Source organism: Pseudomonas sp. xss_4, from assembly GCF_043104125.1.
Taxonomy (GTDB): Bacteria; Pseudomonadota; Gammaproteobacteria; order Pseudomonadales; family Pseudomonadaceae; genus Aquipseudomonas; species Aquipseudomonas parafulva_B.
Map to the genome: position 1 here is coordinate 1 of NZ_JBICKJ010000011.1, position 57,671 is coordinate 57,671.

Sequence of the window (57,671 nt, forward strand, 5' to 3'; positions counted from 1 at the left end):
ACCGTGCCGGGCTTTTTCTTGGCTGACAAGCAGGACGCCCTGGGGCATCCTGTACGCCTTGGCTTCACCCCCGTACAATGCGGGGCTATTTCAACGTCTTAGGCAATCGACACGGCTAACCATGCGCACCAGTCAATATTTGCTCGCCACCCAAAAAGAAACCCCTGCCGACGCAGTGGTCATCAGCCATCAGCTCATGCTGCGTGCCGGCATGATCCGCAAACTGGCTTCGGGCCTATACACCTGGCTGCCGATGGGCCTGCGGGTAATGCGCAAGGTCGAAAACGTGGTGCGCGAGGAAATGAACGCCGCCGGCGCCCTTGAAGTGCTCATGCCCAGCATCCAGCCTGCCGAACTGTGGCAGGAGTCCGGCCGCTGGGAGCAGTACGGCCCCGAGCTGCTGCGGGTCAAGGACCGGCATCAGCGCGATTTCTGCGTGGGCCCAACCCACGAAGAGGTCATCACCGACCTGGCGCGCAACGAGCTGTCGAGCTACAAGCAGCTGCCGTTGAACATGTACCAGATCCAAACCAAATTCCGCGATGAAATCCGCCCGCGCTTCGGCCTGATGCGTGGTCGCGAGTTCATCATGAAAGACGCCTACTCCTTCCATGCCGACCAGGCTTCCCTTCAGGAAACCTATGACCGCATGCACCAGGCGTACACCAATGTGTTCACCCGCTTAGGGCTGGATTTCCGTCCGGTGCAGGCCGACACCGGTTCCATTGGTGGCAGCTACTCCCATGAATTCCACGTCCTGGCGCAGTCCGGTGAGGACGATGTGATCTTCAGCGATAGCTCCGACTATGCTGCCAACATCGAAAAGGCCGAGGCCGTGCCGCGCGAGACCGTGCGCCCTGCCCCAACCGAAGAGCTGCGCCTGGTCGATACGCCCGATGCCAAGACCATCGCCCAGCTGGTCGAAAAATTCGGTCTGCCGATCGAAAAGACCGTCAAGACCTTGATTGTACGCGGCGCCGAGGAAGGCAAGCTGGTCGCCCTGATCGTGCGCGGCGATCACGAGCTCAACGAAATCAAGGCCGCCAAGCTGGAACAGGTGGCGGACCCCCTGGTCATGGCCACCGATGCCGAACTGCGCGAGGCCATCGGTGCTGGGGCAGGCTCGCTGGGCCCGCTGAACCTGCCGCTCGAGTGCGTGATCGACCGTTCGGTCGCCCTGATGAGCGACTTCGGTATCGGTGCCAATATCGACGACAAGCACTATTTCGGGGTCAACTGGGAGCGTGACTTGCCAGTGCCCCAGGTGGCCGACCTGCGCAACGTGGTCGAAGGCGACCCGAGCCCGGATGGCCAGGGTACCCTGGTCATCAAGCGTGGCATCGAGGTGGGTCACATCTTCCAGCTGGGTACCAAGTACAGCGAAGCCCTCAAGTGCCAGGTTCTGGGCGAAAACGGCAAGCCGGTCATGCTGTCCATGGGCTGCTATGGCATCGGCGTATCCCGCGTGGTAGCGGCTGCTATCGAGCAGAACCACGATGAGAAAGGCATCATCTGGAACGACGCCCTGGCGCCCTTCCAGATTGCCCTGGTACCCCTGCGCTATGAAACCGACGTGGTTCGCGAAGCGACCGACAAGCTGTATGCCGAGCTGACGGCGGCAGGTTACGAAGTACTGCTCGACGACCGCGACAAGAAGACCAGCCCCGGCATCAAGTTTGCCGACATGGAGCTGATCGGCATTCCGCATCGCATCGTCGTCAGTGATCGCAGCCTGGCCGATGGCAACCTGGAATACAAACACCGTACCGAGCAGGATGCCCAGGTGTTGCCACTCGAAGAAGTGCTGACCTTCCTGCAGGCCCGCGTTCGCCGCTGATAATCAATGCACGAGTGATCATGTCCAAGCGAAGTACCTATAAGCTCAAGGGCGCCGCACTGTGCGGCGCCCTGCTCGTCAGCGGCTGCGCCAACCAGATGCCCCAGCGCAGCGACCACGAGGAGCGCGTCGAGCGCAAACTGCTCGAACACACCCTGCAGATCGACGTTGGCGAGCCGAAGGTGATGGAGCTGCCGCAACGACGTGTACGCGTACATGAGCAGAAGCGTTTCGAGGTCACCGAGTTCGAGGTGACGCGCCACTACGACCGCTACACGCCTTACCAACCCTGGCGGGAAATCTATGAGATTCCGCTGGGTGCCGTGGCGGTTGTAGCAGGCGTGGGTGCCAACGTGGTCAACGTCTTCGCCTTGGGCAACCTGCCCCAGAGCATTACCCACGATTGGCTCAGTTATGGCGTGGACGGCCTTAATCCGTTCATGAACGTGCCTTCCAACGGCCGCGCCCAGCAGAACCTGGCAGGTATCAGCGAAGTGCAGAAAGCCAAGCGCGAAGAGGCCACGAGCATGCCGTGGAGCGAGCGCCTGGTGGAGGTCAAGGCCGGCAAGAACACTTATGAGCTGACCACCGACCGTGCGGGCATCCTGCGCCTGAACCTGCTCGACAGCCCCTTCTCGGAGCAGAACCTCAACCATGTCGGCACCTTGCATCTGCAAGTGGTCGATGAGGACAACGCCGTGCGCGGTGACGCCAGTTTGTTGATCAGCGCCACGCTGCGCAACAAGTTGCGCGAAGCTCACGAGCTGATTTTCGACGACCTCGAAGATGATGAGGTGAGCCAGTGGGTGCACCGAGTCAAGCGGCTGTCCGAGCTGGGCCTCGAGGAGGAAGCCAGTGAGTTGGAGCAGAGCCTGATCGAGCTGACGCGCAACGATCCCGAGTTGCAACAGGAGTTCTTGCAGTCCCTGACCAAGGCCACTGGCCGACTGGTGGCTGATCCAGGGCATTGACGCCCGCCTGTGGCTGACCCGCGCTGGACCCGTGAGGGTCTCAACGCGGGCAACTGAGCACTTTTCTTGCGAGCTATAGCGGCGGGAAAAGCTCCAGCTGTTCATGCGCACCGCGCAAGTCCCGCAATCTCACCCCTACACCTAGCAATCGCACAGGTTTACCACCGCGCGCGAACGCTTGCGCCACCAGCTGCCGGTAACTGTCCAAGTCCCTGCCGGCGCCTGCTTGCTCAAGGGTGGTCTGGGTAAAGTCATGGAACTTGACCTTGACGAAAGGCTTTTCCGGCCGGTAGGTGCTGTCCATCCGCTCGATGCGCTCGTTCAGGCTCTGCAGCAATTCCGGCAACCGTGCCAGGCAACTGGGCAAATCCGGCAGGTCGGTGTCGTAGGTATTCTCGACGCTGACCGACTGCCGCCGGCTGTCGTTTTGAACCACGCGATCATCGATACCACGCGCCAGTCCCCACAACCGCTCGCCAAAGGTGCCGAACTCTCGCACCAGCGCCAGGCGAGACCATTCACGCAACTGCGAGCAGGTCTCGATCCCCAGGCGGGTCAGCTTATCTGCTGTGACCTTGCCCACACCGTGCAGACGGGTGACCGGCAGCGTCGCCACGAACGCTTCTATTTCATCAGGCCTGATCACGAACAGGCCATTGGGCTTTCGCCAGTCGCTGGCGATCTTGGCAAGAAACTTGTTAGGCGCCACCCCGGCCGAGACGGTGATATGCAGGGTACGGGCCACGCGCCGACGGATGTCCTCGGCGATGCGTGTAGCGCTGCCGGCATACCATTGGCTTTCGCTGACATCCAGGTAGGCCTCGTCCAAGGACAGCGGCTCGATCAGGTCGGTGTAGTCACGAAAGATGGCATGGATCTCTCGAGAAGCCTCACGGTAAGCCTCGAAGCGCGGCTTAACGATCAACAAGTCCGGGCACAACTTGAGGGCGTGACGGGACGACATCGCGGAACGCACCCCGTAGGCACGCGCTTCATAATTGCATGTGGCGATGACCCCACGCCTTTCGGCCGACCCGCCCACTGCCATGGGGCGACCTGCAAGACGAGGGTCGTCGCGCATTTCGATGGCAGCATAAAAGCAGTCGCAGTCGACGTGAATGATCTTGCGCAGGGACATGGATGACCATAGGCACTGTAAATTCATACAGATAATAGCGCATGGTTTGGTGTTCAAACAGCATGGACATAGGTTAGACAGCGCCGGCGTTCACCGTAGGCGCGCTACCCCAGCCCGCGTGCTACAAGGCTAAAGGTCTGAACAAAAAGGGCTTTTCACACTATTTGCTTGACACGGGGAAACAAATCCGTAGAATTCGATCTCACAGGCGCGGGATGGAGCAGCCTGGTAGCTCGTCGGGCTCATAACCCGAAGGTCGTCGGTTCAAATCCGGCTCCCGCAACCAGATTCGAGAAAAGGCCACTGTTAACGCAGTGGCCTTTTTCTTTGCGCGCGTGCAAAGCAATTCGAAAAAACCTCGTTAAATCAATGAGTAGCACTTGACACCACCTGCTAAGACTGTAGAATCCGCCCCACAGACGCGGGATGGAGCAGTCTGGTAGCTCGTCGGGCTCATAACCCGAAGGTCGTCGGTTCAAATCCGGCTCCCGCAACCAAGTTCAAGAAAAGGCCACTGTTAACGCAGTGGCCTTTTTCTTTGCCTGTTTCACGGCACCAGGGTTACCAAGATGCGCCCTGTTCTGTTCAAGCGCTGGCCACAAGATTCCCTAAACGCTTGACATCAAAGTCGTTCGCTGTAGAATGCGCACCTCTGACGCGGGATGGAGCAGTCTGGTAGCTCGTCGGGCTCATAACCCGAAGGTCGTCGGTTCAAATCCGGCTCCCGCAACCATATTCGTCAGAACAAACCCCGCACGTAGCGATACGCGCGGGGTTTTTCGTTTCTACCTCCCTTACTTGCAAGCGATGCCTGCATGCCTTGGCGCACCCCCTATTAGCGGCTGGCGCTGCCCTTGCGTGGATGAACTATCTTTAACCCCTGCCGGGCTGTTATGCGCCCATGGCCGGAGTAATATTGGATACGTTTTCCAAAGGGACTTTCACTTGGCCGCGCCTCTTCTTCACCTCGTGCCTGACGCCCGGGGTAATTCATGACCGCTCAGAACCCTGAACCTACGGTGCCGCTGGCCACAGCGTTGCCCGGAGCCGTGCAGCGCCTGCCCTTGCTTGAACGGATAAGCCGCTATCGTCAGCCGATCGGGCTGGCGGTGACGCTGGTGCTGTTCACCATGGCCTTGATCGCCTGCCGCCACCTGCTGAGCGAGCTGGACATCTATGCCTTGCACGATGCCATGCTCGAAGTGCCGGTGCAGTCACTGCTTGGCGCGCTGCTGGCGACCGTGATCGGATTCGTGATTCTGCTGGGCTACGAGTGGTCAGCCAGCCGCTACGCTGGGGTCAAGCTACCTGCGCGAACGTTGATACTGGGCGGTTTCAGCGCCTTCGCCATCGGCAATGCCATCGGCCTGTCCATGCTGTCGGGCGGCTCGGTGCGCTACCGGCTGTATGCACGCCAAGGCGTGGGTGCGGGCGAGGTAGCGCGCATGACCGTCTTCGCGAGCCTTTCACTGGGTTGTGCACTGCCGCCGCTCGCAGCATTGGCCACCCTTAGCAATCTGCCCGCCGCTTCGGCTGCCCTGCGGTTGCCGCAAGGCTTGCTGGCCGGCATCGCGGTTGCCGTCCTGGCCGCCTGCGCACTGTTGGCGGTAGGCCTGTACCGCAAGCGGCTGGCCGAGCAGCCAGTGCCTGACAACCTGCTGGTGCAACTGGGTCGGCGTACGCTGCGACTGCCCGGCGCCCGGCTTACTGGCCTGCAGCTGCTGATCACGGCACTGGACGTCGCCGCCGCCGCTACCGTGCTCTACCTGCTGCTGCCCGAAGCACCCCCGTTCGGTGCCTTCGTACTGGTCTACCTCCTGGCGCTGGCCGCGGGCGTGCTCAGCCATGTACCGGGTGGCGTTGGTGTGTTCGAGGCCATCCTGCTGGCCGCCTTCGCCGATCAATTGGGCGCTGCGCCATTGGCGGCCGCGTTGCTGTTGTACCGCATCATCTATGTGGTGCTGCCGCTTCTGCTGGCCTGCGTGCTGCTGCTGGCCAACGAAGCCCGGCGCTTGCTGTTCGCGCGGCAGGCCATGAAGGCTGCCTCCGGGCTGGCAGCGCCTATCCTGGCCATCATGGTATTTCTCTCCGGGGTGGTACTGCTGTTTTCCGGCGCCACGCCCGAGATCGATACCCGCCTTGAGCACATGGGCTTTCTGATTCCCCATCGGCTGATCGATGCCTCCCACTTCGGCGCCAGCCTGATCGGCGTACTGTGCCTGCTGCTGGCCCAAGGCCTGCGTCGGCGCCTGTCGGCCGCGTGGCTGCTGACCACGGTGCTGTTGCTGGTGGGTGCATTGCTCTCGCTGCTCAAGGGGTTCGACTGGGAGGAAGCCTGCCTGCTGACCTTCACGGCCGCGCTCCTGGCCTTGTTCCGCCGCTCGTTCTACCGGCCCAGCCGTTTGATGGAGCTGCCGTTTTCGCCGGTGTACCTGGTGGCCAGCGCCTGCGCGGTGGGCGCCTCGGTGTGGCTGCTGTTGTTCGCCTACCAGGATGTGCCCTACAGCCACCAGCTGTGGTGGCAGTTCACCCTGGACGCCGATGCCCCCCGTGGGCTGCGTGCGGCGATGGGCAGTGCCTTGCTGCTCGCAGCGCTGGCGCTGACCTGGCTGCTGCGCACCGCACCGCCGGTGATCCACCTGCCCGATGAAGCCGAATTGCAACGTGCCCATCGCATTCTGCAGGCATCCGACCAGCCCGATGGCGGCCTGGCCCTGACCGGCGACAAGGCGCTGCTGTTCCATCCCAGGGACAACGCGTTCCTGATGTATGCCCGCCGTGGTCGCAGCCTGGTAGCGCTCTACGATCCGATCGGGCCGGCCCAGGAGCGTGCCGAGATGATCTGGCAGTTCCGCGACCTGTGCGACCTGCACCACGCCCGACCGGTGTTTTACCAGGTGCGTGCGGAGAACCTGCCGTTCTACATGGATATCGGCCTGACCGCCTTGAAGCTGGGCGAAGAAGCCCGTGTCGACCTGCGCCGCTTCGACCTCGACGCCAAAGGCAAGGAGATGAAAGACCTGCGCTACACGTGGAATCGAGGCGGCCGTGACGGGCTGAGCCTGGAAATCCATGAGCCAGGCCATGCGCCGCTGGCTGAGCTCAAGGAAATTTCCGATGCATGGCTAAGTGGCAAGAACGTTCGCGAAAAGGGTTTTTCGCTGGGCCGTTTCAGCCCGGATTATCTGCAACATTTCCGTATCGCCCTGATTCGTTTCCAGGGCCAACCTGTGGCCTTTGCCAACCTGCTCGAGACCCACAGCAACGAGTTAGCCAGCCTCGACCTGATGCGCGCACACCCGCAGGCGCCCAAGCTGACCATGGAGTTCATGATGATCGGCTTGATCCTGCACTACAAAAGCCATGACTACGGCCGCTTCAGCCTGGGCATGGTGCCGCTTTCGGGGCTACAACCACGGCGCGGTGCGCCCCTGACCCAGCGCCTGGGCTCGATGGTGTTCCGCCGTGGCGAGCAACTCTACAACTTCCAGGGGCTGCGCCGGTTCAAGGACAAGTTCCAGCCCGACTGGGAACCTCGCTACATGGCCGTGCCTGCCGGGCTCGACCCGCTGGTGGCTCTGGCCGACACTGCTGCCCTGATTGCCGGTGGCTTGACTGGATTGGTGAAACGCTGATGACCCGACGCTTTTGGCTTTACCTGTTGCTGACCCTGCTGCTGGCCGCCCTGGCCGGCGCCACGGCGTTCTGGTTCTGGACGCGCCCGGCGCCTGATGCACAGCTTGAGCAACTTCAAATCAACAATGCCAGCATCACCCGCGTCACCCCAGGCGTGCATCCTACTGCCTGGGTGGCGATCGGCGTACCGCAGGACCAGGCCCTGACCCACAAGCAACTGCTGGACCTTGCCCAGGCGGCCGAGGCGCAATTGGTGCAAGTGGTGCTGCCTGCCGGTGATTGCACCAAGCAGCAGCAAGCCATGGACACGGCCCTGGCCCAGTTGCCGAGCAAACCGACCCTGGTTGCCGGCATTGGCCCGGGTGCCACCCAAGCCTGGCGCTGGCTGGCCAGCCAGAACGACGACAAGGCCCGGGCCATTTCCGTGGGCTTTACGGTCGAGCAGCCAGGGTGCCAGGCCCCCTTGCCCAAGACCGCGCCCCACGGCCACTGGAGCGTGGCCTGGAACGATAACCCGGACGATGCCAGTGCGGCCTTCGTGCGCGACCAGAGCAATGCCGAAACCAGCATCAGCGACTATGACATCCACCTGCCGCAGGTGCTCAAGGCACAGCTGACCCAGGCCTTGGTGGGCCAGGATGGCAACGCATTGGCGATCCCCGTGGTCGAGGTACCTGCCGGTCAAACCACCGATACCGTCACGTTGTTCTTGTCCGGCGATGGTGGCTGGCGCGACCTGGACCGCGACGTGGCCGGCGAGATGGCCAAGCTGGGCTATCCGGTGGTGGGCATCGATACCCTGCGCTACTACTGGCAGCACAAGACACCGGAGCAGAGCGCTGCCGACCTGTCCGAACTGATGCATCACTACCGGCAGAAGTGGGGGACCAAGCGTTTCGTGCTGACGGGGTACTCGTTCGGTGCAGACGTACTGCCTGCCATCTACAACCGCCTGCCGGCGGAAGACCAGCAACGGGTGGACGCTGTCATGTTGCTGGCCTTTGCCCGCAGCGGCAGCTTCGAGATCGAAGTCGAAGGCTGGCTGGGCAAGGAAGGTCAAGAGGCACCCACCGGGCCTGAGATGGCCAAGCTGCCGGCTGCGAAAGTGGTGTGTGTGTACGGGGTGGAGGAAAGCGACGAAAGCGGTTGCACCGACAAGACCGCCGTGGGCGAACGCCTGAAACTACCGGGCGGGCACCACTTCGATGAAAACTACCCGGCCTTGGCCAAGCGGCTGATCGATGAGATCGAGACGCGTCAGGGCAAGTCGAGTGTGGCTGAGCAGAACTGAGGGCTATTGGACGTACAGTTTGCAAGGGCCAGGTCGAGCGCTCGGCACTGATAGCGCGGATCAGGGGTTACCCAGCGCCCTGCATGACCTCATGCCGCGATAAGCTGCACAGCAGCCCCAAGATTTCAGCTTCGCAGCGCATATTGCCGGGGCCGCGCTGCGGCCCATCGCGGCACGAGGGCCGCTCCTACAAAGCCCTGTGAAGCTCCTGACTCAGGCGTTATGCGGTCAGTGTAGGGGCGGCCTCGCCGGGGCGCCGGACCGGCCGCGATGAGCTGCGCAGCAGCCCCAGTACCCTCGCGTCGCCGCAAACATCACCAGGCCCTAGGGGAATCCCCTCAGCCGCTCCCCTACCCTGTTTCAGATCTCAACCTGAGTCCCCAACTCGATCACCCGGTTGAGTGGCAGGTTGAAGAACCTCAAATTGCCGTTGGCATTCTTCAGCAAAAACGCGAACAGGTTGCCTCGCCAGCGCGACATGCCTTCAAGCCTGGACGCGATCACGGTTTCGCGGCTCAGGAAGTAGGTGGTGCGCATGGGCGTGAAGTCCAGCTCGTCCAGGTGGCAGAGTTTCAGCGCCGCCGGCACGTCCGGCTCATCCATGAAGCCGAAATGCAGCACCACCCTGAAGAAGCCATCGCCATAGGCCTCGACCTCGAAGCGCTCCTGCTCAGGCACGCGGGGTCGATCTTCGCTGAGCACCGTCAGCAACACGACCTGGCTATGCAGCACCTGGTTGTGCAGCATGTTGTGCAGCAATGCATGGGGCACGGCATCCGAGCGCGCGGTGAGAAACACTGCCGTGCCCTCCACCCGATGCGGCGGCTGGATGCGGATACTGCTGATGAACAGCGGCAGTGGCAGCGCCCCTTCGTCTATACGTTCGACGAGAATTTGCTTGCCACGTTTCCAGGTGCTCATCAGCAGGAACAGAACACCGCCCGCCAGCACAGGGAAGGCCCCACCCTGGACGATCTTCGGAACGTTGGCGGCAAAGAACAGCCCATCGACGAACAAGAAGCCGAGCAGGAGCGGCACGGCCAGGACCGGTGGCCACTTCCACAGCAACAACATCACCGCCGCCACCAGAATGGTCGTCATCAACATGGTCCCGGTGACGGCCACGCCATAGGCTGCCGCCAGGGCGCCCGAGGACTCGAAGCCGATCACCAGCAGCACCACGCCCACCATCAATGTCCAGTTGACCGCCGCCACGTAGATTTGCCCTTGCTCGTCACTCGAGGTGTGCTGGATGTGCATACGCGGGATGTAGCCCAGCTGGATAGCCTGTCGGGTGAGCGAGAAGGCGCCGGAGATCACCGCCTGCGACGCAATGACGGTGGCCAGCGTGGCAAGGCCGACCAGCGGCAGCAAGGCCCAGCTAGGGGCCAACAGGTAGAACGGGTTGCGCGCGGCCTCGGGGTTTTGCAGCAGCATGGCGCCCTGGCCGAAGTAGTTGAGCACCAGTGCCGGCAGCACCAGGGCGAACCAGGCCCGTGCGATCGGCTTGCGGCCAAAATGCCCCATGTCGGCGTATAGGGCTTCGGCACCGGTCAGCGCCAGCACCACCGCGCCGAGGATGGCCACCCCCATGCCGGGGTGGACGATGAAGAAATTGACTGCCCAACCGGGATTGAAGGCGCGCAGCACTTCAGGCGTCTGTGCGATGCCATGAACCCCCAGCGCGGCCAGCACCATGAACCAGATGACCATGACCGGGCCGAACAGCTTGCCGATCTTTTCAGTGCCATGGCGCTGCACCAGAAACAGCGCCACCAGCACCACCAGGGACACCGGGACCACCCAATGGTCGATGCCATCGAAGGCCAGGCCCAGGCCCTCGACGGCCGAGAGCACCGAAACGGCCGGGGTGATCATGCTGTCGCCATAGAACAGCGAGGCACCGATCAAGCCGCAGATGACCATGAGGGTCCGCAGGCGCGGATGCGCCGCCGTGGCGCGCCGCGCCAGCGCGGTCAGGGCCATGGTGCCGCCCTCCCCCTGGTTGTCGGCACGCAGGATGAACACCACGTACTTGAACGACACCACCCACAGCAGCGACCAGAGGATCAACGACAGGATCCCCAGCACACCGTCGTGATTGACCTGCACCCCGTAACCGCCCGTGAACACTTCTTTCAAGGTATACAGCGGACTAGTGCCGATATCGCCATAAACCACTCCGACCGCCGCCACCAGCAGGCCCAGCGACCGGGTCGCCCCCTGCTTTGCTGCGTGCCCGCCCTCGGCGTGACTGCTTGCCTGAACCATCGACCACTCCCGCAAAAGGCCCTCACGGCCACTGTTGTCAGCGTGCATGCCAGGTCGCCCATCCGGGCCTGGCGTAACGGCGCGAAGCATAGCGCAGCGTTCGTCGTATTTGTGCTGGTCAATCGACCCATCGCTCGCTAGAATTGCGCACTTTTTGATCAGAGGCGCCAAAAGCGCCCGTCAAGATCGCCCCCGATCACCGCTGGGCGACCTGTATTCAATGCCGAGGTTAGTCATGTCCACCACGCCCGCCACCCCCAAGGTCGGTTTCGTCAGCCTGGGTTGCCCCAAAGCCCTGGTCGATTCCGAGCGCATCCTGACCCAGTTGCGCATGGAAGGCTATGAAGTCGTGCCAACGTACGAGGATGCCGACGTGGTGGTGGTCAACACCTGCGGTTTCATCGACAGCGCCAAGGCCGAATCGCTCGAAGTGATCGGTGAAGCCATCAAGGAAAACGGCAAGGTGATCGTCACCGGCTGTATGGGTGTCGAGGAAGGCAGCATTCGCGATGTGCACCCAAGCGTGCTTTCGGTGACCGGTCCGCAGCAGTACGAGCAGGTGGTCAACGCCGTGCACGAAGTGGTGCCGCCGCGTCAGGACCATAACCCGCTGATCGACCTGGTGCCGCCGCAAGGGGTCAAGCTCACGCCGCGCCACTATGCCTACCTGAAGATTTCCGAAGGCTGCAACCACAGCTGCAGCTTCTGCATCATCCCGTCGATGCGTGGCAAACTGGTCAGCCGCCCGGTGGGCGAGGTGCTGAGCGAGGCCGAGCGCCTGGTCAAGGCCGGGGTCAAGGAAATCCTGGTGATTTCCCAGGACACCAGCGCCTACGGCGTAGACGTCAAGTACAAGACCGACTTCTGGAACGGCCGCCCGGTCAAGACCCGCATGCTCGAGTTGTGCGAGGCCCTGAGCAGCCTGGGTGCGTGGGTGCGCCTGCACTATGTGTATCCGTACCCCAATGTCGACGACGTGATCCCGTTGATGGCTGCCGGCAAGATCCTGCCGTACCTGGACATTCCGTTCCAGCACGCCAGCCCCAAGGTGCTCAAGTCGATGAAGCGCCCGGCCTTCGAAGACCGGACCCTGGCCCGCATCAAGCAGTGGCGTGAGCAGTGCCCGGAGCTGGTCATTCGTTCGACCTTCATCGTTGGCTTCCCAGGGGAAACCGAGGAAGACTTCCAGTACCTGCTGGACTGGCTGAGCGAAGCCCAGCTCGACCGCGTGGGCTGCTTCCAGTATTCGCCCGTCGAAGGTGCACCGGCCAATGACCTGGGCCTGGCCGACGTCCCGGACGACATCAAACAGGATCGCTGGGACCGCTTCATGGCCCACCAGCAGGCCATCAGCGCCGCCCGCCTGCAGATGCGCATCGGCAAGGAAATCGACGTGCTCATCGATGAGGTCGAAGAGCAAGGCTCGGTGGGCCGCAGCTTCTTCGACGCGCCAGAAATCGACGGCAGTGTCTTCATCGATGGCAACCATGGCTTCAAGCCTGGCGACAAGGTGCGTTGCCGCGTGGTAGACGCCGACGAATACGACATGTGGGCAGAGCCCATCTGACAGGGCGCCACGCCGGCCTCCTGTCGCAGTGGCGCGGCCCGCCCCGGGTCGCGCCCTCCCCCAGCATCTATCCTTGGTTTGACGGCCACTGGAGCAGGGACCCGATGCGCACCTTCTCGACCCTGGAAACGCCCCATCTCAGCGACTACCCCAAGCTGGTCAGCGTGTGGGAAAACGCGGTACGTGCAACGCACGCTTTCCTGCCCGAATACTACATCGTGCTGCTGCGCGACAAGGTACTGCGGCGCTACCTGGACGCGGTGATGCTGGTCTGTGCCCGTGGGCCTGATCGCAGCATCCAGGGTTTTGTCGGCGTGGCGGGCGGGCGCATCGACATGTTGTTCGTGGACCCGCAATGGCATGGCCGGGGTATCGGCAAACAGCTGCTGCAGCATGCTGTGCAGGCGTTGGACGCCCTGACCCTCGACGTCAACGAGCAGAACACCCAGGCGCTGGGCTTTTATCTGCACCAGGGCTTCGAAATCGTGGGCCGTTCGCCCAAGGACGGCCTGGGCCAGCCGTATCCATTGCTGCACATGCGCCGACGCGGCACGGCCTGATTGACACAGATTCCCGCCCCTCGCCCGGCGGGAAGGGTACAATGCAGCCTTTCATTGCCTTTGCGAATCGTCGTCATGTCCGAACCCGTCCGTCTGTCCAAACGCCTTGTCGAGCAGCTTGGCTGTTCCCGCCGCGAGGCTGAGTTGTATATCGAAGGAGGCTGGGTGACGGTCGATGGCGTGGTGGTCGAGCAGCCGCAGTTCAAGGTCGAGCAGCAGCATGTGGAGCTGCTGCCCGGCGCGCGCGCCGAGAGCCTGGAGCCGGTTACGCTGCTGCTGCACCAAGCCGCGGGCATGGACAATGAAACCGCCCGGCTTGGCATGAACATGACCAGCCTCAGCGAGGCCCATCGCGAAGGCGTGCGCCCCTTGCACGGGCATTTCACCCGCCAGGCTTGTATAGCACCGCTGGAACCGGGTGCCAGCGGCTTGCAGGTGTTTACCCAGGACTGGCGGGTTACCCGTAAGATCAACGCCGACCTGCGCAAGCTCGAACAGGAATTCGTCGTCCAGGTGCGCGGTGAGGCCAGTGCGCAGATGCTCGAGCGTCTGGCCCGCGGTGTGACCCGCAATGACCGCGAGTTGCCCAAGGCCAAGGCCAGCTGGCAGAACGAAACCCATTTGCGCCTGGTGCTGAAGAACCCGCAACCCGGCCAGATTTCCGAACTGTGCGCCTATCTGCGCCTGGAGTTGCTGGGCATGCGCCGCATACGCCTGGGTGGCGTTTCGATGGGCAAGCTGGCGCTGGGCCAATGGCGCTACCTGACGGGCACCGAACGTTTCTAAGTGAGATGCCGCGCGATGACGTGCGGCACAAGAACAGGATTTTGCAGCAATGAACCACAATGACGTCCTGCGCAGCCTGCGCTACATGTTGAAAGTCAATGACGCCAAGATGGCCGAGATCATCGGTTTGACCGGCCTGGACGTGAACCCTGTCGTCCTGGCGACCTATGTGAAGAAAGAAGAAGAGCCAGGCTTTGTGCGCTGCCCGGACCGGGTCATGGCGCACTTTCTTGACGGCCTGGTCATCTACCGTCGCGGCAAGGACGAAAGCCGTCCGGCACAACCTGTCGAGCTGCCGGTTACCAACAACCAGATCCTGAAGAAGCTGCGCGTGGCCTTCGAACTGAAGGAAGACGACCTGCACGCGATCTTGAAATCGGTCGATTTCCCCGTCAGCAAACCTGAGCTCAGCGCACTGTTTCGCAAGGCCGGCCATGACAACTACCGCCCGTGCGGCGACCAGTTGCTGCGCAATTTCCTCAAGGGCCTGACCCAGCGCGTGCACGGCTGAATGGTCATGCAGCATACGGTGGCGCCGGTGGGGATCGTGCGCTCCTGCTTCATGGAGAAGTTCGCCATTCCACGCCAGCCGCAGCTGGCACCGGCCGCACGCGGTGTGCTGGAACTGCTGCCCCCCTTCGACCAACCCGAGGCGGTCGAAGGGCTGGAACAGGTCAGCCACGTCTGGCTGCTGTTTCTGTTCCACCAGGCCCTGGAAGAAAAACCCAGGCTCAAGGTGCGCCCACCGCGCCTGGGGGGCAACAAGAGCATGGGCGTGTTCGCCACCCGCGCCACCCACCGGCCCAACGGCATCGGCCAGTCGGTGGTGCGGCTGGAGGGTGTTGAACCTGGCCGCTTGCTGCTGTCAGGCATCGACCTGCTTGACGGCACGCCGGTGCTGGACATCAAGCCTTACGTACCCTATGCCGACAGTGTCGAGGGTGCCCATAACCACATGGCCAGCGCTGCGCCAGTCGCCATTCCCGTGCAGTGGGCCAACAGCGCCCTGCCCCAGGCCCGCGAGCATGCGTTGCGGCTGGGCGAGCCCCTGGTGGCACTGATCGAGCAATGCCTGGCGCAAGACCCACGGCCGGCCTATCAGGTGCCTGTGGCCGAACGGGTGTATGGGGTGAAGTTCTGGGATGTGCAGGTCAGGTGGCACTACCCGCAGACGGATGTGATCTGCGTGCTTGAGGTGGTGCTGGCTTGAAGGTGCAATAGGGCCGCACCTGGAGGTTGTGCTGCCGCCATCGGCCGCAGGCACGAACTGCCGCCCATGAAAAAGGCGACCCGTCGGGTCGCCTTTTTTTGTGCCGTTACGTTGCGATCAACGCGCAGGACCTTCGGCAACGCCCAGGTCATCGGTTGGACGGGTGTCGATCAGCGGACCGCCACCGGAAGCCAACTCCGACGCCAGCGTGTCGTTGTCCATCTCCTTGACCCACTTGGCCACGACCACGGTGGCAACGGCGTTGCCCACCAGGTTGGTCAAGGCACGTGCTTCGGACATGAAGCGGTCGATACCCAGGATCAGGGCCAGGCCGGCAACCGGCAAGTGGCCAACAGCCGACAGCGTGGCCGCCAGTACGATGAAGCCCGAACCGGTAACACCGGCGGCGCCTTTGGAAGCGACCAGCAGCACCAGCAGCAGGGTGATCTGGTGGGTGATGTCCATCGGGGTGTCGGTGGCCTGGGCGATGAACACCGCAGCCATGGTCAGGTAGATCGAGGTGCCGTCCAGGTTGAACGAATAACCGGTCGGGATGACCAGGCCTACCACGGACTTCTTGGCACCCAGGCGCTCCATCTTGGCCAGCATGCGCGGCAGCGCGGACTCGGACGAGGAGGTGCCCAGCACGATCAGCAGTTCTTCACGGATGTAGCGGATCAGCTTCAGGACGCTGAAACCGTGGGCGCGGCAGATGCCACCGAGCACCACCAGCACGAACAGCAGGCAGGTGATGTAGAAGCACGCCATCAGGTAGCCGAGCTGCACCAGCGAGCCCACGCCGTACTGGCCGATGGTGAAGGCCATGGCGCCGAAGGCACCGATCGGGGCCAGCTTCATGATCATGTTGATGATGTTGAACATGACATGGGCGAAGCGATCGATCATGTCCAGGAACGGCTTGCCGTAGCTGCCCAGGCGATGCAGGGCGAAGCCGAACAGCACCGAGAACATCAGTACTTGCAGGATGTCGCCGTTGGCGAAGGCACCGACCACGGTATTGGGGATGACGTTGAGCAGGAAGCCTACGGTGGTCTGCTGCGCGCCGGCGGCAGCATAGGCGGCCACGCTGCTGGCATTGAGGGTGCTGACGTCGATGTGCATGCCCGCGCCGGGCTTGACCACGTTGACCACCACCAGGCCGATGATCAGCGCGATGGTGGAGACGATTTCGAAATACAGCAACGCATAGCCGCCCGTCTTGCCGACGGATTTCATGCTCTGCATGCCGGCGATACCGCTGACCACGGTGCAGAAGATGATCGGGGCGATGACCATCTTGATCAGTTTGACGAAGCCATCACCCAAGGGTTTGAGGGCAACACCCGTTTCCGGGTAGTAATGGCCGAGCAGAATACCGATGGTGATGGCAACCAACACCTGGACATACAGGGATTTGTAAAGCGGCTGACGTGTCGTCATGGCTGTTTTTCCTCAAGTGTGCCGCGCCACCCTGTTCCAGGGGTGCAGCACCTGAATCGCTAACCCTCCTGCACTTGGAGGGATTTGTCGTTGTGGTAGAGCTGCCTGTTGAGGCCTCTGCCAATAGCGATAGCAAGGGTGATGCCAAAATGCCCAAACCGGGTGCAGGCTGGGCTATTGCTGGCTTTCCATGCCCAACGGCGGGGCGAAACCTGAGCAAGGGTGGCGGGTTTCCGCCCGCTGGCGGAACTGGAGCGGCCCAGATGGCGGAAAACCGCCTGGGCTCATTCCAGATTGAAGGTGATACGGAAGGCGGCGCCACCAAGCGTCGAGTCATCGAGGCTCAGTTCGGCATCGTAGCTGTCGATGATGTCCTTCACCACAGCCAGGCCAATGCCTTGCCCCGGGTGCTGGCTGTCCAGCCGCTCGCCGCGCTCCAGAATGCGCTGGCGCTGATCGGCGGGCACGCCTGGGCCGTCATCTTCGATACACAGGGTCAGCCGTCCGGCTTCTCTGAACAGGCTTACCCTTATCTGGCCCAGGCTCAGGCGGTAGGCGTTTTCCAGAAGGTTACCCAGCAGTTCGAGCAATGCGCCCTGCTCCACGGGCACCCGTGCCTGGTCTGGCACCTGCAAGGTCACCTCCACGTGCTTGTCGCGATAGACCTTGGCCAGCGTGCTGCACAGGCTGTCGAGCAAGGGGCGTAGCACCACGCTATGGCGCACCAGGCCGCTCTTGCGCAGGCTGGCGCGTTGCAGTTGATAGTCGATCTGCTGGCTCATGCGTTCGATCTGGCTCTGCAGGACCCTGGCCTGCTCGCGCTCGCCGTTGTGCTGCTGCAGGCTTTCGCCCACCCCCTGCAACACGGCCAAGGGCGTCTTCAGGCTGTGCGCCAGGTCGTCCAGCGAGTCCCGGTAACGCTGGCGTTGCTCGCGCTCGCTTTGCAGCAGGCGGTTCAGCGAACCGGTCAGGCGCAGCAGTTCGCGGGGGTGCTGGGTACTCAGGCCGTCCCGCGCGCCGGATTCCAGATCGTCGAGCTCGCGGCTGAGCCGGCGCAGCGAGCGCAACCCCCAGGTCAACCCTGCCCAGAGCAGCGCCAGCAGTGCCAGCAAGGCAGCGCCGAAGCCCAGGTAGAGTTTTTCACGCAGGCCGTCGAGGGTGCGCTGGTAGTCGCGTACTGGCTGCAGGGCCACGATGCTGAAGGCAGCACTCTTGCCGCCCAGCAGCTTTATCTCGACGTCATAGACGAAGAATTCCTCACCGTTGGCCTGGTGGATGCGGGCGAACTCGTTTCCGCGGCCATCGTAGCGAGGCTGGTAGTTGATGTTCTGCGCTGCCGTGGCCCGGGACTGCCAGACCAGGTGGCCACTGCGGTCGAAGATGTACCCCAGCAGGCCGGTATAGGGCAGGTTGAAGCGCTCGTCAGGCAACAGCGCCGGCATCTGCAGCTGCCCGTTTTCGATACGCGCCGCCGAGATCAGTGTAGTCACGTCCGAGGCTAGGCGTTGCTCGATCGATTCCTGCAAGGCAAGGCTGAAGGCTTTCTGCAAGGCTGGCAGCAGCGCCAGCATGAACAGCACCGCCAACACGGCAGCGGCCAGCATCAGGCGCACGCGCAGGGATCGAATCATCGGCAGCGCTCGGTGAACAGGTAGCCAAGCCCGCGCACGGTATCGATGGGCTTGAAGCCGCATTCGCCTTCGAGCTTGCGCCGCAAGCGCCCGATGAGCACTTCGATGACGTTCGGATCACGCTCTTCATCGCCAGGGTAGAGCTGCTCCATCAGGCGATCCTTGGCCACCACCTGCTGGTGATGACGCATCAGGTACTCAAGGATGCGGTATTCATAGGCGGTCAGGCCCAGTGGCTGCTCGTCGAGCGTGGCCTGCTTGCGATTGAGGTCCAGGACCAACGGGCCGGCGGCGATGGTTGACTGGGTAAAGCCGCTGGAGCGGCGCAGCAGCGCATTGAGGCGCGCCTCCAGTTCTTCGAACTGGAACGGCTTGACCAGGTAGTCGTCGGCGCCAGCGGCCAGCCCTTCGACCTTGTCCTGCCAGTTGCCGCGGGCAGTGAGGATGAGGATGGGGAAGGTCTTGGCCTGGTTGCGCAGGCGCGTGATCAGCTCCAGACCACTGATGCCCGGCAGCCCCAGGTCGACCACTGCCAGGTCGAAGTGGTACTGCTCGGCCTGGTACAACGCTTCCTCGGCATTGGCGACCGCCTCGACCACGTGGCCACTTTCCCCCAGGCGGGTATAGAGGTGATGGCGAAGCAAGGCTTCGTCCTCGACCACCAGCAGTTTCATGTGCAGCTCCTTGATGGATGTGCCTGTACGGTGCCCAATGCTGACAAGCCAGCCCCACCGCGTGCGCCTACCGGCCCGATGGCCCAGCATGGCACTGGTTGGAGCTGGCTTGCCAGACCTGGGTCGCTACAGGATAACGCGACGGGCAGGTCAGAACTTGTAGGAAGCCGCCAGATAGGTCTGCGCGCTGCTGCTCAGGCGCAATGTACCGGCCTTCGGCGCGCCGTGGGGGCTGACTTCGGTGGCGGCATTGGTGCGCAGGTAACGGTAGCCCAGTTCGACCGAGGCCTTGTCGGTAATGTCCTGGATGACGCCTGCCTGCAGGCCGTAGGCGTAACCGTAGTCGGTGTCGCGGCTCAGGCCTGGCGATTCCTGGGACAGCTTGGTCATGCCCAGGGTACCGCCGCCGAACAGCTTGGTGGTATCGCCTACGGGCAGGAACAGGTCATAGCTGCCCAGCAGGTTTTCCTGGCGAAGTTTCAAGCCGCTGTGGTCACCGGAGACGTTGTCGTAGGTCATGTAGTAGCGACCTTGGTCATTGATACGGCCCAGGCGCACGCCCCAGGTACCGTCCTTGGCGATCACGCCGTCGGTGTTGAGGTGGTCGGTGTTGCGCTGCAGCAGGCCTGACTTGCGAACCTTGTCGCTGGTCTGGCCGTAGGTGAGGCTGGCGAAGTTTTCGTCGGCCGCCTGGGCGCTGGTCATGCCAGCGGCGCAGACGGCTACGGCGGCAAGCAGGGTGTTGAATGTTTTCATGGTGAGGTTACTCCAGTCGAGTGCGCTGTTGAGGTCTGGAAGCTAGAGTAAGCAGGGCACACTGAACCTCGACTGAACCCCTGCTGAACATTGACTGAACGAACCGATCGCAATCCAGGAGTAGTCACCATGCGCGCCTTGCTGGCCTTGACCTTGATGTGTACCGCCGCCTTCGCCCAGGCGGCGGTACAGACCCGCGAGATTCCCTATCAGGATGCCGACGGCAACCGGCTGGTGGGCTATTACGCCTATGACGACGCCGTCACCGGCAAGCGGCCTGGCATCGTGGTGGTGCATGAGTGGTGGGGGCTCAATGACTATGCCAAACGGCGCGCCCGGGACTTGGCAGCGCTGGGTTACAACGCCCTGGCTATCGATATGTACGGTGACGGCAAGCACACCGAGCACCCTCAAGACGCCCAGGCGTTCATGGCGGCAGCACTCAAGGACCCCAAGGCTGCTGCCAGGCGTTTCGACGCCGGGCTGGCGTTGCTCAAGCTGCAGCCCAACACCAACAAGCATGACCTGGGCGCTGTGGGGTACTGCTTTGGCGGCAAGGTGGTACTCGATGCCGCCAGGCGCGGCGAGAAGCTTGACGGGGTGGTGAGTTTCCATGGCGCCCTGGCTACCGCTACTCCAGCAAAGCCTGGGGTGGTGAGGGCGGCGATTCTGGTGGAGCACGGCGCGGCAGATAGCATGGTGACGGCCGAACAAGTGCAGGCCTTCAAGGCGGAGATGGACGCGGCGAAGGTGAATTACCGCTTCGTCAGCCTCGATGGGGCCAAGCACGGGTTCACCAACCCTGATGCCGACCGACTGAGCCATGGGGATCACGGCGGCCCGGACATTGGTTATGACAAGGCAGCCGACGACCGCTCCTGGGCAGACATGCAGGCGTTCTTCAAGCAAGTGTTCAATGAGTGATCACACGGGGCAGCCATGATGGGATGCCAGCGCTCACCGTGACAGGTAGGCAACACTGGGCGCGTCTTCATGCTTGTGTTGAAAACTTCGCCCATGTGCCGGGCAGCATCGCCCTGCACCTCCCGCAACCCCTGCTCAGCTGGCACAATACCGCGCATGACTACCCTTCCTGCCTGCTGTACCTCGCTTCGGCAACACTGGCCCTTGCCCCGCCCCCTGCCTGGCGCGGTGCTGGTCAGTTGCGCCTTCGACCCCACAAGCATTACCCCGGACGATTTCGCGCGTGCTGGCATCGTACCCAGTGCGGGCCTGCTACGTTCAGTCGCCAAGCGCCAGGCTGAATATGTCGCCGGACGGGTATGCGCGCGTGCTGCATTGCAGCAGTTGGATGGCCGGGACTACGTGCCCACCACCCACCAAGACCGCTCCCCCATCTGGCCTGCCGGTATCCGGGGCTCGATTACCCACGGTAAAGGCTGGGCGGCGGCGGTGGTTGCCGCCCAAAGCAGCTGTCGCGGGCTGGGGCTGGATCAGGAAGCGCTGCTCGATGACGAGCGCGCCGAGCGCCTGATGGGCGAGATCCTCACGCCGATGGAGCTGGAGCGCCTGGACCACCGGCAGTTGGGCCTGGCCGTGACCCTGACCTTCTCGCTGAAGGAAAGCCTGTTCAAGACGCTCTACCCCCTCACTGGTCAGCGCTTTTACTTCGAACATGCCGAGCTGCTCGAATGGTCCGCTGAAGGGCTGGCCACGCTGCGCCTGCTCACCGACCTGTCCGCCCAATGGCGCAAGGGCGATCAATTGCAGGGGCAATTCTGCCTGCAGGACGGCCATTTGCTGAGCCTGGTCAGCGCCTGAGGCCTACAACGGCGCCTGTTGCCGCGGCCAGGCGAGGCTGAAACAGGCGCCTCCCAGGGCCTTGCCATGGCCTACCGTGGCACGGCCTGCGTGCCAATAGATGATACGGCGCACGATCGACAAACCCAGGCCATGGCCACCGGAGGCCCGGGTCCGGCTGTCGTCCAGGCGCATGAACGGCGTGAAGATGCGGTCCCACACCCCTTCCGGGATGCCTGGGCCGTCATCTTCCACATCGATACGGCAGACCTGCGGGCCTAGCTGGTAGCGCACGCGCACCTCATGCTCGGCATGGCGCAGGGCATTGCTCACCAGGTTCTGCACGGCGCGGTGCAGGTAGCGGGGTTCTGCCTCGACCCAGGAGGTCTCGCCTTCGACGCCCTGGCAATCGCCTCGCAGCAGGCGTATCTCACGGCGCAGTGGAGCCAATTCGGCAATGACCTGATCGAGTAAGGCATCCAGGTCGATACGCTGGAATGTCAGCGCCGGAGCGCCCTGCTCGAGGCGCGCGTAGGTGAGCATTTCGTCGACCAGCTTGTCCAGGTCCTGGATGTCGCCGTCCATGCCGGCAAGGTGCTTGGCGCGGGCCTGCTCGGTGGCGGCGCTTTCGACCATTTCCAGACCGAAGCGCAAGCGGGCCACGGGGGTGCGCAGCTCGTGCGACACGGCACGCACCAGCTCGCGCTGCATGGACAGCGAGCGCTGCAAGTGCTCGGCCATGCCATTGAATGCAGCGGCCAGGCGCCCGACCGAGTCGGCATCGCCTGCGGGGACGCGTGTGTCCAGGCTGCCCTGGGCGATGCCCGCCGCGGCCAGCGCCAGGCCGGACACGCGCCGCTCCAGTTGGCGCACCAGCAGGTAGACCACCAGGCCAATCAGGCTCAGCCCAACCAGGGTGATCAATACCAGCAACTGGGGTGGGTAAGGGTTGAGCTGGTGCAAGGGCCCGATCTCCAGTACCCACGGCGAGCCGGAGAGCCCGGCGAACACGCGTATGGAATCGCCATCCATGCCCAGCGCCATCACCGTGTCACCCTCCTCCACCCGGCGCCGCTGATCGTCATCCAGGCTGGCCCGCTCGATGCGCTGCAGGGCAACCCCGAACCCGAAGCCCTTGTCGCGCTTGATCTGCTCCAGGCGCTGCTGCTGTTCGGTCACCGGGTAACGCACCAACTCGTCGGCCAGCAAGTAGAGGGTCGCGCGGGCCAGTTGCTCGCTGATCTGCCTGACCTGGGCGACCAGCAGCAGGTCCTGCTGCCCTACCCTGCGCAACACCCGAGCCGCATGCGGGCCGGTCTTCTCGACCACCACGAGGCTGCGGTACAGGCGCGCGCGTTGTGTGCCATCGAGGGCGAAGGCCGACATGGGCTGCAATTGCAGCGGCACCCCCAGCAGCCGCCCCCACAGCAGCAGGGAACGCTTGCGCTCGGTGTCGCTCTGCAAGGCCAGGTTGTCTGCCATGAGGCTGAACGTGCCTTGGGCCAGGCCCTCGCGATGCTGGGCGGCACGTACTTCGTTGACCAGGTGCAGGCTGAGCACCCCCAGCAGCGCCACCAGCACCAGCACCGCCAGCATGCCGCCGTAAATGCGCAGGAAAATGGAGTTCACGGGCATTGGCCCACAAACAGATAGCCTTTGCTGCGCAGGGTCTTGATCAACCGGGGTTGGATGGGGTCGTCGCCGATGCGAGGGCGGATGCGGGAAATGCGTATGTCGATGGAGCGGTCCTGGCCGTCATAGCCGACACCGCGCAGCGCCGTGGATATCTGTTCGCGGGTCAGTACCTTGCCAGCGTTGCTGGCCAGCAGCCACAGCAGGTCGAATTCGGCGCCCGTAAGCTCGATCTGCCGCTCGCCGAGCCACGCCTCACGCACCCGGCTGTCGATGCGCAGCGCGCCGAAGGTCAGGTCCTGGCGCTTGCCCGCAGGCGCCTCGCTGCGACGCAGCAGGGCCTGGATGCGCGCCAGCAACAGCCGGGGGCGTACGGGCTTGCACACGTAGTCGTCTGCGCCGATGTCCAGCCCTTGCACCTGATCCAGCTCGTCGGTGCGTGCCGTGAGCATCAGGATGGGCCCAGGGTATCGGCTGCGCACGCGGCGACAGATGCTCATGCCATCTTCCCCCGGCAACATCACATCCAGCATGACCAGGTCCGGCTGGGTATCGATGATGCGTCGCGCTGCACGCGCACCATCGCCATCGACACTGACCGCGTACCCTTGGGCGCTCAGGTATTCGGCGGTCAGCTCGGCCAGACGCTGATCGTCTTCGACAATGAGGATGCGCGGTGGCGTTGGATCCATGGCGTAGGGCCTGTTAGTGCTGTTTTTCCCTGGATAGTACGACCAGGGCCCTGCCGAGCCAACCCACTGGATGGTTCTGCGGACAAAGATCCGAGTGCGTTGGCAGCCCCTGAAAAAAACTGCCCAGCGGCAAGCAGACGCAGAAAAATACTTCAAACCAGTGGGCACAAGGCCTACAGCGAATACTTACGTTTCACTCACAAAGTACCCACAAGATATCCACAGCCGCTCGCCTTGCAAACACCCCCATACCGCATTATCTTGTATCGCGATCGCGACGAACCACTAGATATAGGGGTTCGTGCAAAATCACTTACAAAAGTCAACCCGCAAAATCATCGGATTTTTCGGCTGAACTTACGGTGGTTTCAGCAGCCAAACCGCTCCTGCGGAGGCGACCGAGGCAAGCCCTGCCAGGGCCTTGTTCGGGCATGGGTGCACCAGGCGAGCCTGGCACTCATCAGCAACAGATTCCGGCAACCCGGAACTTTTGACTTCGGCCAGGGAGCGGCAAGCCATTGCCCTTATTCCTGAGTCTGTCCCGAAGTCGGTACGCCCGCGCGGACGGATGCGCTTGCGTTGCGCATCCCCGCCAGGCAATCGAGCAAGTGGACGGAACGGTGGGCGCCCAATTGGGCGCCTGATCAATATAGAAACTGTGGAGACACCCACCCATGCAAACCGACACGACTCGCGAGAACCCGCAGGCCAAGGCCCCGCAGGTTGCCGAATCCAATCAGGATCTGGCCGCCACTGCCCCTGGCCAACTGCGTGTGATCAAGCGTAACGGTACTGTCGTCCCTTACACCGACGACAAGATCACCGTGGCCATCACCAAGGCGTTCCTCGCAGTTGAAGGCGGTACCGCCGCCGCTTCGTCGCGCATTCACGACACCGTCGCGCGCCTGACCGAGCAGGTCTCGGCCACGTTCAAGCGTCGCATGCCATCGGGTGGCACCATCCACATCGAAGAAATCCAGGACCAGGTCGAACTGGCCCTGATGCGCGCCGGCGAGCAGAAAGTCGCCCGTGACTACGTCATCTACCGTGAGCAGCGCGCCAAGGAGCGCGCCACCCGCGTCAGCACCGACGCCGTGGTCGAGCCGCACCCAAGCATTCGCATCACCCTGGCCGACGGCAGCCTGGCGCCGCTGGACATGGCGCGCCTGAACACCATCATCAGCGAAGCCTGCGAAGGCCTGGCCGAAGTCGATGGCGACCTGATCCAGCGCGAAACCCTGAAGAACCTGTACGACGGCGTGGCCATCAAGGACGTCAACACCGCCCTGGTGATGACTGCGCGCACCCTGGTCGAGCGTGAGCCGAACTACTCGTTTGTCACCGCTCGCCTGCTGATGGACACCCTGCGCGCCGAAGGCCTGGCCTTCCTGAACGTTGCCGACAGCGCCACGCACCACGAAATGGCCGACTTGTATGCCAAGGCCCTGCCGGCCTACGTCGCCAAGGGTGTGGAGTTCGAGCTGCTCAACCCGGCACTGGCAGCCTATGACCTGGAGCGCCTGGGCAAGGCCATCGATCACGAGCGTGACCAGCAGTTCACCTACCTGGGCCTGCAAACCCTGTACGACCGCTACTTCATCCACAAGGATGGCGTGCGCTTCGAGCTGCCACAGGTGTTCTTCATGCGTGTGGCCATGGGCCTGGCACTGGAAGAAAAGGACAAGGAAGCGCGCGCGATCGAGTTCTACAACCTGTTGTCGTCCTTCGACTACATGGCCTCGACCCCGACCCTGTTCAACGCCGGCACCCTGCGCCCGCAGCTGTCGAGCTGCTACCTGACCACCGTCCCGGACGACCTGTCGGGCATCTACCACGCGATCCATGACAACGCCATGCTGTCCAAATTCGCAGGTGGCCTGGGCAACGACTGGACGCCGGTGCGTGCACTGGGCTCCTACATCAAGGGCACCAATGGCAAGTCCCAGGGCGTCGTGCCGTTCCTCAAAGTCGTGAACGACACCGCTGTTGCGGTCAACCAGGGCGGCAAGCGCAAGGGCGCTGTGTGTGCCTACCTGGAAACCTGGCACCTGGACATCGAAGAATTCATCGAGCTGCGCAAGAACACCGGTGATGATCGCCGTCGTACCCACGACATGAACACTGCCAACTGGATCCCTGACCTGTTCATGAAGCGTGTCTTCGACGACGGCAAGTGGACCCTGTTCTCGCCCTCGGAAGTGCCAGACCTGCACGACCTGACCGGCAAGGCCTTCGAAGAGCGTTACGAGTACTACGAAGCCCTGACCGAGTACAACAAGATCAAGGTGTTCAAGACCATCCAGGCCAAGGACCTGTGGCGCAAGATGCTCTCGATGCTGTTCGAGACCGGCCACCCGTGGCTGACCTTCAAGGACCCGTGCAACCTGCGCTCGCCTCAGCAGCACGTGGGCGTGGTGCACAGCTCGAACCTGTGCACCGAGATCACCTTGAACACCAACAAGGACGAGATCGCGGTCTGCAACCTGGGCTCGATCAACCTGCCGAACCACATTGTCGATGGCAAGCTGGACACCGCCAAACTGCAACGCACCGTCAACACGGCCGTGCGCATGCTCGACAACGTGATCGACATCAACTATTACTCGGTGCCGCAAGCGCGTAACTCGAACCTCAAGCATCGTCCGGTGGGCCTGGGCATCATGGGCTTCCAGGATGCGCTGTACCTGCAGCACATCGCCTACGGCTCCGACGCTGCCGTCGAATTCGCCGACAAGTCGATGGAAGCGGTCAGCTACTTCGCCATCCAGGCCTCCTGCGACCTGGCCGATGAGCGCGGTGCCTACGAGACGTTCCAGGGCTCGCTGTGGTCCAAAGGCATCCTGCCGCTGGACTCGCAACAGATCCTGATCGAGGCCCGTGGCCAGAAGTACATCGACGTCGACCTGAACGAAACCCTGGACTGGGCGCCGGTCCGTGCCCGTGTACAGAAAGGTATTCGTAACTCGAACATCATGGCCATCGCGCCAACCGCGACCATCGCCAACATCACCGGCGTGTCGCAGTCGATCGAGCCGACCTACCAGAACCTTTACGTGAAATCGAACCTGTCGGGCGAGTTCACCGTGATCAACCCGTACCTGGTTCGCGACCTCAAGGCCCGTGGCCTGTGGGACTCGGTCATGATCAACGACCTGAAGTACTACGACGGTTCGGTACAGCAGATCGAGCGTATTCCACAAGAGCTCAAGGAGCTGTACGCCACGGCCTTCGAAGTGGAAACCAAGTGGATCGTCGACGCCGCTTCCCGTCGTCAGAAGTGGATCGACCAGGCTCAATCGCTGAACCTGTACATCGCCGGTGCTTCGGGCAAGAAGCTGGACGTGACCTACCGCATGGCCTGGTACCGTGGTCTGAAAACCACCTACTACCTCCGTGCCCTGGCCGCTACCAGCACCGAGAAGTCGACCATCAACACCGGCAAGCTTAACGCCGTGTCCAGCGGTGGCGACAGCGCCCCGGTCCAGGCAGCCGGCCCTGCGCCAGTGCCCAAGGCCTGCGCGATCGACGAGCCGGACTGCGAAGCCTGCCAGTAAGGCCAGGCCGAGGCTTCCTGCGGGAAGCCTCTTTTTTGTAGAGCTGTATGCAAGCCTGCGGGTATGGCGCTGCCGCCCCGCTACTCGATACAAAAGCCGCAGCCGCGCCGCTGGGGCCAGCCCGCCACGGGCACCGCTGATTTGCGTGCACCGCACCGCAACCAAGATCTACCGGCCATACTCCACAGATGGCCCTCGAGCAGGAGACTCTCACCATGCTGAGCTGGGACGAATTCGATAAAGAAGATGACGGCGAAATCGCCGCCAAAGGCAATACCCCTGCGCAGGCACACGCCGCCGCCACCCTCGACAAGCTCGACAGCGCCGGCGGTGCCGCGGCCCTGGAAGCTCGGGCTGCCACGGCGTCGGACTCCGAGGCCGTCAAGCGCGCCAAGGCGGCCCTGGACGCCTTGGACGTTGCCGAAGGCCTGGCTGAGCTGGAAGGCTCCTCCGCCCGTGTGGCGGTGGATGAGAAGCGCATGATCAACTGCCGCGCCGACCTCAACCAGCTGGTCCCGTTCAAGTACGACTGGGCCTGGCAGAAGTACCTCGACGGCTGCGCCAACCACTGGATGCCGCAGGAGGTCAACATGACCGCCGACATCGCCCTGTGGAAGAGCCAGGACGGCCTGACCGAGGACGAGCGCCGCATCGTCATGCGCAACCTGGGCTTCTTCTCCACGGCCGACTCGCTGGTTGCCAACAACCTGGCCCTGGCCGTATACCGCCTGATCACCAACCCCGAGTGCCGCCAGTACATCCTGCGCCAGGCCTTCGAGGAGGCGATCCACACCCACGCCTACCAGTACTGCATCGAGTCGCTGGGCATGGATGAAGGCGAGATCTTCAACATGTACCACGAGATCCCGTCGGTCGCGAAAAAAGCGGCCTGGGGCCTTAAGTACACCCGCGCCATCTCCGATCCGGAATTCAACACCGGCACCGTCGAGACTGACAAGGAACTGCTGCGCAACCTGATCGCCTACTACTGCGTGCTGGAAGGCATCTTCTTCTATTGCGGCTTCACCCAGATCCTGTCCATGGGCCGCCGCAACAAGATGACTGGCGTGGCCGAGCAGTTCCAGTACATCCTGCGTGACGAGTCGATGCACTTGAACTTCGGTATCGACGTGATCAACCAGATCAAGATCGAAAACCCGCACCTGTGGGATGCGGCGATGAAGGAAGAAGCCACCCAGATGATCCTGCAAGGGACCCAGCTGGAGATCGAATACGCCCGTGACACCATGCCACGCGGGGTATTGGGCATGAACGCAGCGATGATGGAGGACTACCTCAAGTTCATCGCCAACCGTCGCCTGACGCAGATCGGCCTGAAGGAAGAGTACCCAGGCACGACCAACCCGTTCCCGTGGATGAGCGAGATCATGGACTTGAAGAAGGAGAAGAACTTCTTCGAGACGCGGGTGATCGAGTATCAGACCGGTGGGGCGTTGAGCTGGGATTGATCCTCAAGCGCGTAGGTTTTCACTTCCGGCTGAAGTTTTTTCACCAACACTAAACTGAACCCTCCTGCTACAAGCGATGTTGATTGAGTGCACAAGGCCCGGATGAGCTCATTGTGCACTCAATCCCTCTGAAATTTTCTTATTCAGCTTTTGTACTGAAATCCAGTCAACGCTGAACCCTTCACTGCACCTCCGACACGTGCTACAGCAGGCGGAAAGTCTACGGCCGATGTAGCGGAGGTCGCTCACCTGTTGCCTGGCGACAAAAACGTTATCTGGTGCCAACGCGGGTTGTACCGGCGTGGAGAAGCAGCCGGAGCCTGGAAAAAGACCAGTGATCTGACAAATCTGCGGCTGAAAATCGGTTCTTTCGTCAAACGATGACCTTTGCGAATGGGTACAAGCGCCTGTTAGCTCTCGTGTCGCGTGAGTGCGCCCTGCGCTGCAGTGATCAGAATGTTTCATTAAGCATTTCAGGATGTGTCCAGCATAATCGAGGCGCTTGACCGCTCAAAAACGAACAGATTTATGCTGGAGAACCGTCTATGCCCGCTTCGCCTCCCGCCCGGTCCAAGGCCGCGGCGGTTCTACGTGTCACATCTGGTAACTTCCTCGAACAATTTGACTTCTTCCTGTTCGGTTTCTACGCCACCCAAATCGCTTCAGCTTTCTTCCCAGCCTCCAGCGAATTCGCCTCGCTGATGATGACCTTCGCGGTGTTCGGCGCCGGTTTCCTCATGCGGCCACTGGGGGCGGTGATTCTGGGCGCTTACATCGACGATGTGGGCCGCCGCAAAGGCCTTATCGTCACGCTGTCAATCATGGCGAGTGGCACGCTGCTCATCGTCCTGGTCCCTGGCTTTGCCACGATCGGCTATTGGGCACCCGCGCTCGTACTACTTGGCCGCTTGCTGCAAGGCTTCTCCGCCGGTGCTGAACTGGGTGGGGTATCGGTCTATCTAGCCGAAATGGCTACACCAGGTCGCAAAGGGTTCTATACCAGCTGGCAATCCGGCAGCCAACAGGTCGCCATCGTGGTCGCCGCTGCGTTGGGTTACGGGCTGAACCAAAGCCTGGCGCCGGCCGAGATCAGCGAGTGGGGCTGGCGAATTCCGTTCGCCGCTGCCTGCCTGATCATCCCGTTCATCTTCTTCCTGCGCCGTAACCTGCAAGAAACCGAAGCGTTCGAGAAGCGTCAGCATCGCCCGACCATGAAGCAAGTGATCGCCACCCTCGGCCGCAACTCATCGGTAGTCATCGCGGGCATGTTGATGGTCGCCATGACCACCAGCGCTTTCTACCTGATCACCGTGTACGCGCCGACCTTTGGTAAGACTGTGCTCAACCTGAGCGCAAACGACGCGCTGCTGGTGACGCTTCTGGTAGGCGTGTCCAACTTTATCTGGCTACCCATCGGCGGCACGCTCAGCGACCGTTTCGGTCGTAAACCAATCCTGATCGCCATGACCGTACTCACCTTGTTCACCGCTTACCCGGCACTGTCTTACCTGGCCCATGCGGCAAGCTTCGCGCACATGCTTGAGGTACTGCTGTGGTTCTCCTTCCTCTATGCGATGTACAACGGTGCGATGATCCCGGCGCTCACGGAAATCATGCCAGTCGAAGTGAAGGTAGCGGGCTTTTCCCTAGCCTACAGTTTGGCTACGGCTCTGTTCGGCGGTTTCACACCGGTCATGTCGACTTGGTTGATCCATGAAACCGGTGACAAAGCAGCGCCTGCTTACTGGGTCGCATTTGCTGCACTGTGTGCGCTGTGCTCGACGGTTGTGTTGTATCGTCGAATGGCAAGGAAGGATCGGGTTCCAATTTGAACCATCGTGAGCCATGAGTTGCCAGGGACCCGTGTCCCTGGCAGTGCCGTTATCCGCCCAGAGTGGGTCGAGCGCTCAGGCCACGCAAGTGGAAAGCAGATGGAAGCGCTAATGGCACCAGAGAGACCGGTGTCACTCCCCCTCAGTCCGCTGTTCACCTTATGGTTGCAGCGCAAGCCGTCACCCACGTTAGTGATCACCACCCGGCTCCACCCGCTGCACGGCAACCTGCTGGCGGGTGGTCATGTCGGCCAGTATCACCTCCCCTTCCTGGTGCGTCGGGGTGATCATCAGCGAGCGGACAAAGTGCTCGTTGCCGCCCTTGCGCTCCTGCACGTTCTCGAACGCCACAACGACCGTATCGTTGCGCCAGTTGCTGATATCGAAGCCGCCGGCGGCAATGAACTCGCGGATGTCGCGCACGTCGTTGAAGGTGTTAGCGGGCAGGATCAGCAAGCGGTCTTTGAGAAATACCTCGTAGTACTGGCGAGACCCAGCAGGCCAGTTGTGCGCTACCACGTGCTCGATGCGCCAGTGATGGACGTCGTTTTCATACACCACGACGCGTTCGACCTTGTGCCCGTTGCAGGCGGCGAGCAAGGGCAACAGCAAACCGCCAAGCCAGGTACGCTTTTGGCGCAGATTCATTCAGATAGCCTCGTTACATCAACACAAAGGTGTCATTTACCGGCTTTCGCTACCCGGCGGTTGAATTTACGGATGTCCCGATACTCCATCAGGCGAACACGCATGTCCCGGTAGCGCTGGCTGTTGATGATCAGCAGAGCCAGCAAACCGAACACCAGGACGGAAATATACCCCCCCATGTGCGGGCGATAACCGTAGCTGGGCAATGCGGCGAGCAAGGCAACCACGAGGATGCCGACCACACCGCGCACGCCCCAGGCAAAGCCACGCACCATGGCGATATGCGAGGCGGCGCTCACTACACCGGCTGCCGCCAGCACCATCACCGAGAGTTCAGGGTCTGAACCGCGCATATAGGTGGAGAACACCAGCGAGACGGTACCGCCCAGCGCCATGCAGGAAAAGAAAAACTCGGCAATGAACACGCCGAAATAACGGGAAAGGAATGCTTGCAGTTCCTGGCCATGGGTCATTCGTCAATTTCCTCATAAAGCCCCACGGCAACCGACTGCACGAAGCTACTGCTGGCAAAACCCGACAAGCCGCCAATCGAGTCCTTGATCAAGGTATGCGTGGCGTGCTGGATTTGGGTGGGGGTGAAACGCTTGATCGCGGTACCCGCCGCCTGCTTCAGCTTCAGCTGCTTGGCGGTGAGCGACGGGTGCTTGATCTGCAGAAGTTCCTCGGCCAGGGCCTTGCGCTGCTGCCGCGACAGGCTCTGGAACAGCTCTCTCCAGCCCTTGCCGGTCGCCGCTTTGCGTGCCTGCAGGAAACGCACGGTGGTCAGGCTCGATGCGCCCACACCGGCCAGCGCTACGCCGTCGAGTATGCTCATTACCGTCTGGACCGTGTCATTACTGTCGAGCCAGTCGTTCTGCCCAGGGTCGAACACTTCGTTGAACACCCGATACCCGCCCATCATGCACTGCCCGGTCCCTGCCGCTGCGGCGGCATAACCGACCGCCGTCAACACCATGCTGGCGCCGCCAGTGAAAGGTACGGCAATGGTGCCGCTGAACATGACGACCCAACCCAGGTAGGCCGACAGGCAACTCAAACTGGCGTTCACGGCCTCTGCCATCACCTTGCGCTCACGAGCGCCGGTCTGCAGCTGGGTCATGAACTGTTCAGGTGACTTGTAAGGTGGCGCCTCCTGCAAAATCACGCGCTTGGGCGCGATGCTGCAGATCGGCTTGAATTCGCGCAGGACGATCACGTTGTACTGGGCATCGATGTAGACAACACCCGCGCCAACGATACCCGGGTCGGAATCAATGGCCCTGAATAGCTTCTGCTGGTCGAGGGTCAGCAACAACCGCTGGCGTGCCATTTGCTGCCGGTAGCCGCCGAGCACGTCGGTCATCAGGTCTGTCACAACAACTCTCCTAGTTTCAAAAAGCCGCTGCGCCGGCGCAACCGCGGCCCAGGCAGGTCAGGCGACCTGCACACGGGCTGCGGGTGCAGCGGCGCGAGCGCAACGCAGCGTGGGATTACACGTTCGGGCACGGTACCGGCGCCCAGTCACCCATGTCGGGGCTGCGGCACATCTTGTTGACCTGGTCCACGCCAGCGTTGGCCACCTGTTGGGCCTCGGCCTTCTTGGTGGCGGCCTTCTGCAGGGTCTTCTCGGTGGCTACGGCCTCTTGCGGCACGGCCTTGTTGACCTTCTTGGCCTGGGTCTTCTTGCCGGTGGTCTTGGCCGGTGCGGCCACGGTGGCGACTTCGGTACGCGCCACGCCGACCTGCTTGAGGTCCTGCTCGTAGGCCTGGGTGTAGCTGTCGAGGTTTTCCGCGACGCGGCCATTGACGGTGGCCAGCAGCTTGTTCGACTCCTGCAGGCCCGAGACGATCTCGGCCAGGCGCTTGCGCCCTTCGGTGTCGTTGATGCGGTTGGCCTTGCGGCCTGCGATCAGGCTGGTGAACTCACGCTGGTAGCAGCTTTGCGAAGCCTTGGCATAGGCCGTAGTGCGGTCCAGGTCGGCGGCGCTCTTGTCAATGTCGGTGGCGTACGAGGCGATGCGCTGCTTGTCGTCGCTGATCTGCTTCTGGCGCTCGGTGTAGTAGCCGGCGGCGCCACCCACCAGGGCACCACCTGCTGCACCGATGGCGGCATTGCGACCGCGGTTGTCGCCGTCGATCAGGGCGCCGGTCAAGGCACCGCCGAGGGCGCCGATGACCGCACCGCTGGCCACCGAGCGGGTCATGTCACCGTCGGTGGAACGCAGGTGCTGCACCGGCTCGTAGCAGCTCGGGTAGTACTCGACCTTGGTCGTGGCACCCACCTTGGACACCGGCGAGCTGGAGCAGCCGGCGACCAGGACAGTGCTGAAACCTGCGGCGAGCAGCAGGGCGGAACGGGCATGGGAAGCCGTGAAGAGGGTCTTGAGCATGTCACTTTCTCACGTGGTTGGTTAAAACGGCGGGCCTCATGCCCACCGCGGGTACGTCAGGCAGAAGCCACTACTACGAGGGCCGCGCCGCGGCCGATGCCAGGAGCTCCTTGAGGATCGTCGCCGGGTCGGCCCGCCGGTTCTGGCGGTACTCCCCAACGTGGCGGACGAACAGGGTCGCACGGCTCACCAGGCTGTTGCCCAGGACCGGCTTGCGGTTGAGTTCTTCCTTGACCCGCTGGAACTGCGCCTGGATCACCGCCTCGGTGTAGCGCGTGCCACTGGCCAGGTTGTCGATGTAGATCGCCACCGCGCCATCGAGGGCGGCGCGGCCGTTGCTGATGGCGGCGGCGTACATACGCACGCTGGTCTGGTCACCGCGCGCCTGAGCCTCGGCCTGGGTGTTGCGCAGGTTGGTCAGGCGGATGTTGTAGTTGTTGATGGTTTCGGCCACCAGCGCGGCGGACTGGATCAGGTTGCCGGCAGCTTCCTCGCGCTGGCGGCCGATCAGCGACACGCTGCGCTTGAGCTCTTCGTTGACCAGGCCCAGCTCGGCTTGTTGGCGTGGGTCGGTGGTGGCGGCGATGAGGCTGTCCAGGCGCTTGGTCGGGTCCTGGGCGGCGTCGATGTCATCGGTCAGGCTGGTCAGGCGGCCTTGTTTCTGCCACTGCTCGAACAGTTCCTGGTAGCGCGAACGGGGTGCCGACAGAGCGCCGATGGCCACCCGGAAGCCGGTGGTCTCGTTGCGCTGTTCGGTACCGTCGGCGCCGAACAGCGGGTACTCGCGGCGCATGCCGGTGAACAAGGTCCCTTCGCCTTCCAGGTAATTGCCGCCCTTGACCACGAAGCCGCCATAGGCGCCTTGCAGGCGGCCGCCATGCACCAGCTGGAACGACTCCTGGACCATTTCCGCAGCATTGCCGATCATATCGAACAGCCCCAGCGGGTTTGGCAGGCGGGTGCCGATCGGCATCAGCCGGGCAGCCTGCCCGGTGCCACCGGCCACTTGGTTGAACACTGCCCAATCGGCCAGCGGCCCGTCGCTGTCACTGCCCGGCACCTTGCGCGGGAACAGGCGCCCTTCCAGCTCCTGGCGGCTCACCGCCGAGCCACCCCGGGCAGCGAACTCCCACTCCACTTCGGTGGGCAGGCGCACGAAGCCGACCCCGCCGTCCTCGGCCTTGCTGCCACGGCCACTGACCGGCAGCAGCTCGCGGTGATGCTTGAGCAGCCAGGCGCTGTACACCGCAGCGAAGCGCTCGGCCTCGAAACGCGACAGCTTGACCTTGGGCAGGCGCCCGGCCGCCGTGGTGTCGGGCTGGCAGGCCGGCGCCGGCTCGCCGCTGGCCAGCGATTGCGCCTGGGCCATCACCTGCGCGTATTGACGGGCGCTGACCTCGTACTTACCGATGAAATACATCATCGGCTTGAGCGGGCCGGTCTGGTCGAGCCTGGGTAGGCTCGGGGCGACGGCTTTCTGCCAGTCGGCGGAAAGGTCGTGCAGGCTGAACTGGCCGTTGATGAAGTCACGCCGGTAGCCGGAAATGAACGACTGCTGGTAGCCGGCCTCACCCTCGCTGAACGGGTAGCCGAGGTTGACCTCGCGGTCGTCCAGGCTGCCCTGGGCCAGCACATAGACACTGCGCAGCACCAACTCGCCGCCGCACGGCAGCGGCAGGCTGACGTCACCCGGCAACGGCTTGGGGTTGTCCAGCTTGCTGGTGTCGACTGCCGGTGCCGGTGCCTGTGCCTGTGTCGGGGCGCTGGCAGCGGTGGCCTGCGGCTTGGCAGGCTGCTCTTCGGCGCCTGGTGAGCAGGCGGCCAGGCCCAGCGTGGTCAACAGCAGGGCCGCAGCCCCAGCGCGAAGTTCAGACATCACGGATTCCTTGACTGGCATCGATGCGCGTCACCCGCCAGCCGCCCAAGGCAGCGGCGGCGGTGCTGGCCAGCAGCACCGTAGACAACGCAACGAGGTAATGCATCGGCAACAGGTGGCTGGCGTGTTCGCCGGGCACCTGCGTGAATATTCGGTTCAAGCCCTGCTCGGCCAGCAGGTACAGGCCGCCGGCTGCGGCCGCCGCCAGCACGCTGCTGTACAGCGCCTGCAGCACCACGAACAGCAGCAGCGCCGCCGTGCCGAACCCCAGCAGGCGCAGCACCGCCAGTTCGCGCTGCTTGCGCTGTACCGCCGCCAGGGCGCCAGCGGCGACGGCAGCCAGGGCACCGGCCACAGCCAGGCTGGTGATGATCCAGAACACCAGGTCGAGGTTGCGGCTGAGCGCCTGCACCTGGGCGATCTGCGCCGCCTGGGTCGATACCAGCCACTTGCGTTCGGCGAAATACGCGCGCAGCGGCTCGACATCGGCCAACCCCCGGGCATACAGGCGAAACGCCGGGTACACCCGCCGGGTATCGTTGCCTGCGGCCTCGCCCGGCCAGCCCAGCGCCGGCACGCCGCGCCCGTCGCGGTAGTCCTCGACCGCCTCGAGCAGGGCCAGAGAGGCGAACAGGCCATCGCGCTCGAACGCCGCCAGCGGCAGCACCGCCGCCACCTGCAGGCGGGTCTGGCGCCATTGCAGCTGGCCGGCCTGCTGCCGGCTGAAGCTGGCCTGCAGCTCGTCACCGGCCGTGGCACCGAGCTTTTCAGCGGCGGTAAAGCTCAATACCACCTGCTGCAGCCCCTGCGGCGGCGTCACCTGCTGCAACAACGGGTCGCCGGCAGCGGTCGGCAGCATCTCCACGGTCACCGCACGCCCGCGTGCCGGCAGCAACAGCTCGGCGGTAGCGGCGATCTGCCGGGTACGGGCGATGGCAAAGGCAACGTCCGGTCGCTGCGCCAGTTCGTGGATGAAATCGGCGCCGAAACGCCCCCCGCCCAGCGGCACGATCTCGCGCACCGTCGGGTCGCGTTGCAGGCGCTCGGTCAGGCTGCCGACCAGGCCAAACTTGAGCCCGAACAGCACCAGCAACGGTGCGATCACTGCGACCAGTGCCAGCACGCTGCACGCCGACAGCCGCGCATCGTTGCGGTAGTCCTGCCAGGCCAGGCCGGCGATCAGCCACGCGCGCATCAGCAGGCCTGCCCCAGTGTGGCGGTGACGCCGCCGTCGGCATCGCGGCGGCAGGCCATGCGCAGCACGCTCAACCCGGCCCGGCGTGCCAATGCTTCGTCATGGGTGGCCAGCACACAGGTCACCTGGCGTGCCTGGGCCTCGCGCAGCAGCAGCTGCATGACCCGCTCGGCGTTCACCGGGTCCAGCGCTGCGGTAGGTTCATCGGCCAACAACAACGCGGGCGCATGCGCCAGGGCACGGGCACAGCTGACTCGCTGGCGTTGCCCTAGCGATAACGCGGCAGGCTTCTTGGCCAGCTGATCGTGCACATCCAGCGCTTCGGCCAGGCGCTCGACGCTGCCGTCCTCGGCTAGGCCCAGCAGTTGCCGGGGCAGGCGGATATTGCCGCGCACATCCAGAAAGCCGAGCAACCCACCAGCCTGCAGCACGTAGCCCAGCTGGCGGCTGCGTAGCGCTGCCAACCGGTCCAGGCGGCCCTGCTGCCACAGGCCGGCCACGTCGCTGCCGGCGACGACGAAAGCGTCGGCGGCATCCGGCGCCAGCACCAGCGCCAGCAGGTCGAGCAAGGTGCTCTTGCCGCAGCCGCTTGGGCCGACCAGCGCCACCCGCGCGCCCACCGCCAGCTGCAGCTGGTCAATTTGCAGGCTATAGCGCTGGGCGCCCTGCCCCCGCGTCTTGCGCACCCCGTGCAGGCTGATCATCACGGCAGCGTCGACAACGGCACACGGTACAGGGCATCGCCGGGCTCGGCCTTGCCGAAACGCACCCAGTTGGCCATGTCGTTGTGGAAGGTTTCGTACAGGCGGATCTTCGAGTCCAGCTCGTCGATGAAGTCCTCCTGTTCGGCCACCGACAGCGACAGCCACAGGTCTTCGGTCATGCTCAGCGACTTGCTGCGGTACGGCAGGCCTTCGAGGTATTCGCCGAGTACCCCGCCCTGGGCCAGGTTGGCGCCCTTGGGCAGCGCGCCCGGGTCGCGGCTCATGTAAGCACTGGCGCTGGCGATTTCGTTGAAGAAATCGCCTGGCGAGCTGCGGGTCTTGCGCGCGGCATCGACGATCAGCTTCAGCGACTGCTGCAGGTCGTTGAGCTGCAGTTTGGTCAGCATCACGCACACTTGCAGGCTCGGCAATGCCGGGTTGATCAGGTCGCGGTCGGCGGCCCAGGCGCTGACCAGCTGCGGCGCCTGGCTGGCGCCGGCGCGGCCGAGGAAGTCCATGTGCATGGCATAGCCGATGGCCTGGGTCTTGGCCGCCAGGGTTGCCCCGGCGTTCAGTTGCGGCAGCGGCTGCGCCTGCTGCTGGCGCACCTGGTGCACCAGCTCGGCGAACGTCGAGCCGATCTCGCGCACGCGCTCGCCAAAGGCTCCGACATCGCCGCCCGGCACGCCCACGTAGAGGTCGCCGATCTGCGGGTTGCTGTCGGCGGTCAGCACGCGGTACTGGCTTTCGGCTGCGCCATGGTTGTTCGCCCCGGCTGGCGTGCGCAGGTGCAGGGCATAGATCTTGATCTGCTTGCTCAGCGCAGCCTGGCGGACCTCGGCCTCGTTCATCTGTGTGCTGCTGTAGGGGTCGTTCTTGCGCAGCGCGCCGGCATCGCTGACCAGCAGCACGATACGCCCGCCGTAGCCGGACCAGTCCATGCCCTCGACGGCCTGCATCACCCCGGCGAAGGCATCTTCATTGAACGAATGGCTGGAAACGCTGGTGGCCTTGACCTGCGCGGCGGCCTTGAGGAAGCGCGCCGGGTCGCGGCCCTGCTCCAGGCTGACCAGGGTCTTGCTCAGGTAATCCAGGCCGGGGGTGCGCTTGACGCTGTTGCGAAAGCCCACCAGGCCGAAGCTGACATTGTCCAGCTCGCCACGCGCGGCCAGTTGCGCCTGCAGTTCGCTGACCACCTGGCGCACCCGGTCGATGTACGGCTGCATGGACACCGACGTATCGACCACCAGGACGATGCCGGTGCGGAAGCGGTTGTCCGCCATAAGCGCCGCGCCGGCAGCCGTAGCCGGCTGGCTGCGCGCGCGGCTGCCGGGGTCGATGGAGGCGACGTTGAGCAACTGCACCGGCTGACCGTCGGCACCGAAGCTTTCGCGATAGTCGAAGATCGGCATCAGGTAGAACTGGTTCTGCGGCACCGCGCTGGCGGCCGGCTCCAGCGCCAGCACCTGCGGCGCCTGCTCCGGCTGCTGCTGCGCCTTGAGCAGCTCGGCGCGGGCCTTGCCGCTGTCGTCGAGCATCTGCTGCAGGTCATCGGCCTGACGCATGAACATCACCGGTGAACGGCCGGAACGCTCGGTGAACTTGAGCACCAGGCTCTGCTTCCAGTCACTGGCCTGGGTCGCCGGCAACCAGCCATCGCGCTGGCCGGCACTGGAGGTGCCAACTTCCAGCCACTGCTGGCCGTCGATGTCCTTGCGCTGGTACACGTACAACACCGAAAAAGCCGGCAGGGGTTCACCCGCGCTGTCGCCGGGCCGCGCCAGCAGTTGCGCCTCGGGCTTGCTCAGCACGCGCTGGAACAGGGTTTTCTTGCCGGGCATCAGTAATGGCCGGCCATCCTCGCTGGCGGCGAGTGGCGGCGTGGCCGGTGTCTGCACCTGGCTGGCGGCTTGCGTCACGGGCGGCGGCGCAGCCGGCTGGTCGCTATCGGCCGGCCACCACAACCAGGTCACCCCCAGGCCCAGCGCCGCGGCGATGGCCACGGCCAGCAGCGCTTTGGCCGGTTTGCCCGGGCCGGCTTGCGCTGGCGCGCTCGGTTGCGGCCGGGTCGGCTCGGGTGCAGGCGCGGGGCTGGCGACTGGCGCAGCTACGGCCTGCGGGATATCGATGGATACCGGCGTCAGTCCGCCCAGCTCAGCCTTGCCCGGCATCGCCACCGGCAATGGCCGGATCACTGTGCTGTCCTGGTCATCGACAGGCAAGCGGTCGAGTGCTGCCAGCAACGCGGCAGCATCGGCAAAGCGCTGCTCGGGGTCCTTGGCCAGCAAGCCGCGCAGGATGCTCTGAAAGCGCCCGTGCTCGATCGGCAGTTCCGGCAGCGGCTCGGTCAGGTGCGCCAGTGCGGTCGACAAGGCATCGGTACCACGGTAGGGCAGCTCGCCGACAAGGATCTCGTACAGCACCACGCCAAGCGCATACAGGTCGGCGCGGCCGTCGATGTCCATGCCGCGCGCCTGCTCCGGGCTCATGTAGCTCGGGGTGCCGACGGCGAACCCGGCCTGGGTGAACTGGGTGCGGTCATCCAGCGACTTGGCGATACCGAAGTCCGAGAGCACCGCCGTGCCGTCGGCGCGGAACAGGATGTTGGCCGGTTTCACATCGCGGTGCACCAAGCCCTGGGCGTGTGCATAGCCCAGCGCCTGGGCGATCTGCCGCACGTAGAGCAGGCCCTGCTCAGGCGAAAGCCCGGCGGCTATGCGCTCCTTCAGGGTGCCGCTGGGCAGGTACTCCATGGCCATGTAGTACAGCTCGCCGATATTGCCGATGTCATGGATGGTGGCGATGTGCGGGTGCGACAGACGCGCCAGGGTGCGCCCTTCGCGCAGGAAGCGTTCGCAGAAGATGGGGTCGGCGGCAAGGCTTGCGGCCATTACCTTCAGCGCCACCTTGCGCTGCAGCGAGCGCTGGGTGGCCAGGTAGACACTGGCCATGGCGCCCTGGCCAATCTCGCTGTCGATGTCGAATCCGGGAATCTGCATGTTCAGGGTGCTCTTCAATTCGCCTTCACCACCACGGCGGTGATGTTGTCGGGCGCGCCACGGGTCAGCCCCAGGTGCACCAGGCTGCGGACCACCTGGTAGGGGTCGGCATGGCCGAGCACATCGGCGATCTCGTGGTCTTCGGCGGTCTTGTTCAAGCCATCGCTGCACAACAGGTAGGTGTCGCCGGGCTGCACCTGCACGCTCACCGCCTGCAGGTCGAGCTGGTCCTCGACGCCGATGGCGCGGGTGACGATGTTGCCGCGTGGGTGTATGCGGGCCTCGGCCTCGTTGAGCAGGCCGCTGTCCTGCAGTTCCTGGACATAGCTGTGGTCATGCGACAGGCGCTCGATGCGGCCATCGCGCAGGCGGTACAGGCGGCTGTCACCGGCCCACAGGCCCACGGCGCGGTCGCCGCGTGCGGCCAGTACCACCACCGTGCTGCCCATCATCGCCACGCCCTGGCGAAGGGTTTGCTCGCGCACCGCACGGTTGACCCGGGCCAGGGTGTCGCGCAAGGCCTGGGTAAATTCCTCCAGCCCATCGATCAGCGGCAACTGGCGCAGGCTGTCCACCGCCAGGCTGCTGACATAATCGCCGGCGGCATGCCCGCCCATGCCGTCGGCAACGGCCCACAGGCCATCCCAGGTCAGCTCCAGGCAAGCGTCTTCGTTGATCTTGCGGACCATGCCGACATGGCTGTAGCTGGCCGCGCTGTAGCGCACGCTGCTCATGCCGGCCTCGCCTCGCTGCCCAGTAAAAATGCGGCGAACTGCTCGCTGCGTGGCAGGCCCTGGCTGCGCAACAGGCCTGGCGCGATCCGCTCGCTGCCCTTCCCCCACCACAGGCTCATGCCGTCACAGGCGCATTCGGCCAGGGCCAATGCCCGGCCTTGCGAGGTGGTGCCGTTCAGCCGCTGCAAGCCGCCCACGGTCAGCCGTGGCCCCTGCAGCAGTGGGGGGGCGTCGCGATAAGGCTGCAGGGCTGCCGTGAAATGCTCGAACGTTGCCTCTGCTGCAAGCGTGCCCAGTAACGCCGCCTCGACCCCTTCGAACCATTCATCGGCGCCGCCAACGATACCCGCAAGTGCCACGCCGGGCTCCAGCAACTGCGCCACGCTCAGCGGAAAGTAGCGCCCGACCCGATCGATGCTCGGCATCAGCACGCCGACCACCGCTTCCGGGCCACACACCCCGGGCGCCAGGGCAAAGCGCCACAGCGGGCTGACCAGATAGGCCTGCAGCCAGCCCTCGCCAAGCGCCTGCTGGCTGGCCTGGATACCGGCAGCCAGCCACTGGTCCCAGGGTTGGATGAAACTCTGTGGCAGGCCACGGCTGACGAAGTCGCCGCGACAGGCCATTTTTCCGTAGAAACCCACGTCGTTCACAGGCGCTCCGGCAGGCTGAAACCGCTGACCACTCGGCTGCGGAACGGGTTGAAGGCGCTGCCGGCACGCAGCTCGTACGACGCACTGGCGCCGTCCACGCGCAAGCGCAGGTTGAAGCGCTCCGGCGAGCTACCGGCCACCAGGTCGGACTGGTCGAGCAGGCGGAACCACGCCCACGGCCCTTCCATGGTCAACCCAGAACGGCCGCTGGCCGCCGGCGGCGCGATCGCCAGGCGCACCACGCCGATGCTGTTGGGGTTGGGCCACTGCAACGCCACCGGGCGGCTCGGGCCGTGGTCGTAGCTGACCTGCTGGCCGTCGAGGTCGAGCAGAAACTGGGTGATGCTGGCGTCCATCGCCACTGGCTTGAGCTCGAAGCGCACGCCTGGCTGCAGGCCATTGCCGCTGCGGAAGAAGGCATCGCGAATGGTCGCCGCGCGCTGGAAGGTGTACAGCACGTTGCTGTTAATCCCAAGCTTCTGCGCCGCGCCCGGCTGCCAGCTCCAGGGTGTGCTGGAGGTGTTGACGTAGGGCTGCAGGTACTTGCGGAAGTAGCTGTCCATCACCCCGCCAACGCCGAAGAACTGGCCGAAGTCTTCCAGGGTGGCGTCGCGCGAGCTGCCGGCCACCATCGGGTAGCGGCCGCTGAGCGACTGGCGGTAGACGTTCAGCACTTCGCTGGCCCAGGCGGCGTTGAGCTGGTTGCGCACCCCGCCCATGACCACGCCGTGAGTCGAGCCGAGTACCGAGCTGACCAGGTTCTGCACCACCTTGGGCTGGCGCGCCGCGCCCAAGGCAACCCGTTGCGCCGCCGCCTGGGCTTGGTTCTTGGCCTCGCCCAGCAGCGCGTCGCCGCTGGCACCGACCATGGCGCTGACTTGCACGTAAAGCGCGTTGAGGTCGGTGAGCAGGCCGTCGATGGCGGCCGGCTGGCCTTCGCCGCTGTCAACCAGCGCAGCCAGTTGGGCAAAGTGCGTGGTCACCGGGTCCTGGGTGCGGGCAGCAGGGCTGTCGGCCGGCAGCGGGGCGTCGCCGAGCAGGCCGCCGAGACGCTGGCGTAACTGGTCGACACCGGCCTGTTGGGCCTTGTCCTGAACCTTGTCGAGGGTGGTCGGCTGCGCCAGGTTGGTTTCCCGCGCCACCGCCTGCAGCAGCTGCTTCATCGGCGAGCTGGGCCCGGACAGCACCCGCAGCACATCGGCGGCCTGGCCGACGCTGGTGATCGGCACGAAGTCCAGGTCGTCGAGCAGGGCATCCCACTGGCGGATGTAATCCTGGTAGTAAAGCTGCTGCACATCGTCGGCCAGGCGCCTGGCATCGTCCGCCTCGCCCGGCGCGCGGCCGAGTACCCAGCGCTCTTCTGCGAGCGTGGTACTCTGCGCCAGGCTGGCAGCCAGAAACGCCTGGCGGTAACCCAGCACGGTAAACAGCCCCGGCAGCGGCTCGCTCAGCGGCTTGGCGCTCTTGAAGCGAAACACCAGGGCCGCATCGCGGCCGGCCGCGTCGCTGACGCGGAAGTCTTCGACCCCAGCCGGCAGCTTCTGGCGCTTGACCCGGTCGTAGACGCGCTGGGCCACCGGCAGCTGTTGCAGCTGGCGCCGGGTGTCGTCGATCAGACGCTGGTCCAGGCGGGCATTTGGCGGGCGCTTGTCGAACAGCGCTGCCAGGTGCTGTTCCAAGGCCCGGCGCAGATCAGGGGCAAGGTCGCGAGGCAGCTGGCGCTCCCAGTCCAGGGTGATCCAGGCCTTGATGAAGTCCGCGTCGTAGTGTTCGCCGTCGGCCAGCATCAGGTAGGCCTTGAGCCCTTCGTAGAGGTAGTCCGACGGGCCGCCGGCGTACAGCTGCTCCTCGATGCGGGTCACCAGGCGCGGAGCGAAAATGGCGATCAGCAGCTTGCGATACAGGCTTTGCGATTCGCTTTCGAGCATGTCGCCCTGGTACAGGCCCAGGCCCTCGGCCCAGCTGGGTGGGTCGTCGGCCAGATGGCGCACGGTGTTGAGCAACGGCAGCACCTCGACGACGTTGCGCTGCGCCGGGCTCAGGCTTTGCACGCTCTTGCCCAGCGGCTGTAGGCGGCTGTCGACCTCGGCGATGTATTGCTGGTTGGCACGGTAGCTGACTGCCCACAAGGTGCCGACCAGCAGCACCAGCGCCACGCTCAGGGCCAGCGCGCCACGGGCGATCCACCTGCGCCGCCGTTCCACCTTGGGGTTGCTGCCGACCAGGCCGCGCTCGGCGAAGGCCACAGCCGTGAACAGTCGCTCGATGAAATAGCTGCGCCCACTACCGCTCTGGCGCGCCAGCTGCGCGCGGTCCAGGCCCATGCTCTGGGCCATGCTGCCGATCAGCCGGTCGATGGGGCTACCTTCCTGGGTGCCGCTGGTGAAATACACACCGCGCAGCAAGGCCCGCGCCTCGAAGGCGTTGGGCTTGAAGATGCCATCGAGCAAGCCCTTGAGGTCGCCGCGCAGGGCGGCGAACTGTTGCACAAAGCCGTAGATCAGGTCGCGCCGGGTCGGGTCGCGTTCCTGTTGCAGGCGCTCGACCAGGCGCTCGCCAAGGCGCTGTTCGAGCAGGCCGAACTCGTTGTCGAACTGTGCCAACGGGCTATCAGCACCCTGCTCGAGGGTATCCAGCGGGAAGGTCATGCCCCACACCTGGGCGCGCTCGTCCTTGCCCAGGTTGTCGAAGAACTCCATGAAGCCCGGCACCAGGTCCAGCTTGGTCAGCATCAGGTACACCGGGAAGCGCACGCCCAGCTGGCTGTACAGCTCCTGGATGCGCGCACGGATCGCTACGGCATGGGCGGCACGCTCGGCGTCGCTGCCCAGCAGCAGGTCGGCCAGGCTGATGGCAATGAACGCACCGTCGATCGGGCGGCGCGAGCGCTGGGTCTTAAGCAGGTCGAGGAAGCCCAGCCAGGCCGCCTTGTCGACTTGGGCGTGGCTGTCCTGGGTGGTGTAGCGGCCGGCGGTATCGAGCAGCACCGCCTGGTCGGTGAACCACCAGTCGCAGTTGCGCGTGCCGCCCACCCCGCGGATGGCGCCCTTGCCCAATTGCGCGGCCAGCGGGAAATGCAGCCCGGAATTGACCAGCGCGGTGGTCTTGCCGGAACCGGGCGGGCCGATGATCACGTACCACGGCAGCTCGTAGAGGTTGCGCCGCTCGTCACCGCCCAGGCGGGCCTTTTTCAGTAGGGCCAGGGCCTCGTCCATGCGCTGGCGCAGGGCGGCCAGCTCTTCGGCGGTGGCCACGCTGGCCGGGTCCGGAGCGGTCTCGGCGGCCAGGCTCTGCATGACCTTGGCCGCCTGCCGACGCGCCTGCACGATGCGCCAGGCGCGGTAGGCGCCCCACACGGCGAACAGCAGGACAATCAGCAGCCAGCGCGGTGCGGGCGGCGCCAGCACTTCCAGCAACGGCCCGACAAACCAGATGATCAGGCTCAGGGCGATCAGGCCCAGCAGCGGGATCACCCAGCGAATGACAAAACTGAACAACGCCTTCACTCAACACCCTCCGCCAGCACGGTGATTTCAACCCGGCGATTCTTCGCCCGACCTTGCGCGGTGTCGTTCGACGCCAGCGGTTCGGTGTCGCTTAATCCTTCGGCGCTGAAGCGCTCGGGCTGCCCTGTGCGCGTAGCGAGCAGGCCCTTGACCTCTTCGGCGCGCGCCTGCGACAAGGCCCAGTTGGACGGGAAGCGCAGTGTCGCGATGCGCTGATTGTCGCTATGCCCGGTCACCCGCACATTGCCCTTGACCTTGGCCACGGCGTCGGCAATGCGCAGCACCAACGGCTGGAAATCGCCCTTGATGCTGGCGCTGGCACTGGCGAATAGCTCATCGCCGCGAATGATCACCACCGAACGGTCCACCGCATCTTCGACGGCGACCCGGCCAGCCTTGATGTCGTCAGCGAGGAACCCGGCCAGGCGCGGGCGCTGCACCGGCTTGGGCTGCACCACCGGGCGGTCCATGGCCTGCACCGGGATCTCGCCCAGCGCGTGGATACCACGGAACACCGGCTCGGCATCGGCAGCCAGCTTCAGGCGCAGACCGAACAGCAGCAGCAACAGCAACGCCACGGCCACCGCCAGGCCTACCCATGGCGGCACGAACTGGGCCAGGCGATCGCGGCTCACGGTCGCCCCGCGCCAGTGCGGCGACAGTTCGCGCTCGCGCTCGCCACGGGCGCTGCGAATCGCCGCAGCGGCGCGCTCGCGCAGTGCTTCGAGCTGGGCGCGGCCATCGTTCATGACCCGGTAGCGGCCTTCGAAGCCGAGGCTGGTGCACAGGTACAGCAGCTCCAGCAGGTTGAGGCGTTCGCGCGGGCTTTGCAGGCAATGCTCCATCAACTGGAATACTTTCTCGCCGCCCCAGGCCTCGTTGTGCACGGTGATCAGCAAGCTCTGCCGGCTCCAGTCGCTGGCACTGCCCCACGGCGTGCTGAGCACCGCCTCGTCCAGCGCGGTGCACAGTGCGTAGCGCGCCAGCAGCACCTCGTTACGCACGACCCCAGCAGCTTCGGCACGAGTTTCGAACTCGCGCAGGTAGGCCAGCAACTGCGCGCGCAGGCTGGCCGGCGCTGAGTGGGCGATGGTGTTGCGCAGACGGGTAAGCAAGGCCAGCAGCGGCCCGGCGGCCTGCTCCAGCGGGTTGAGGCCCATGCCCTGGCCGGGCGCCAGCGGCTCGGCCGGCAGCTGCAACGGCGCGGGAGCCGGGGCCGGTTGCGCGGCGCGGCCCCCGGGGCGCGGCATGAACTGGGTACGGTCGTTGGCCAGCGGATCGTCCGGGTGCATCGCGGGTTATCCTCGAATGGCCCAGAAGGCCAGGCTCAGGCCGGGGAATTCGCCGGCGACGTAGAAGGCAAAGCCACCGGAATGCTGCAGCTGCTTCCAGTGTTCGCTGCCACGGTCGAGCTCGAAGTAGGTGGAACCGGCGTGGAACGGAATCTGCCGTGGCGCCACCGGCAACGGCAGCAGGCCGATGCCCGGCAGTTGCAGGTTAACCAGGTCGCGAATGTGCTCTACCGAGCCGATCTTGCTCTGTTGGCCGAAGCGGCTGCGCAGGGTCTCGCTGGGCACGTCGGCGCGCACCACGAGGATGAAGCTGGCGCTGTCGAGCAGGCTGCGGTCGGCGAGCATGCCGACATGGATGCCGTAGGCCTTCTCGACGATCGGAATCGCCACCGCCTTGCTGTCGATCAGCGTCGAGAGGGCCTCGCGCAATGCGCTCATCACCGGCGCGAAGGTCGCTGCCAGGTCGTCGTGCTGGTACACCGGGAAGCTGAGCGGGCGCCGGCCATCACGGGTGAAGGTGGCGAACTCGCCGGCCAGCGCCACCAACTCGCTGTACAGGCGCTCGGGGTGCAACGGGCTCAGCTGATTGAGGTGCTCGATCAGCGGCTGGGCGCGGTTGACCAGTTGCAGCAGCATGAAGTCGGCAATCTCCGACGCCCCGCCATTGGCCGAGGCGACCACTCGCCCGGCCAGCGCTTCGCCACGCTGGTGCAGCAGCCCCAGCAACTCGCCGCAGAAGCCGGACAACTGCTGGCTGGCCGCCACGTCAAGCAGCGGCGGGATGTAACTGTCATCCACCATCAGGGCACGGTCGGCGCGCTTTTCGCGGATGCGCAGCATGCCGAGGGCGGCGTAGTCGCTCAGGCCATCCTCGCTGAGCAGCAGGCGCAAAGCGCGGCTGCCGAGGGCCAGCGCGGCACGGTTCTCAAACGGCGCATTGTCGTCACGCACTTCACTGACCCGGCTGATGTAGCGGGCGCCAGCGCTGGCCTCGCCTTCGTCGACGGTGTCGCGGGCCCCGGCGCGCTTGAGCGGCAGGCCCAGGTGGACCACGCCATCGCGCAGCGCGTCGGGCACCTCCAGCGGCGCTGGCGGCAGGTCGTCGCGGGGTATGTCGAACGGTGTACCATCGGGCAGCAGGCCGCGGGCACTGATGATTGCCACCTTGCCCTGGGCGAGCAGGCCCTGGTCGAACAGCAGTTCGGAGAACCCCCAGGCAGCAGCGCTCAATGGCCGGCTGCGGGCGTCTACCAGGTGTTCGAGGTAGCGGTCGTGCTGTTGGAAATGCTGGGTCGTGATGAACATGCCTTCCGACCAGACCACGCGATTGTTCCAGGACATGGGGGCTCCGATTGCCTAGCGGGCAGGTTCAGGTTGGGGGGTGGCCTCGGCGCTGCGCACGTCACGCACATCGAGGCTGATCTGGTAGTCGCGCGGCGGCACAGGCATTACGCTGCGCCACTGGGCCTGGTCGATCTCGCGATAACCGACCACCAGGCCGATATGGCGCGTGGCGGGGTCCAGCGGGCGCTCGAGGCGCAATTGCCCGCCGGGCTGCAATAGCACTTCGTCCTGGTCGATCAGGTCGGCGCCGAGGGTGGCCTGGGCGCGTTCGGCCAGGGCAAAGTAGTCGGCGCGGGCGAAGGCGGCGCTGTTCTTCAGCTCGAAAAGGCGCACCCGGACCGGCGCCGGGGCGCCACCAGGGCCCGGGTTCAGCCCGGCGGCAGCGCTGAAATACAGGGTCACGGCGGCGCGCTCCGGCACCTCGTTGGCAACCGCGGCAACAGGCGTGTCCTTGCTGCAGGCCGCGAGCAGCACCAGGCTCATGGCGGCTACCAGTGGTATTGCTTTCATCCTTGTCCTCATGACGTACCTTGGGCTTCCCGGATGCACTCAGCGACGTTGCGCACGGCTGCTGTGGACCTGGTAGGCGCGGCTGAATTCGCGGCCTAGCAGCTCTTGAAAATCGTCTTCGGCCTCGCGGGAAATCTGCCCGTAAAGCTCGGTAAACTGCTGCCAGCAATGCGCCTGACGCGAGCCGCCGAACAGCTTGGCCAGCCCGGCAGCCGGTGCCAGGCGCTGCTCCAGGCGGGCCGGCTGGAAACACGCCAGCAAGTGCTGGATGGCAGCTTGCACACCGGCCATCACCGCCAGCTGGTGGGCGCGCAGATCATCGAAGCTCTCGCGCACCGCCTGGTCTGCCGGCATAAACGCCTGGTTGCCGTGGCGCAGCAGCAACAGCAACGCCTCGTCGGCATTGGGGGCGAATTTCAGCGGGTTGTTCTGCACCGGGGCAATGGTGGTCTGCTGCATGCGGAACTCGCCCTTTAGGCTACTGCGCGCACGCAAAACATCGATCAGGCCCTCTACCATCAGGCGGTAGCTACGGCCGATGGCCTCCATCTGCGCGGCGGCATCGGCGGCGTCGATGCGCAGGTGCTCGATGCCAGCGCCGCGCAGGAACGCCTGCAACAGGGCGTCGCTGGCCATGGCCGGTGCGGGCGCAGCGGCAGGCGGCGCGACCGCTGCCGCTGCCGCTTTCACCGGCGGCGCTGACGGTGGCGATATCTTATCCGCAGCCGCAGCCGCAGCCGCAGCCGGGGCCGGGGCCACTGCCGCCGGCGCTGCAGCCGGCGTGGAGCCGAGCAGGTCCCAGTCTTCCGGGATCATCCCCGGGGTGGCCGGGGCGGCAGTCGGTGCCGGCGGAGCCAACGGGGTTGGTGGGCGAAAGTCATGCTGCTGGGCAGGGACGTGGTCGGGCTGGCTGACCGGCGGCACGCTGGCCGGGCCGAGGAAATCGAACAGGTCAGGCAGGGTGTCATGGCTCGAAGCCCCCTGCAGGAGCGCAGCCGGCGCCCCGGAAATCGCCGGGGCAGGCATGGCCGGGGCGGCCATCTGGTTGGCCATCAGCGCTTCGAAACTGTGCGCCTGGGGCTCGCTTTCAAGGCTGCCAGGCAGGCTCGCGTCGATCCGCGCCTGTATCTCGTATTCACCAATACGGATAACTTCGCCATTCATCAACGGCTCACTGTTACCACGACGCAAACGAATACCGGCACAAACTAACTCGACACCATTGGTGCTGTCGTCGGTCAAGTAATACTGGCCATTCTTGGACTGGATCACACAATGCCGAGACGATACCAACCGTTCCGGGTCGGGAAGTACCCAGTCATTGTTAGCCGCGCGACCAATAGTGATGGCACCGCTCTCCAGCCGCATTTCCGGACATTGTCCAGGGGTAATCTTGTGATAGCTGGTGATAGTTAGGCAAAGTGCCATCATGCCTCCTTGCATCCGTTTAGAACGTCGATCCATCCATTCGAGTTAGTGCGCCAAGCCACTCGAACACCGCTGCAACGCTTGATTCACATAGCCCAGGCAAAAACCAAAAATATATGAAGGGTATGTAACGCCAATGCCGTAGCCAAACCAGAATCCATGACGAGCGGTGCCTGGCTACTGCCAACAGCGTCACAGCAGGCACTCGGCGGCGCGTAGCTTACCTTGACACCTGCAAATAAATAAACCATAAATGCGCAACTTCGAAGTGCCAAAATAATATCATCGTGATACCACTTCGACACGCGTTAAAAAGTTTGTGCGCCAGTTCACATTTGCAAGTTCGCACAAGAACACGCCCTCACCAAGGGCCGATAGGGAGATCGAATTCTGGTGTACGCATCGCCGTTGCTCGCCGCTGTTTCTGCTGACTTCCCCTGCGGCGAAGACCTCGAATATGACGCTGAGTTTCTGCAACTGGAGCGTGATGCCCAGGGCCGCCCCGAGCGCGTCATGGGCGATGCCGTTCAGCCCGCCGAGCCGCCGCAGTGGCGCGACATCGAGCAGGCATGCAGCCGCTTGCTGCAACGCAGCAAGGACCTGCGCATCACCCATTTTCTGTTGCAGGCCAACCTCGCCCTGCATGGCCTGCCGGGCCTGGCCACCAGCCTGGAACTGATCCGCGACCTGCTTGCCGAGTATTGGCTCTACCTGCACCCGCAGCTGGACGCCGCCGACGACAACGACCCCACGGTACGGGTCAACGCCCTGGCCGGCCTGACCTGCGACACCAATATCGGCCTGCTGCGCGACGCCGTGCTGGTGCGCTCGCGCGCCTTCGGCCCGGTCACCCTGCGCGCTGCATTGCATGCCGCCGGCGTGCAGCACTTTGCCAGCGAACAGCTCAGCGCCGAAGAACTGGCCGCCGCCCTGCGTGACGCCGACGAAGACCAGGTGCTGCAGTGCCAGGCCGCCCTGCAGCTGGCCCGCGAGGCGGTGGACGTCATCGAACAGCGGGTCAACGACCAGGTCGGCTCGGCCAGTGGCGTCGACCTGTCGGCTCTGCGCCAGCCGCTGCGCCAGGTGCAGCAGGTGCTCGCCGATTACGCCCCGGCCGGGGCAGGCCCTGCCCTGGCCGCCACCGAAGCACCGGTGACCACCCGCGAGCAAGCGCCGCCCGCCGCCGCCAGCCCCAGCGCCCGGCCTGCCGCCCGCCCGGGCGAAGTAAACAGCCGCGAGGACGTGCAGCAGAGCCTCGACCGGCTGTTGCAGTACTACGCCCGCCACGAGCCCTCCAGCCCGCTGCCGGTGCTGTTGCACCGGGCGAAGCGGCTGGTCAATGCCGATTTCGCAACCATTGTCCGCGACCTGATCCCCGATGGCTGGTCGCAATTCGAGAACCTGCGCGGCACCGAGGACAACTGACGCCCTCGGCCCGCATCAACACCGACGCCCGCAACGAACAGCGCCGCCGCACCGGCGACCAGGAGGAACAACGTGGCGAAAGACAGCTCCCAGAAATTCATCGCACGCAACCGTGCGCCGAGGGTGCAGATCGAATATGACGTCGAGCTCTACGGCGCCGAGAAGAAAGTCCAGCTGCCATTCGTCATGGGCGTGCTGTCGGACCTCGCCGGCAAGCCGGCCGAACCGCTGCCTGCGGTAGCCGAACGCAAGTTCCTGGAGATCGATGTCGACAACTTCGATTCGCGCCTGAAGGCCATGAAGCCACGCGTGGCCTTCAACGTGCCCAACGAGCTGACCGGCGAAGGCAACCTGAGCCTGGACATTACCTTCGAGAGCATGGACGACTTCAGCCCGGCCGCCGTGGCACGCAAGGTCGATGCCCTCAACCAGCTGCTCGAGGCGCGCACCCAGCTGGCCAACCTGCTGACCTACATGGACGGCAAGACCGGTGCCGAGGACATCATCCTCAAGGCCATCAAGGACCCGGCCCTGCTACAGGCACTGGCCAGCGCGCCGAAACCCGTCGACAACGAGCCCAAGGCCTGAGGAGACAGCCCATGAACGATCCATTGCGCGAAGCCCAGGCCCAGTCGGCCGGCGCCACCCAGGACCCGAGCGAATTCGCCAGCCTGCTGCTGCAGGAGTTCAAACCCAAGACCGAGCGCGCCAAGGAAGCGGTGGAAAGCGCCGTGCGTACCTTGGCCGAGCAGGCCCTGGCGCAGACCAGCCTGGTGTCCAACGACGCCATCGGTTCGATCGAGCAGATCATTGCCGCCATCGACGCCAAGCTCACCGCCCAGGTCAACCAGATCATCCACCACGATGATTTCCAGCAGCTGGAAAGCGCCTGGCGCGGCCTGCACTACCTGGTCAACAACACCGAAAGCGACGAGCAGCTGAAGATTCGTGTGCTCAACGTGTCGAAGACCGACCTGCACAAGACCTTGAAGAAGTTCAAGGGCACCGCCTGGGACCAGAGTCCGATCTTCAAGAAGCTGTACGAAGAAGAGTACGGCCAGTTCGGCGGCGAACCTTACGGCTGCCTGGTCGGCGACTACTACTTCGACCAGTCGCCACCCGACGTCGAGCTGCTGGGAGAGATGTCGAAAGTCTGCGCCTCAATGCACGCGCCGTTCATCGCCGCCGCCTCGCCGACCGTGATGGGCATGGGCTCGTGGCAGGAACTGAGCAACCCGCGCGACCTGACCAAGATCTTCACCACCCCGGAGTATGCTGGCTGGCGCTCGCTGCGTGAGTCGGAAGATTCGCGCTACATCGGCCTGACCATGCCGCGCTTCCTGGCGCGCCTGCCATACGGCGCCAAGACAGACCCGGTCGAGGCCTTCGCCTTCGAAGAAGACACTGATGGCGCCGACAGCAGCAAGTACACATGGGCCAACGCCGCCTATGCCATGGCTGTGAACATCAACCGCTCGTTCAAGCACTACGGCTGGTGCTCGCGCATCCGTGGCGTGGAATCGGGTGGCGAAGTGCAGGGCCTGCCGGCGCACACCTTCCCCACCGACGACGGTGGTGTGGACATGAAGTGCCCGACCGAAATCGCCATTTCCGACCGCCGCGAAGCAGAGCTGGCGAAGAACGGTTTCATGCCGCTGCTGCACAAGAAGAACACCGACTTCGCGGCCTTCATCGGCGCCCAGTCGCTGCAGAAGCCAGCAGAGTACGACGACCCGGACGCCACCGCCAACGCCAACCTGGCCGCGCGCCTGCCGTATCTGTTCGCCACCTGCCGCTTCGCGCACTACCTCAAGTGCATCGTTCGCGACAAGATCGGCTCGTTCAAGGAAAAGGACGAGATGCAGCGCTGGCTGCAGGACTGGATCCTCAACTACGTCGACGGCGACCCGGCGCACTCCACCGAGACCACCAAGGCCCAGCACCCGCTGGCAGCGGCCGAGGTCGTGGTCGAGGACGTCGAAGGCAACCCGGGTTACTACAACTCGCGCTTCTACTTGCGCCCCCACTACCAGCTCGAAGGGCTGACCGTGTCGCTGCGCCTGGTATCGAAGCTGCCTTCGGCCAAAGGGGCCTGACCGCCCCCGGGCTGTCTGACAGCCCTAACTGCACCCAACCGCCAACCTGACGCGTAATACCGAGGACATCATGGCTGTAGATATTTTCATCAAGATCGGCGACATCAAGGGCGAGTCCCACGACAAGGCCCACAAGGACGAAATCGACGTGCTCAACTGGAGCTGGGGCATGTCCCAGTCCGGCAACATGCACACGGGCAGCGGCGGCGGCTCGGGCAAGGTCAACATCCAGGACCTGTCGATCACCAAGTACATCGACAAGTCCAGCCCCAACCTGATGGCCCACTGCTCCAGCGGCAAGCACATCGACAAGGTCAAGCTGACCGTGCGCAAGGCCGGGGGCGAGAGTCAGGTCGAGTACCTGATCATCAACCTTGAAGAAGTCATCATCAGCTCGCTCAGCACCGGTGGCTCGGGCAGCGACGACCGCCTGACCGAGAACGTGACCCTGAACTTCGCCAAGGTCACCGTCGATTATCAGCCGCAGAAAGCCGACGGCAGCAAGGAAGGCGGCCCGATCAAGTACGGCTGGAACATCCGCTCCAACGTCAAGATCTGACCGACTGCGTCCGCGCCGCCTTGGCTGGCGTGGGCGCCCTTCCCTCACCTCACCCGCTTACGGTGAACCCATGGCCAAGCCTTCTTTCATCAACCTGTGGAATGCCTACCCGACTGACTCGTCGCCTTGCGACGGCGGCTGGGACAACCAGTGCGCCATTCGCATGAGCATTGCGCTCAATGGCGAACACACCATCAAGGTGAACGCCGGCAGCTACAGCGAACCGCGCTGTGCTCATGGCCATGCCCGGGGCGCCGAGTCGCTGGCCAACTGGTTGTGGAAGTACCATCTCGGCGCACCCCTACAACTGAGCGGCAGCGCCGACGACCGCCTCAAGCTCAGCGAGAAGCGCGGCATCATCTTCTTCAAGGATTGCTTCGCCCGTGCCGGGCAGGCATTCGACAACCGTACCGGCGACCACATCGATCTGTGGGACCGAGGCCGGGTCACGGGCTATTTCGCCGACCAGGCGCACCGATCCAAGGCTGTCTGGTTCTGGGAGCTCAAATGAGACCTGCATGCACAACCCTGCTGCCGGCGCTGCTGCTCGCATTCGCCTTGAACGCGTGTGCCCAGGCGCCCGCTGCCCCGTCGGGCGCGGCGCCTGAGGTGAACTTGGGCGGCCACACCCTTGCGCTGGTTAACCACCAAGGCCGCTGCGCGCTGCGCAAAGCCGATGCCTCGCTGCTGCAACTGGACATGCCCTGGCCCTGCCAGCTCAGCCCAGGGCGCGACAGCGGCAAGCCACGCGTCGAACAATTCAAGGGGGCGCAGATCATCATTGTCAGCCATGTGCAGCCAGACCCGGCGCAACCTGGCCGTTGCGACAGCCAGTTCCAGGCCGTGCGTCAGCTCGGCACGCGCCTGGAGCCCTCCATCCTGGCCCGTGGCGGCAGTTGCTCGCGTGGCCCTGTGGACCAGAAGAACTTCGTGGGGCTGTTCGAGTGGTAGCCGAGATCGCCGCCCGCGACCGCCTGCAGCCGTCGCTGCTGGACCGCCTGACCGACGACAACCCGGGCAACCCGCAGGAAGCCCCGGACAAGCGCGTGCTCAGCCTGCACCAGCTCAAGGCCTCTGTGCTGCGCGACCTCGCCTGGTTGCTCAACACCACTTCGCTGCTCGACAGCGTCACCACCCTGGACACCCCGGCCGGGGCCTCGGTGGTCAACTATGGGCTACCGGCGCTGGCCGGCAACAGCGCCTCGAACATTGACCTGGCCGCCCTGGAACGCATCATCCACCAGGCCATCGCCACCTACGAGCCACGCATTCTCCCCCACACCCTCAAGGTGCGGGCCCAGGCCGCGCCCGGCGAGATGAACGCCAACGCCTTGAGCTTCGAGATCGAAGGCGACCTGTGGGCCCAGCCAGCGGCGCTGCCGTTGCTGCTGCAGACCGACATCGACCTTGAGTCCGGGCATGTGCGTGTGGCCCCCGCCGAACGCCGGAGGCGTGCATGAACCCGCGCATGCTCGAGCTGTACAACCAGGAGTTGCAGCACATTCGCGAGAGTGCCGCGGAGTTCGCCAGGGAATACCCGAAAATTGCCGGGCGCCTGACGTTGTCCGGCATCGAGTGCGCCGACCCGTATGTCGAGCGCCTGCTCGAAGGCTTCGCCTACCTCACCGCCCGGGTGCAGCTCAAGCTCGACGCCGAGTACCCGACTTTCACCCACAACCTGCTGGAAATCGCCTACCCACACTACCTGGCGCCGACCCCATCGATGACCGTGGTGCAACTGCAGACCGACCCCGACGAGGGTTCGCTGGCCAGCGGTTTCCGCCTGCCGCGTGACAGTGTGCTGCGCGCCAACCTGGGGCGCAACTCGCAGACCCCGTGCGAGTTCCGCAGCACCCAGGACGTTACCTTGTGGCCGTTGCAGGTGGCCGCCGCCGAGTACTTCGGCAACCCCGGTGCGGTGCTCGGGCGCCTAGCCGGCAGCGTGCCGCAGGCCCGCGCCGGCCTGCGCCTGACCTTGCGCACTGGCGCCGAGGTGCCGTTCGCCAGCCTGCCGCTCAGCCATCTACCGCTGTACCTCAACGGCGCCGACGAAACCCCGTTCCGCCTCTACGAGCAACTGCTGGGCAGCGCTTGCGCGGTGTTCGTCCGCCAACCCGGCGCAGACTGGGTGGAGCGTATTCCCGTCGAGCAGGCGCTGCGCCCGTGTGGCTTCGATGACCGCGAGGCAGCATTGCCGGTGGTGCCGCAGGCGTTCCAGGGCTACCGCCTATTGCAGGAATATTTCGCCCTGCCGCAGCGCTTTCTGTTCGTCAATATCGCCGGGCTGGAACGGGCGGTGCAGCGCTGCAGCGGCCAGACGCTGGAAGTGCTGGTGTTGTTCGAGCGTTTCGACCAGAGCCTGGAAAGCAGCGTCGGCGCCAGCCAGTTCGTGCCGTTCTGCACCCCGGCGATCAACCTGTTCCCGCGCCGGGTCGACCGCCTGCACCTGACCGATCGGGTGCATGAGCACCACGTGATCGCCGACCGCACCCGGCCCACCGATTTCGAGATTCACTCGCTGCAGCGGGTCACCGGCTACGGCACCGGCCCGGACCAGGAATTCCTGCCGTTCTACGCCGTGCGCGACCCGTCGCGCTATGGCCGCGACCAGGCCTACTACATCGTGCGCCGCGAGCCACGGGTGTTGTCCAGTGACCAGCGCCGCAACGGTACCCGCTCCAGCTACATGGGGAGCGAGACGTTCATCAGCCTGGTTGACGGCCAGCAGGCGCCGTACCGCCACGACCTGCGCCAGCTGGGTATCAGCGCCCTGTGCAGCAACCGTGACCTGCCGCTGTTCATGAACGTGGGCGATGGCCGCAGCGACTTCAGCCTGGCCGACAGCGCGCCGGTGGCCGGCATCCGCTGCCTGGCCGGCCCGGGCAGGCCCAAAGCCAGCCATGCCCACGACAACCGCGCCTGGCGCCTGATCAGCCAGCTGTCGCTGAACTACCTGTCGCTGGCCGAACACGGCCAGGGCGCCGCTGCCCTGCGCGAACTGCTGCGCCTGTACGGCGACCCGCAGGACAGCGCCCTGAACCTGCAGATCGACGGCCTGCGCGAGGTCAGCAGCAAGCCCTGCACGCGGCGCCTGCCGATGCCGGGGCCAATCGTGTTCGGGCGTGGCCTGGAAATTACCCTGACCTTCGATGAGAACGCCTTCCGCGGCACCGGCGTGTTCCTGCTGGGTGCGGTGTTCGAACGTTTCCTGACCCGCTATGTGTCGATCAACAGCTTCACCGAAACTGTACTGCGCACCAGCGAACGTGGCGAGATCATGCGCTGGGCCGCTAAACCCGGGCGCAGGCCGACGTTATGAATACCTTGCAGGCCATGCAGGCGCAGCCCTGGGCGTACGATTTCTTCCAGGCGCTGCGCCGCCTCGAGGCGCAGCACCCCGAGCTGCCACGCTTCGGCCATTCCCTGCGCCTGGCCGACGAGCCGGTGCGCCTGGGCCAGCGCTTGGACTGCGGGTTCGCCCCGGCGACCCTGGCTGCGGTCAGTGCCGACGGCGACCAGCCGGCGCGCCTGGAGCAGTTCTTCTTCGGCCTGGGTGGCCCCAATGGCCCGCTGCCACTGCACCTCACCGAATACATGCGCGAGC

The 57,671-nt window shown here is 64.4% G+C and carries 46 protein-coding genes and 3 tRNA genes (1 of these 49 running past the window's edge); 26 read left to right on the forward strand and 23 right to left on the reverse strand.

The window, feature by feature from the left end:
- The first annotated feature begins 121 nt into the window (after positions 1 to 121).
- Both ACF8GB_RS00945 and ACF8GB_RS00950 read left to right on the forward strand, forming a co-directional pair.
- Complete coding sequence (locus ACF8GB_RS00945; protein WP_058638510.1) at positions 122 to 1,837, forward strand: proline--tRNA ligase; 1,716 nt, start codon at positions 122 to 124, stop codon at positions 1,835 to 1,837.
- A 20-nt stretch (positions 1,838 to 1,857) separates the two neighbouring features.
- Entirely contained in the window at positions 1,858 to 2,808 is a 951-nt protein-coding gene (locus ACF8GB_RS00950) for a hypothetical protein (protein WP_058604321.1), read from the forward strand.
- A 73-nt stretch (positions 2,809 to 2,881) separates the two neighbouring features.
- On the opposite strand, the gene dinB is transcribed toward ACF8GB_RS00950, so the two are convergent.
- On the reverse strand, positions 2,882 to 3,940 hold the full coding sequence (gene dinB / locus ACF8GB_RS00955; protein WP_372239215.1) for a DNA polymerase IV: 1,059 nt from the start codon (positions 3,938 to 3,940) through the stop codon (positions 2,882 to 2,884).
- A gap of 215 nt (positions 3,941 to 4,155) precedes the next feature.
- Between dinB and ACF8GB_RS00960 the strand changes: the two genes are divergently transcribed.
- The 5 genes from ACF8GB_RS00960 (at position 4,156) to ACF8GB_RS00980 (ending at position 8,873) form a co-directional block, all read left to right on the forward strand.
- Positions 4,156 to 4,232 (forward strand) — tRNA-Met (locus ACF8GB_RS00960).
- A 134-nt stretch (positions 4,233 to 4,366) separates the two neighbouring features.
- A tRNA-Met gene (locus ACF8GB_RS00965) sits at positions 4,367 to 4,443 on the forward strand.
- 159 nt (positions 4,444 to 4,602) lie between these two features.
- Positions 4,603 to 4,679: transfer RNA gene (locus ACF8GB_RS00970), tRNA-Met, on the forward strand.
- 259 nt (positions 4,680 to 4,938) lie between these two features.
- On the forward strand, positions 4,939 to 7,581 hold the full coding sequence (gene mprF / locus ACF8GB_RS00975) for a bifunctional lysylphosphatidylglycerol flippase/synthetase MprF (RefSeq protein WP_058604323.1): 2,643 nt from the start codon (positions 4,939 to 4,941) through the stop codon (positions 7,579 to 7,581).
- Complete coding sequence (locus ACF8GB_RS00980) at positions 7,581 to 8,873, forward strand: virulence factor family protein (protein WP_196125090.1); 1,293 nt, start codon at positions 7,581 to 7,583, stop codon at positions 8,871 to 8,873. The genes mprF and ACF8GB_RS00980 overlap by 1 nt, the downstream gene beginning before the upstream one ends.
- A gap of 360 nt (positions 8,874 to 9,233) precedes the next feature.
- Here ACF8GB_RS00980 and ACF8GB_RS00985 read toward each other — a convergent pair whose 3' ends face one another.
- On the reverse strand, positions 9,234 to 11,144 hold the full coding sequence (locus ACF8GB_RS00985) for a potassium transporter Kup (RefSeq protein ID WP_145254971.1): 1,911 nt from the start codon (positions 11,142 to 11,144) through the stop codon (positions 9,234 to 9,236).
- 235 nt (positions 11,145 to 11,379) lie between these two features.
- On the opposite strand from ACF8GB_RS00985, the gene rimO reads away from it, so the two are divergent.
- From rimO to tsaA, 5 genes are all read left to right on the forward strand, one after another.
- Positions 11,380 to 12,711 (forward strand): 30S ribosomal protein S12 methylthiotransferase RimO, encoded by a 1,332-nt coding sequence (gene rimO, locus ACF8GB_RS00990; protein ID WP_392474829.1) that lies wholly within the window; start codon positions 11,380 to 11,382, stop codon positions 12,709 to 12,711.
- Between the two features lie 104 nt (positions 12,712 to 12,815).
- Positions 12,816 to 13,271 (forward strand): GNAT family N-acetyltransferase, encoded by a 456-nt coding sequence (locus ACF8GB_RS00995; protein ID WP_078478129.1) that lies wholly within the window; start codon positions 12,816 to 12,818, stop codon positions 13,269 to 13,271.
- A 75-nt stretch (positions 13,272 to 13,346) separates the two neighbouring features.
- A complete protein-coding gene (locus tag ACF8GB_RS01000) occupies positions 13,347 to 14,057 on the forward strand; it encodes an rRNA pseudouridine synthase (protein WP_196121754.1) in 711 nt (236 codons plus the stop codon).
- A gap of 49 nt (positions 14,058 to 14,106) precedes the next feature.
- The gene (locus tag ACF8GB_RS01005; protein ID WP_196126795.1) at positions 14,107 to 14,568 is read left to right on the forward strand and encodes a DUF1456 family protein; all 462 of its coding nucleotides are present in this window, start codon (positions 14,107 to 14,109) and stop codon (positions 14,566 to 14,568) included.
- Positions 14,569 to 14,574: 6 nt separating this feature from the next.
- Complete coding sequence (tsaA, locus tag ACF8GB_RS01010; RefSeq protein ID WP_058638541.1) at positions 14,575 to 15,267, forward strand: tRNA (N6-threonylcarbamoyladenosine(37)-N6)-methyltransferase TrmO; 693 nt, start codon at positions 14,575 to 14,577, stop codon at positions 15,265 to 15,267.
- A gap of 117 nt (positions 15,268 to 15,384) precedes the next feature.
- Here tsaA and ACF8GB_RS01015 read toward each other — a convergent pair whose 3' ends face one another.
- From ACF8GB_RS01015 to ACF8GB_RS01030, 4 genes are all read right to left on the reverse strand, one after another.
- Entirely contained in the window at positions 15,385 to 16,707 is a 1,323-nt protein-coding gene (locus tag ACF8GB_RS01015; RefSeq protein WP_058604330.1) for a dicarboxylate/amino acid:cation symporter, read from the reverse strand.
- A 284-nt stretch (positions 16,708 to 16,991) separates the two neighbouring features.
- Positions 16,992 to 18,338, reverse strand: coding sequence for an ATP-binding protein (locus tag ACF8GB_RS01020; RefSeq protein WP_058638515.1), 1,347 nt, complete (start codon positions 18,336 to 18,338; stop codon positions 16,992 to 16,994).
- Positions 18,335 to 19,012, reverse strand: a complete 678-nt coding sequence (locus ACF8GB_RS01025) for a response regulator (RefSeq protein ID WP_023536231.1) — start codon at positions 19,010 to 19,012, stop codon at positions 18,335 to 18,337. The genes ACF8GB_RS01020 and ACF8GB_RS01025 overlap by 4 nt, the downstream gene beginning before the upstream one ends.
- Before the next feature lie 150 nt (positions 19,013 to 19,162).
- Positions 19,163 to 19,768: an outer membrane beta-barrel protein gene (locus tag ACF8GB_RS01030; protein ID WP_023536250.1), complete on the reverse strand. Its 606-nt coding sequence runs from the start codon at positions 19,766 to 19,768 to the stop codon at positions 19,163 to 19,165.
- A 129-nt stretch (positions 19,769 to 19,897) separates the two neighbouring features.
- Here ACF8GB_RS01030 and ACF8GB_RS01035 point away from each other — a divergent pair, with 129 nt between their 5' ends.
- Positions 19,898 to 20,692, forward strand: a complete 795-nt coding sequence (locus tag ACF8GB_RS01035; RefSeq protein WP_058604332.1) for a dienelactone hydrolase family protein — start codon at positions 19,898 to 19,900, stop codon at positions 20,690 to 20,692.
- A 156-nt stretch (positions 20,693 to 20,848) separates the two neighbouring features.
- The gene (locus tag ACF8GB_RS01040; protein WP_058638517.1) at positions 20,849 to 21,550 is read left to right on the forward strand and encodes a 4'-phosphopantetheinyl transferase; all 702 of its coding nucleotides are present in this window, start codon (positions 20,849 to 20,851) and stop codon (positions 21,548 to 21,550) included.
- Positions 21,551 to 21,553: 3 nt separating this feature from the next.
- On the opposite strand, the gene ACF8GB_RS01045 is transcribed toward ACF8GB_RS01040, so the two are convergent.
- Entirely contained in the window at positions 21,554 to 23,125 is a 1,572-nt protein-coding gene (locus ACF8GB_RS01045) for an ATP-binding protein (RefSeq protein ID WP_182139888.1), read from the reverse strand.
- Positions 23,126 to 23,154: 29 nt separating this feature from the next.
- Positions 23,155 to 23,853, reverse strand: a complete 699-nt coding sequence (locus tag ACF8GB_RS01050) for a response regulator (RefSeq protein WP_392526444.1) — start codon at positions 23,851 to 23,853, stop codon at positions 23,155 to 23,157.
- A gap of 674 nt (positions 23,854 to 24,527) precedes the next feature.
- On the opposite strand from ACF8GB_RS01050, the gene ACF8GB_RS01055 reads away from it, so the two are divergent.
- The 3 genes from ACF8GB_RS01055 to ACF8GB_RS01065 all read left to right on the forward strand — a co-directional run bounded on the left by ACF8GB_RS01055 (position 24,528) and on the right by ACF8GB_RS01065 (position 30,708).
- Positions 24,528 to 27,407, forward strand: coding sequence for a ribonucleoside-diphosphate reductase subunit alpha (locus ACF8GB_RS01055; RefSeq protein ID WP_027914193.1), 2,880 nt, complete (start codon positions 24,528 to 24,530; stop codon positions 27,405 to 27,407).
- Positions 27,408 to 27,622: 215 nt separating this feature from the next.
- Positions 27,623 to 28,876: a ribonucleotide-diphosphate reductase subunit beta gene (locus tag ACF8GB_RS01060; protein ID WP_058604336.1), complete on the forward strand. Its 1,254-nt coding sequence runs from the start codon at positions 27,623 to 27,625 to the stop codon at positions 28,874 to 28,876.
- Positions 28,877 to 29,421: 545 nt separating this feature from the next.
- The gene (locus tag ACF8GB_RS01065) at positions 29,422 to 30,708 is read left to right on the forward strand and encodes an MFS transporter (RefSeq protein WP_058638520.1); all 1,287 of its coding nucleotides are present in this window, start codon (positions 29,422 to 29,424) and stop codon (positions 30,706 to 30,708) included.
- Between the two features lie 189 nt (positions 30,709 to 30,897).
- On the opposite strand, the gene ACF8GB_RS01070 is transcribed toward ACF8GB_RS01065, so the two are convergent.
- The 15 genes from ACF8GB_RS01070 to tagH all read right to left on the reverse strand — a co-directional run bounded on the left by ACF8GB_RS01070 (position 30,898) and on the right by tagH (position 49,987).
- On the reverse strand, positions 30,898 to 31,356 hold the full coding sequence (locus ACF8GB_RS01070) for a hypothetical protein (RefSeq protein ID WP_058638521.1): 459 nt from the start codon (positions 31,354 to 31,356) through the stop codon (positions 30,898 to 30,900).
- Positions 31,357 to 31,388: 32 nt separating this feature from the next.
- Complete coding sequence (locus ACF8GB_RS01075) at positions 31,389 to 31,829, reverse strand: hypothetical protein (RefSeq protein ID WP_058638522.1); 441 nt, start codon at positions 31,827 to 31,829, stop codon at positions 31,389 to 31,391.
- Positions 31,826 to 32,719 carry an NAD synthetase gene (locus ACF8GB_RS01080; protein WP_078479393.1) on the reverse strand — a complete coding sequence of 298 codons (894 nt, stop codon included), beginning with the start codon at positions 32,717 to 32,719 and terminating at the stop codon, positions 31,826 to 31,828. The genes ACF8GB_RS01075 and ACF8GB_RS01080 overlap by 4 nt, the downstream gene beginning before the upstream one ends.
- Before the next feature lie 127 nt (positions 32,720 to 32,846).
- Positions 32,847 to 33,746, reverse strand: coding sequence for a type VI secretion system-associated lipoprotein TagQ (tagQ, locus tag ACF8GB_RS01085; RefSeq protein WP_196142241.1), 900 nt, complete (start codon positions 33,744 to 33,746; stop codon positions 32,847 to 32,849).
- Between the two features lie 73 nt (positions 33,747 to 33,819).
- The gene (locus tag ACF8GB_RS01090; protein ID WP_197844551.1) at positions 33,820 to 35,622 is read right to left on the reverse strand and encodes an SUMF1/EgtB/PvdO family nonheme iron enzyme; all 1,803 of its coding nucleotides are present in this window, start codon (positions 35,620 to 35,622) and stop codon (positions 33,820 to 33,822) included.
- Positions 35,615 to 36,817, reverse strand: coding sequence for an FtsX-like permease family protein (locus ACF8GB_RS01095; protein WP_197844552.1), 1,203 nt, complete (start codon positions 36,815 to 36,817; stop codon positions 35,615 to 35,617). Before ACF8GB_RS01095 ends, ACF8GB_RS01090 begins: the two co-directional genes overlap by 8 nt.
- Positions 36,817 to 37,521, reverse strand: a complete 705-nt coding sequence (locus ACF8GB_RS01100; RefSeq protein WP_197844553.1) for an ATP-binding cassette domain-containing protein — start codon at positions 37,519 to 37,521, stop codon at positions 36,817 to 36,819. Before ACF8GB_RS01100 ends, ACF8GB_RS01095 begins: the two co-directional genes overlap by 1 nt.
- Positions 37,521 to 40,526 carry a serine/threonine-protein kinase gene (locus tag ACF8GB_RS01105; protein ID WP_196186222.1) on the reverse strand — a complete coding sequence of 1,002 codons (3,006 nt, stop codon included), beginning with the start codon at positions 40,524 to 40,526 and terminating at the stop codon, positions 37,521 to 37,523. Before ACF8GB_RS01105 ends, ACF8GB_RS01100 begins: the two co-directional genes overlap by 1 nt.
- An 8-nt stretch (positions 40,527 to 40,534) precedes the next feature.
- On the reverse strand, positions 40,535 to 41,254 hold the full coding sequence (locus ACF8GB_RS01110) for a PP2C family serine/threonine-protein phosphatase (protein ID WP_182139760.1): 720 nt from the start codon (positions 41,252 to 41,254) through the stop codon (positions 40,535 to 40,537).
- Complete coding sequence (gene tagF, locus ACF8GB_RS01115; protein ID WP_196186214.1) at positions 41,251 to 41,907, reverse strand: type VI secretion system-associated protein TagF; 657 nt, start codon at positions 41,905 to 41,907, stop codon at positions 41,251 to 41,253. Before tagF ends, ACF8GB_RS01110 begins: the two co-directional genes overlap by 4 nt.
- Positions 41,904 to 45,413: a type VI secretion system membrane subunit TssM gene (gene tssM / locus ACF8GB_RS01120; RefSeq protein WP_392474835.1), complete on the reverse strand. Its 3,510-nt coding sequence runs from the start codon at positions 45,411 to 45,413 to the stop codon at positions 41,904 to 41,906. Before tssM ends, tagF begins: the two co-directional genes overlap by 4 nt.
- On the reverse strand, positions 45,410 to 46,705 hold the full coding sequence (locus ACF8GB_RS01125; RefSeq protein WP_392526445.1) for a DotU family type VI secretion system protein: 1,296 nt from the start codon (positions 46,703 to 46,705) through the stop codon (positions 45,410 to 45,412). Before ACF8GB_RS01125 ends, tssM begins: the two co-directional genes overlap by 4 nt.
- A 6-nt stretch (positions 46,706 to 46,711) precedes the next feature.
- Complete coding sequence (tssK, locus tag ACF8GB_RS01130; protein ID WP_144966216.1) at positions 46,712 to 48,046, reverse strand: type VI secretion system baseplate subunit TssK; 1,335 nt, start codon at positions 48,044 to 48,046, stop codon at positions 46,712 to 46,714.
- 15 nt (positions 48,047 to 48,061) lie between these two features.
- Positions 48,062 to 48,559, reverse strand: a complete 498-nt coding sequence (tssJ, locus tag ACF8GB_RS01135) for a type VI secretion system lipoprotein TssJ (protein WP_196186211.1) — start codon at positions 48,557 to 48,559, stop codon at positions 48,062 to 48,064.
- Between the two features lie 39 nt (positions 48,560 to 48,598).
- On the reverse strand, positions 48,599 to 49,987 hold the full coding sequence (tagH, locus tag ACF8GB_RS01140; protein WP_392526446.1) for a type VI secretion system-associated FHA domain protein TagH: 1,389 nt from the start codon (positions 49,985 to 49,987) through the stop codon (positions 48,599 to 48,601).
- A gap of 393 nt (positions 49,988 to 50,380) precedes the next feature.
- Here tagH and tssA point away from each other — a divergent pair, with 393 nt between their 5' ends.
- The 9 genes from tssA to tssG form a co-directional block, all read left to right on the forward strand.
- Positions 50,381 to 51,412, forward strand: a complete 1,032-nt coding sequence (gene tssA, locus ACF8GB_RS01145; protein WP_182139754.1) for a type VI secretion system protein TssA — start codon at positions 50,381 to 50,383, stop codon at positions 51,410 to 51,412.
- 72 nt (positions 51,413 to 51,484) lie between these two features.
- Positions 51,485 to 52,000: a type VI secretion system contractile sheath small subunit gene (tssB, locus tag ACF8GB_RS01150; RefSeq protein WP_025340314.1), complete on the forward strand. Its 516-nt coding sequence runs from the start codon at positions 51,485 to 51,487 to the stop codon at positions 51,998 to 52,000.
- Between the two features lie 11 nt (positions 52,001 to 52,011).
- Positions 52,012 to 53,508 (forward strand): type VI secretion system contractile sheath large subunit, encoded by a 1,497-nt coding sequence (tssC, locus tag ACF8GB_RS01155; protein ID WP_182139753.1) that lies wholly within the window; start codon positions 52,012 to 52,014, stop codon positions 53,506 to 53,508.
- A gap of 70 nt (positions 53,509 to 53,578) precedes the next feature.
- Entirely contained in the window at positions 53,579 to 54,067 is a 489-nt protein-coding gene (locus ACF8GB_RS01160; protein WP_058638525.1) for a type VI secretion system tube protein Hcp, read from the forward strand.
- Positions 54,068 to 54,137: 70 nt separating this feature from the next.
- Positions 54,138 to 54,578 carry a type VI secretion system amidase effector protein Tae4 gene (locus ACF8GB_RS01165; RefSeq protein WP_058638526.1) on the forward strand — a complete coding sequence of 147 codons (441 nt, stop codon included), beginning with the start codon at positions 54,138 to 54,140 and terminating at the stop codon, positions 54,576 to 54,578.
- Entirely contained in the window at positions 54,575 to 55,018 is a 444-nt protein-coding gene (locus ACF8GB_RS01170) for a hypothetical protein (protein ID WP_182139752.1), read from the forward strand. Before ACF8GB_RS01165 ends, ACF8GB_RS01170 begins: the two co-directional genes overlap by 4 nt.
- Positions 55,012 to 55,527 (forward strand): type VI secretion system baseplate subunit TssE, encoded by a 516-nt coding sequence (gene tssE, locus ACF8GB_RS01175; protein WP_196127457.1) that lies wholly within the window; start codon positions 55,012 to 55,014, stop codon positions 55,525 to 55,527. Before ACF8GB_RS01170 ends, tssE begins: the two co-directional genes overlap by 7 nt.
- On the forward strand, positions 55,524 to 57,386 hold the full coding sequence (gene tssF / locus ACF8GB_RS01180; protein ID WP_196186208.1) for a type VI secretion system baseplate subunit TssF: 1,863 nt from the start codon (positions 55,524 to 55,526) through the stop codon (positions 57,384 to 57,386). The genes tssE and tssF overlap by 4 nt, the downstream gene beginning before the upstream one ends.
- A protein-coding gene (gene tssG / locus ACF8GB_RS01185) for a type VI secretion system baseplate subunit TssG (protein WP_196186207.1) crosses the window boundary here: on the forward strand, positions 57,383 to 57,671 show its 5' end (the start). 728 nt of this gene lie beyond the right edge of the window; the window shows 289 of its 1,017 coding nt (coding positions 1-289); it begins with the start codon at positions 57,383 to 57,385; the stop codon falls past the right edge of the window. Before tssF ends, tssG begins: the two co-directional genes overlap by 4 nt.

Coding starts and splice junctions, on each gene's coding strand:
- ACF8GB_RS01035 (WP_058604332.1), top strand. CDS start 19,898: ATGCGCGCCTTGCTGGCCTTGACCTTGATGTGTACCGCCGCCTTCGCC.
- tssK (WP_144966216.1), bottom strand. CDS start 48,046: ATGTCCTGGAACAATCGCGTGGTCTGGTCGGAAGGCATGTTCATCACG.
- ACF8GB_RS01000 (WP_196121754.1), top strand. CDS start 13,347: ATGTCCGAACCCGTCCGTCTGTCCAAACGCCTTGTCGAGCAGCTTGGC.
- ACF8GB_RS01020 (WP_058638515.1), bottom strand. CDS start 18,338: ATGATTCGATCCCTGCGCGTGCGCCTGATGCTGGCCGCTGCCGTGTTG.
- ACF8GB_RS00985 (WP_145254971.1), bottom strand. CDS start 11,144: ATGGTTCAGGCAAGCAGTCACGCCGAGGGCGGGCACGCAGCAAAGCAG.
- mprF (WP_058604323.1), top strand. CDS start 4,939: ATGACCGCTCAGAACCCTGAACCTACGGTGCCGCTGGCCACAGCGTTG.
- tagH (WP_392526446.1), bottom strand. CDS start 49,987: ATGGCACTTTGCCTAACTATCACCAGCTATCACAAGATTACCCCTGGA.
- ACF8GB_RS01030 (WP_023536250.1), bottom strand. CDS start 19,768: ATGAAAACATTCAACACCCTGCTTGCCGCCGTAGCCGTCTGCGCCGCT.
- ACF8GB_RS01060 (WP_058604336.1), top strand. CDS start 27,623: ATGCTGAGCTGGGACGAATTCGATAAAGAAGATGACGGCGAAATCGCC.
- tssF (WP_196186208.1), top strand. CDS start 55,524: ATGAACCCGCGCATGCTCGAGCTGTACAACCAGGAGTTGCAGCACATT.
- tssC (WP_182139753.1), top strand. CDS start 52,012: ATGAACGATCCATTGCGCGAAGCCCAGGCCCAGTCGGCCGGCGCCACC.
- ACF8GB_RS01100 (WP_197844553.1), bottom strand. CDS start 37,521: ATGATCAGCCTGCACGGGGTGCGCAAGACGCGGGGGCAGGGCGCCCAG.
- ACF8GB_RS01005 (WP_196126795.1), top strand. CDS start 14,107: ATGAACCACAATGACGTCCTGCGCAGCCTGCGCTACATGTTGAAAGTC.
- tssJ (WP_196186211.1), bottom strand. CDS start 48,559: ATGAAAGCAATACCACTGGTAGCCGCCATGAGCCTGGTGCTGCTCGCG.
- ACF8GB_RS01080 (WP_078479393.1), bottom strand. CDS start 32,719: ATGACCGACGTGCTCGGCGGCTACCGGCAGCAAATGGCACGCCAGCGG.
- ACF8GB_RS00995 (WP_078478129.1), top strand. CDS start 12,816: ATGCGCACCTTCTCGACCCTGGAAACGCCCCATCTCAGCGACTACCCC.
- ACF8GB_RS01110 (WP_182139760.1), bottom strand. CDS start 41,254: ATGAGCAGCGTGCGCTACAGCGCGGCCAGCTACAGCCATGTCGGCATG.
- ACF8GB_RS01025 (WP_023536231.1), bottom strand. CDS start 19,012: ATGAAACTGCTGGTGGTCGAGGACGAAGCCTTGCTTCGCCATCACCTC.
- ACF8GB_RS01015 (WP_058604330.1), bottom strand. CDS start 16,707: ATGACGACACGTCAGCCGCTTTACAAATCCCTGTATGTCCAGGTGTTG.
- ACF8GB_RS01095 (WP_197844552.1), bottom strand. CDS start 36,817: ATGCGCGCGTGGCTGATCGCCGGCCTGGCCTGGCAGGACTACCGCAAC.
- ACF8GB_RS01050 (WP_392526444.1), bottom strand. CDS start 23,853: ATGGATCCAACGCCACCGCGCATCCTCATTGTCGAAGACGATCAGCGT.
- ACF8GB_RS01075 (WP_058638522.1), bottom strand. CDS start 31,829: ATGACCCATGGCCAGGAACTGCAAGCATTCCTTTCCCGTTATTTCGGC.
- ACF8GB_RS00945 (WP_058638510.1), top strand. CDS start 122: ATGCGCACCAGTCAATATTTGCTCGCCACCCAAAAAGAAACCCCTGCC.
- ACF8GB_RS00980 (WP_196125090.1), top strand. CDS start 7,581: ATGACCCGACGCTTTTGGCTTTACCTGTTGCTGACCCTGCTGCTGGCC.
- tagQ (WP_196142241.1), bottom strand. CDS start 33,746: ATGCTCAAGACCCTCTTCACGGCTTCCCATGCCCGTTCCGCCCTGCTG.
- ACF8GB_RS00950 (WP_058604321.1), top strand. CDS start 1,858: ATGTCCAAGCGAAGTACCTATAAGCTCAAGGGCGCCGCACTGTGCGGC.
- ACF8GB_RS01125 (WP_392526445.1), bottom strand. CDS start 46,705: ATGCACCCGGACGATCCGCTGGCCAACGACCGTACCCAGTTCATGCCG.
- ACF8GB_RS01165 (WP_058638526.1), top strand. CDS start 54,138: ATGGCCAAGCCTTCTTTCATCAACCTGTGGAATGCCTACCCGACTGAC.
- tsaA (WP_058638541.1), top strand. CDS start 14,575: ATGCAGCATACGGTGGCGCCGGTGGGGATCGTGCGCTCCTGCTTCATG.
- ACF8GB_RS01170 (WP_182139752.1), top strand. CDS start 54,575: ATGAGACCTGCATGCACAACCCTGCTGCCGGCGCTGCTGCTCGCATTC.
- ACF8GB_RS01065 (WP_058638520.1), top strand. CDS start 29,422: ATGCCCGCTTCGCCTCCCGCCCGGTCCAAGGCCGCGGCGGTTCTACGT.
- ACF8GB_RS01055 (WP_027914193.1), top strand. CDS start 24,528: ATGCAAACCGACACGACTCGCGAGAACCCGCAGGCCAAGGCCCCGCAG.
- ACF8GB_RS01160 (WP_058638525.1), top strand. CDS start 53,579: ATGGCTGTAGATATTTTCATCAAGATCGGCGACATCAAGGGCGAGTCC.
- rimO (WP_392474829.1), top strand. CDS start 11,380: ATGTCCACCACGCCCGCCACCCCCAAGGTCGGTTTCGTCAGCCTGGGT.
- ACF8GB_RS01045 (WP_182139888.1), bottom strand. CDS start 23,125: ATGCTGGCGGTGCTGGTGCTGGTGGCGCTGCTGGGGGTGCTCAGCCTG.
- ACF8GB_RS01070 (WP_058638521.1), bottom strand. CDS start 31,356: ATGAATCTGCGCCAAAAGCGTACCTGGCTTGGCGGTTTGCTGTTGCCC.
- ACF8GB_RS01090 (WP_197844551.1), bottom strand. CDS start 35,622: ATGTCTGAACTTCGCGCTGGGGCTGCGGCCCTGCTGTTGACCACGCTG.
- ACF8GB_RS01040 (WP_058638517.1), top strand. CDS start 20,849: ATGACTACCCTTCCTGCCTGCTGTACCTCGCTTCGGCAACACTGGCCC.